Genomic DNA, 57671 nt, shown 5'->3' with positions numbered 1-57671 from the left:
AACACCACGTTTTTGTGGTGAAGAAACGTTTGTTTGAACTTTTTTATGACTGTTGTAACCAACGTTCAAAGCTGGTGATTTAGATTTTTCTACTTTTGATTTACGCGGTTTGCGAACCAATTGGTTAATTGTAGGCATCTACATTCTCCTGTATTTTTTTATTTTTGGTGATGATACACTTGGTGACAGCTACCATCTGTGTGTACTTTTGCAACATTTGTCAGCACGTCCCTGTACACTCTTGAGAGACCAAAAGTAAAAAGTACCGTCTATTATTGTAACATAGCGGTACTTTCACTGTCAAGATTTTTTTCTCTTTTTTGCACGATTGCTTCTTCCTAAAACCGCGCCACATTATTGTTCAGATTGTTGCGTTACAGCTGGAATTGTTGCATTCGAAACCTGAGGAACCTCATTGGACTGATACTGAGGGACTTCTGCTGGAACCACTTGTTGAGGTTGCCCTATTTGGTTAGCTTGATTCAGATCAGTTGATTGAGTATTCTGGTTGGTTTGCATGCCATAGTAGTCTACAATATATTGAATACGAGCTTGGAAGGCCTGTTTCTTGGTTTCGTCCTTCACTTTTTCTACGGCCTCTTGGGCAGCGGTTAAGGTTTCTTGAGTTGCAGTCGTTTCAAAATGAGCAACTGCTTTTTCAGCCGCTTCAGCGATTTTGGCTTCCTCTTCTTCTTTGACTTTTTTAGGATCTTTCTTCTTAATAGGAAGAGAACCTGTTTTTTTGGTTTCTTGTTTCACCACTGTAACTTGGTCTGCAGAATTTTTACGAACTGTATAAAGCCCACCGACAAGAACTCCTGTCAAGATGAATATCGTTGCCAATCGAAGCCATAGGGGACTACGATCAAAACGGTCTAAAATTGTTTTCATTTTCCTTTCTCCCTCTCCAGCCTTAGCTCTTATCGAAAATATTTCCGATTTCTACATCAATTTTATTTTCTGCTACATCAATGTTGGTCACACGTAGAAGTGACTTGTGATCAAATAAATCTTTACTTCTAGCCGAAGCATTGTCCGCAAAAATAGCGACTCCCGCTAACTCTGAATCGAACTCAGCCAAGAGGCTAACCATCCCACTGATGGTTCCCCCTCCTTTAAGGAAGTCATCAACAATCAGAACACGGCTTCCAGCCTTCAAACTACGTTTGGATAGGAACATTTTCTCAATCCGATCGCCACTAGAACCAGATACGTAGTTGACGCTGACCGTTGAGCCTTCTGTAATTTTTAAATCGCGACGCACAATGACAAAAGGAACATTTAAGACATTGGCTACCGCGTTTGCTAATGGGACTCCCTTGGTTGCCACCGTCATAACAGCATCGATTTTTTGATCTCGGAAGGCCTTGGCAATAATGCGCCCAATATTATTTAAGATTTTTGGATTACTTAGCAAATCCGAAAGGTAGATATATCCACCTGGTAAAATCCGATTACTTTCTGACAATTGATTGCACAAATTTTGAACAATTTCTTTTGATTCTGCATCAGAAATGGAAGGAGTAAAGATGACTCCTCCACCTGCACCGGTAAGAGTTTCAATGTTTCCAATTTCCATCTCTTCAAAGGCCCGTTTAATAATGACAATGTCTTCAGAAATAGAGGATTTGGCAGATTCGTATTTTTCGGCAAATGTATTTAAACTCGTCAATTCGTAGGGATGATTAATCAAGTAATTCGAGATCACAACCATCCGCTCACTTCTTCTTAGCTTCATTTTCTCTCCACATAGTTTTTTATTGTATTATACCATATTATACCAAAAAACGAACATTGTTAGTCTCACAACATTCGTTTCTCGTTTTTTTACTAACAAAATTAGAGTGACCTTTTTGGCTCCTGTTTATTAGGAATCTTTTAAATTCGGCTTATAGAAGGAGCGGTTATCCAAGGCAAAAATCTTATTGGTCATTTCACCAGGTCCCACTAAAGCCAAGGCAGAAGTCATCATCATCATTTCTGCATCTAGGTTATCAATCATATGGATGATCTCCGCTTCCATGATTTTTGGACGAACCGGGCTACCATATTCTAGTAGACCATGGTGACTCAAAATCACATGTCGCAACACGATCACATCTTCTTTTTGATCATCAATCTTCAACTCTTGTAAGACCTTGGTAATTTCTTCATCGATCAGAGCAATGTGCCCGATGAGGTTTCCTCGAACCGTATATTCCGTATTTTCAGGGCCTGAGAGTTCCAGTACCTTGGCAAGATCATGGAGCATGATCCCGGCATAGAGAAGACTTTGGTTTAATTGAGGATAAACCTGAGAGATGCTCTCAGCCAAACGGACCATAGTGGCTGTGTGATAAGCTAAGCCTGTCTCAAAGGCATGGTGGTTGGTTTTGGCCGCAGGATAAGAGTAGAACTCTTTGTCGTACTTGCTGTAGAGCGCCCTCACCACACGTTGCCAAACCGGATTTTCTATTTTGAAAATCATCCCCGACAGGTAATCTTTCAAATCGACTGGATTCACTGGAGGTTTTTCTTTAAAGTCTGCTGGGTTAGACGGTTCCCCGTTTTGAGGCAACCGCAAGGTTAATTGATTGACCTGGGGCGTATTATTATAAACCTCCCGGCGGCCGCTCATATGAACGACGCGACCAGCTTGGAACTGCTCCACATTATGTGGCTGAGCATCCCACAATTTTCCTTCAATCGTGCCTGTCTCATCTTGGAAGACAAAGGCAAGATAGTTCTTTCCAGCCCGTGTCTGACGAACATCTGCTGACTTAATGAGGTAGAAGCCTTCAAATAATTCGTCTTTTTTCATTTGATTAATTTTGACCATCATCTTCTCCATCTTCTAAATTCAATAGGCTTGCTATATCTAGATTCTCTGACGTTTCAATGTTTCGGAGTGTACGCTCGATAGCATTTGTTCTCCGGTTTAAGAGTTCATCGATGTTGCCAGAAGCATGCTTCAACTGCCGTTGGGTCTTTTCTAAAACGCCTCCAAATTTTTGGAACTCTGTCTTGACGGAAGCAAGGACCTTACTAATATCATCTGCGCTTCGTTGAATATTAAGAGTCTTAAATCCAACCGATAGGGAATTTAACAAGGCCGAAAGCGTGCTTGGACCAGCGACGACGATCTGTTCCTCTCTTCGGAGGCGATCAAAGAAGGCTGGGTCGCGGACCACTTCTGAATAGAGGCCTTCCGTCGGTAAAAAGAGAATCCCAAAATTAGTAGTGGCAGGCGGATAGAGGTATTTTTGATGAATGTCCTTGGCAAATTGTTTGATACTAGCCAATAGGAGCTTGCGACACCGCTCAATCTCCTCTTTCTCTCCACCTTCATAGGCTTCTTCCAGTCGGTAATAACCCTCCAGAGGAAATTTAGAGTCGATTGGTAGATAGACATATTCCCCTCTGACCTGACCAGGCATCTTGATGGCATACTCGACGCGTTCGCTGGAGTTGGGAACTGTTACAAACTCTCTCTCGTATTGGGCAGGAGTTAGGATATCTTCAATAATTTGACCGAGCTGTAACTCTCCCATAATCCCACGAGTTTTGGTATTGGAGAGGACCTTATTGAGGCTCCCCACATCTCTTGCGACCGTCTGCATTTCCCCAAGGCCTTTATTGACCGATTCCAATTGTTTGGAGACCGTCTCAAAGGAGGTTTGGAGACGACTATGCAAGGTTTTTTCTAGCTTTTCTTCGACCGTTTGACGCATCTGCTCCAACCGCAAATCATTGGAAGCCTGAATCTGTTGCATCCGCTCGTCCGTTTTGTCACGGTTTTTAGTGAAGTTTTCAGCAATTTCTGTTCGTAAAGCAGTCGTTTGCTGATGCATTTCTGTCCGTAATTCCATTAGTCGGTCACTGATCGCCATCTCTATCTGCTGGCCAGTGATTTGCTGAGCTTGTCGCTCTCTCTCGAATCGGTAATCCAGCTGATCCGAAAGATGATCTTCTTGGTCCTCCAGTAAGTCACGGACCTGTTTGTTATCAGCTGTCCGTTGCTGGTAGAGCAAGAAGAGCAAGACAAGATTTCCCACTCCTAATACAAAAAGGATTAATTCCATCTTATTTCCCATCCTTGCTATAAATGATAAGGGCATAGCCTCGATCAAGGGTTAAGGTAATCGGCTGATTGATAAACTCGTTGGAACCATAAATAGCCTTTTTAAAATAATTGGTCGGATTTAAGGGATACTTGGCTCCTTCAATCTGGATGGAAGCTCCCTCAACTGGCATAAAAGCTACATAGGTATAGCCTGCTATAGGCAGAATGGTATGGCGACCTGCTGGACGATAGCAGAGATAATTCTGTTGGTCCATCAAGTAAAGTTGCGACATAAAGGGTGCAATCTCTGGATTGCTGGGCAAAAAAACGCTGGCCAAGTGGTGATCCAGGCGACCACCAAAGGCTCCAAAGATTAGAATATCCGCCTGAGGCCAACCTGCTAATACTTCCTTAATCGCCAATTCCAGATCCGTATCATTTTTTTCTGCTACCGAAGTCCGTAATTCATGAGCCGCAGATTGAATACTCTGGAATTCTTCTGGCTCGACAGAGTCAAAATCTCCAACTGCTAAAGATAGTTCCAGTCCTTGCTCTAAAAGGAAAAGGCAGCCTGCATCCACCCCGACATAAACATCCAAGTCTAGCGGAATGGTTTCCACTCGGCCTCCAGCTACAATCGCAACCTTAGTCTTGGATGGCTGCTCGAAGGGTTTGAACTCGTTCATTCACATCTCCATTAAACACATAGGAACCTGCTACAAAGACGTTTGCTCCTGCTTCTTTCGCAGCGTGAATCGTCTTGTCGTCAATTCCCCCATCGACTTCAATATCGAAATCCAAGCCTTTTTCTTCACGCAATTGAACCAATTGACGAATCTTATCCATGGTTTCTGGCAGGAAGGCTTGCCCACCAAATCCTGGGTTGACAGTCATAACAAGTACTTGGTCTACCAAGTTCAAGATGTGTTGGATACTTTCAACAGGGGTTCCTGGATTGATGACCACACTTGGTTTCACACCTGCCAAACGAATTTTTTGAAGGGCACCATGGATGTGTGGAGTCGCTTCTACATGAATGCTAATGATATCTGCCCCGGCACGCGCAAACTCTTCAATATGTTGCTCAGGATTGGTAACCATCAAGTGGCAGTCAAACACTAGCTTGCTGTGAGGACGCATACTAGCAACTACACCAGCTCCAAAGCTGATATTAGGCACAAAGTGGCCGTCCATCACATCGATGTGAGCGTACTCCGCACCAGATGCTTCTAATTTTTTCAATTCACTTTCAAAATTTGCATAATCTGCACTCAAAATAGATGGGGCTAATTTGTTTATTTTCATATTATTCAGATCTCCTTATTTGGGCAATTTTTTCGATACTTTTTTATAGGTTTCTCGTCTATTTTCGATCTCACTCAAAAACTGTAAATAATTCTCAAAGCGGAAGGAAGCTATGATTCCTTCCTCAACAGCAGGCTTGACGGCACAGGATGGTTCATGTGTGTGGGTACAAGTACGGAACTTGCAATCCTGACTTACCTTGGCGATATCTGGAAAAGCATGATTCAGATCTTCCGCATTATCGACTTCATAATCTAAAGAGGAAAAGCCAGGGGTATCCGCAATTTTGCCCCCATTGAGATCATAGAAGCTGACGGCTCGCGTCGTATGGCGGCCTCGTCCAAGACTGTCCGAAATCTCTCCTGTCTCTAGTTCCAACTCTGGAGCCAAGGTATTCAAGAGGGTGGATTTTCCCACTCCTGTTTGCCCCATAAAGACCGTCACCTGATCCTTCAAGAGAGGCCAGAGCTCTTCCTTGTCAGTGACAAAGTCATAGCCCATTTGGCGATAGACTTCCTGGAAAGGAAGCATCTCAGCTGGATCTTCTAGTAAGTCCATCTTTGAAATATAGACAATCGGATGAATCACTTTTTGTTCCAAAAGAACTAAAAATCGGTCCAATAAATTAACATTAAAATCTGGCTCTTTGGCAGACATGATGACGACAGCTTGATCTATATTCACAATCGGCGGACGGACTAAGCTATTCTTTCTTGGGAATATTTTTAAAATATAGCCTTCCGAATTTTCTTCTGCTGAAAATTCTACTTTGTCTCCAACATAGGGAGTTTGTCCCTTTTTCCGGAAATTTCCTCGGGCGCGTGTTTGGTATATTTCCCCCTCGCACTCCACATAATAAAAACCGGCCAAGGCTTTAACAATCGTTCCTTGCAACTAGCACTCCTTTAAAGTTAATACTACCATTATATCAAAAAATATACGATAGCGCTTGCTTACTTGGGGATGAAAAAAGAAGTCCATCCAGTTTTTTTGAGCAAGATGCAGACAAGGGGTTGTAAACGTTTTCAGATAAGTTTATAATAGAGGAGAAGGACATAATATATATGCCTCTTGTGGGAAGTACAAACTATTTTATAGAAAGGAAGTGACGGAGACTGATACATTTCTTGACGAAGCTACCTGATTAGTAATGAAAGAAGCCCTCTTTTTGGTGCCTGATTTCTGACTTTCTTACTAATCCCTGCCATGTATAAGGAGGTCCTTTATGAGTTTTTCATTTCTTTCTAAGAGTAACCCTCTCGTTTCTAATGTAAAGAAAGGGAAGTTCTTAACCCCTTGGTTTTTAGCTCCCTTTATTCTCTATTACATCACCCAGTACATGTCTCCGATTAGTACTGCTTCCACAAACTTCTTTTTGAACAAACAAAGTTGGATTCCCGACTGGTGGAATATTCTGGATCTTTTGTCCTTCCTCTACACCATCATTGCCTTCTTCCTCTGGGTGAAACTCATTGAAAAACGACCGGTTCGGACCATGGGCTTTTCCAAAGGAAATGGTCTGTCCGAATTCGCTAAGGGGGTCTTGGTCGGCGCCATTATGATTACCACGGTATTAATCATCTTCTTTATTACTGGTGATGTTCGTTTCGATCGCATTCAATTTAGTCTTCCTTTCCTCGTATCTTGGATCTTGGTTCTGATTGGCTATATTTTTCAAACGGCAGCAGAAGAAATTTATATCCGTGGTTGGTTGATTCCGATTATTTCTTATCATAAGAATGCTTACTTAGCTATCCTCATTTCTTCTACCATGTTCTCCTACTTCCACTTGAACAACAACGGAGCTTCTTGGCTCTCAACGGTTCACCTCTTTGTTTTCGGTCTCTTCACAGCTGTCTATGCCTTAAAGAGAGGAAATATCTGGGGACCTTGTGGCTTCCACTTCGCCTGGAACTTCATTATGGGCAATGTCTACGGCTTCCATGTCAGTGGCTTTGATAGTGAATCCTCTCTGATGTACTTCACGACTTCAAACCGGACCTTTATCACAGGTGGTGAGTTTGGACCTGAAGGCGGGATCCCTGGCTTAGTCGTCTTTCTCCTTGCTCTCTTATGGGCCATCTTTATTCTCAAAGATACCTCTGCAGAACAAGAAGAACTCTATCCTCAACTGAGTTATGAATAAGTAAAAGAAAGAAAAGGCTGGATTTTCCCAGCCTTTTTCTGTTTCCTCTATAGGTTCGATAAAAAGAAACATGCTATTTTTTCTTGGCATTTCTTTTAAAAAGAGTATAATAGAACTATGCGGAGGTGGTGGAACGGCAGACACGCATGCTTCAGGCGCATGTGCCCCTTCGGGCGTGAGGGTTCAAATCCCTTTCTCCGCATCTTGGAAAGGTGGCTCAGCTCGGTACAGCACCGGACTCGAAATCCGGCAAGTGGATTTTCTTCACGCGCGGGTTCAAATCCCTTTCTCCGCATCTTGGAAAGGTGGCTCAGCTCGGTACAGCACCGGACTCGAAATCCGGCAAGTGGATTTTCTTCACGCGCGGGTTCAAATCCCGTCCTTTCCTTCTATCACTCAAAAAGACATGGGCTTTGTAGTCCATGTCTTTTCTATTATTTTATCCCTGCATCAAGAAGGCCATCTGCCAAGCGGGCGAAGTCTTCTAAGCTAAGTGCTTCTCCTCGTACAGAAGGTTGCAAACCGGCTGCTTGGATCCCGGCTTCCAGTTTGGCTTTGATTTCTTCGGTCTTGCCAAAGCGACTGGTCAAGTTGTTCCAAAGCGTTTTGCGGCGGTGGACAAAGCTAGCCTTGCTGACAGTGAAGAAGAAATCTTCATCCTTGACGGTTACTGCTGGTTCTTCACGACGCACCATCTTGAGAATAGCAGAGTCGACATTTGGCGCTGGCACAAAGACGGTACGTGGTACGATAAAGGCCACCTTAGCCGTCATATAGTATTGGACAGCAATGGACAAAGCCCCATAAGCCTTGGTATTAGGTTCGGCTGAGATGCGGTCTGCCACCTCTTTTTGCATCATGACCACAAATTCTTGGAAAGGAATTTTAGACTCAATCAAGTGCATGAGGATCGGAGTCGTGATGTAGTATGGAAGGTTGGCCACTACTTTGATCGGAAGCTCTGGATTTTTAAACTCTGCGATGTACTGGTTGAGATCCACCTTGAGGATATCTTGGTTGACCACCGTTACATTGTCAAAATCACGCAAGGTATCCGCTAAGATAGGCACCAAGCGGTCATCAATCTCAAAGGCCATGACTTCTGCAGCATTTTCTGCCAAAAACTCTGTCAAAGCACCAATCCCGGGACCGATTTCGATGACATTGACTTGCTTATCGATCTCAGCAGTATCCACAATTTTTTGAAGGATATTGGTATCGGTCAAGAAGTTTTGACCGAAGGATTTTTTAAAGGTGAAGCCGTGACGCTCCAGCACTGCCTTGGTCACGCTATAATCTGCAATTCTCATTTTTTCTCTTTTCTAATCCGTTTAGTGTAAGAAATAATCACTCTATCTCTCTTGTGTTTCTCTACAATCTAGTCTAACAGTCTTCCACAAAGGCATTCTGCTCCGCTTGGTAGACATAAGCTTCCCCATTCTTATCTAAGACGGTTTCTAACAAGGGCTCCATTTCCAAGGCGTCTTCAAGACTAATAATGGTGACCTTAGATGGATCATCCAAGTCTTCCTGGGACTCATAACCTGTAAAGAACTGCCAACCACTATCTTGTGGGTGATGAGGTTCATCGTGAATGGCCCAATTAATCTCACGTCGTAGGAAGCAATCCTTGGTAATCATGGCCCCTTTTTGTGTATCAAGATTCAGCGGGGGGACCATCAGGCTTGCGATATGTTCCTGCGTAAAATCCAGCTCATCACCAAGCTGGATGGAGGTAATAAAAGCGGGTTGATTGGTTAAACGTCCTTTGAACTTCCCATCGCGGATTTCAGTGAGTTCGACCCACATACGCTCTGCTCGACACCCATTCTCCAAGACTGTATCCAGCACAAAGATAAGGCGAACCTGGTCCCCAAGCTTCAATTGGTTGATTTCTTCTTGACTCGGAATCAAAAAATGTCGCGGGTTCTTTTGGTGTTCTGCGAAAACATTCTCTAACGAAAATCCTATCTCTTTTTTCTTATCTGTAAATCGGTCGAACAATCCCATCTTCTACCTCTGTTCCTATTTTTAATAACGGGCCATGACTTCTTCTACTTGGGCCAAACAAATCCCAAACAACTCCAAACGTTTGAGCAGTTGTTTGCCATTGCAATAGCCGATGCGCAAGGCTTCGCCTAGATATTCCCGTCGTTTGCGACTGTCACTGCCCATTAGCAGGCCGAGTCGCATCAGATCAGTCTTGGTAATATCAAAGAAATGCTCATCTTCATAGGAGCCAACCAGTCCAGCTAGGGCCTTTTCTAAGTCTTCAAAGCTGGCATGCTCTACTCCCAAGGAACGGCCCTTGGTTTTGGATTTTGGTACTGCTTCGCCACGATTTAAAAAGGCATGCTTGGCCTGCGGAATTTCTTGCATGATGATCTTACGAATCCGTTCCCCATTGTAATCCGGATCCGTAAAGACAATGACTCCACGCAACTCTTGCAAGGTAGCAATTCGTTCGAGATCATCTTGATTAATAGCGGATCCACGTGTCTCATAGGTATCCACCTCATAATAGCGTTTCAGATTAGCCGTATCGTCCTTGCCTTCAACAACAATCACTTCTGGTATTTTTCTTTTCTCAGTCAAGGGTAAATACCTTTCTCGCATTATCATAGGTGGCTTGAGCTACTTCTTCACTAGTCATTCCACGAAGCTCTGCAATAAAGTCTACGACATAACGGGTATAGGCTGTTTTATTTTCACGGCCCCGCTTAGGAACTGGTGCCAGATAGGGTGCATCTGTTTCGACCAAGATTTTGTCCAAAGGTAACTCTTTGGCTGCTTCCTGAATGTCTGTCGCCTTCTTAAACGTCACCACGCCAGAAAAAGAGATCATCATTCCCAGATCCATGAAGCGCTTCGCTTCCTCCAAGGTTCCTGAGAAGGAATGCATGATCCCACCGCGTGGACCCACTCCTTCACTCTTGATAATGGCATAGGTATCTTCTAGCGCATCACGCGTATGCACTACAAAAGGCAAGTCCAAGTCCTTAGACAATTGGATCTGACGGCGAAAGACCTTCTCTTGAACTTCCTTAGGTGCTGTCATCCAGTGGTAGTCCAGACCGATTTCTCCTAGGGCAACGACTTTGGGATGTTTCAGCTGTTCCAGTAGATAGGCCTCTACCTCAGGACTATAATCGCCCGCTTCAGTAGGATGCCAACCAAGGGTAAGATAAACTTCTGGGTGCTGGTCTGCCAATTCTAATGCTCGCTCAATGGTCGGTTTGTCAAAGCCAACAATATTATGGGCAATGACTCCCATCTCTTTTGCTAGTTCTAATTCCTCTTCTTCCCTCCCTGCAAACTCTTCAACGTTGAGGTGAGTATGGGTATCAAAAATCTGCATGATTTTCCTTTTCTTCTGAGTTTTTCTTCTTTCTATTATAGCAGAAAGAGCCTCTAAATTCACTTTCGGCAAAACAAAAACCAGTAGTCTCGAGTTTCTACTGGTTTTTAGGTTTTTATCTGAATTACGCAGCCAAAACTTTGCGTCCTTTACGACGACGAGCTGCCAATACGCGACGACCGTTTTTAGTTGCCATACGGTGACGGAAACCATGTTTGCGCGCACGACGAAGTTTACTTGGTTGATAAGTACGTTTCACGATGAATACCTCCTCATAGATTTTGTATTCGTTTAGCCGGCTATAATGTGATCAGTTACTAAACATACTTTACTATTCTATCTGATTCACGCCTGTTTGTCAATAGCTATGAAAAATTTGTTGGGGCAGGTTCAATGATACCGCTTTTATTGGGCATCTCCTTCTATCCTTTGACGAGTTGCTTCATAGTAGGGAAGCAAGTAGACCATTCCTTTCTTTAATTCCTCAAGAATGGCATCTCGGCTAGTCGCTTGCGATAGATTCACATCGACCTTTACCAAGACCTTTCGGACCTGGCCAGCTTCCACACCTTTGAGAAGACTCAGGCGATTGGCCTCTGTCCCTTGGAATCGTTGACTGACACCTTCGACTTGGGCTAGATAATAGACTGGCGAAGAAACCGGAAGAGTTAAAACTCGGTTCTGCTTTTGTAGACTCTCCTCATCCTTCTTGCGTTCGATAAAACTTACTTCCAAGGATACACCAAAGTCCTTCGCATCCCCATAAAGTCGCAAGGCAAACATCGGATCCGCTATTTCTCCCTCTCCTTGGAGATAAGCCCAAAAATGAGGGCGAAGGATTTGGGCTTGATTCATCCACTGACTGGTCCTGTCTTGTTTTAAACGCGGAAAGATCTTCTGAAAATCACTAACCAAATGAGTGAACTCCTTGCGAGCTTCTTGCCCCATCTCTCGATAGGCCAACATTTGCTCCCCATCCTCACCTGCTTTAGCAGGGGCTAGGTACTTGATTCCCTGACAATTCAAAAAGTCTCTCATCTTACTATACATTCCGATTTTCCTTTCTCAAATAGAGAAGGAGAGACCAAGCTTACACTCCTCTCTCCCTTTTGAAATCTTCCTTTTTAGACGGCAGATTAACCTTCAATATCGACGACAACGTAACGATTTGGTTCTTCCCCTTCTGAATAGCTCGTTACTCCATCCATTTTCGATACGATACGGTGGATAATCTTGCGTTCGCTATTAGACATTGGATCTGTATGTTGTGCTTGACCTTCTTCTAGAGCACGACTTGCCAATTTTTGCGCATAGCTTTGAAGGACTTCTGCACGGTGTTCAACATAATCATTGACGTTGATAGCAATGTAGAAATTCTTAGAATACTGATTGTAAAGGTAGTTCTGTGCCAACAATTGAAGGGCCTTGAGAACTTTCCCGTGGTAACCAATCACACGACCTGGCTCATTGGTATCAATCTGCATATTGATGGTTCGACGGTTGTAGCTACTTGAAATGCTAGCTTCTACATCCATTTCATCAATAACAGTTTGAACATAAGAAGTAACATCAGAGACAACCTTTTCAATGTCATAGCTTTCTTCAACTTCAATGCCCAAATCAGCAAAATCAGAAGTTTTGCGTGACTCAGTTTCTTTAAGACTTGAATCGAGAATCTCCCCATGGCCTTGTTCTTCAAGAATGGTTTCAGGAGCCTTTTCATGTTTGAGAATCTCAGCCTTCACTTCTTCAGAAACTTCTTGGCCTTCTTCTTCAACTTTTTTAATCGCTACTACCACGCGACCCAAATCAACAGTTTCTTCACTGACACTCTTGACAGGTTCGTTTTGAGCATTAATTGCCTCAGGAACTCCCTTAACAGCTTGTTGATTGGCTTTTGTCACTGTAGTTTCTGCAATTGGTTCGATGTCTACCACAGCTGGCTTCTTACCAAAGAGACCGAGGAACCCTTTCTTTTCACGAGAAACGATCGTAATATGTGCTTTCATGCGCGGGATATCTAATTCTTTCAAACCATTTTGAATGGCTTCTTCAACATTGACTCCTGTATATTGGACCATCTGTCAAACTCCTTCTTAGTTTTTCTTTTTCTGTGCTTTATTAAATGCACGTCGTTTTTGTTTTTCTATATCTTTGATTGCCTGTTGCTCTGCTTCACGCGCCGCAATAATCTTAAATGGATTGTTCAATAGGTAAGTTTGCCCAACTTGGTAAGCATTGGAAACTACCCAGTAGAGAGCAACCCCGCTAGCTGAGTACATAGCGAAGAAGAAAATCATCACTGGCATCGCATACATCATGGCTGTCATTCCACCATTTTTTTCTGGCATGGCTTTGTTGCTCAACCAGGTGCTAAAGAAGGTGAATACGGCTGCCAAAACTGGCAATATAAAGGTTGGGTCTGTCGCGCTCATATCCAACCAAAGGAAATGACCGACTTTTAGAAATTCTACCCGACTCAAGGCTTGGAATAAGGCCATCAAGACTGGCATTTGAATGAACAATGGCAAGAAGGCAGAAGAAGTCTTGACTCCTTTTTCTTTATAGAGGGCCCGCATTTCCTCTGACATACGAGTGCGGCTTTCCAAATCTTTCCCAGGGTACTTGGCCTGGATTTCTTTCACTAGAGGCTGAATCTCCTGCATTTTGCGCGAGGAGGTCATTTGGTATTGGAAAACTGGTAAAAGAATCGTCCGAATCAAGAGAGTGAAGAGGATAATCCCAACTCCGATGTTTCCTCCGATAGAAAGAAAACGGATGACTTCTGCAAAGAAGTAAACGAATTTTTCCCACACTCCTGATGATTGAGAAGTCACTTCAGACGTTCCACAGGCAGTTAATAAAAGGAGGGCTCCTCCGAGTAAGCTAGCTATTTTTAGTTTCTTTTTCACGTAATTACCTTTCTTGATGATAGACTTGCGCTAATTTTAATACATGGACTAGATTTTTTTCGACCTGGTCAAAATCCAGTTCCTCAACTCCCTTTCGAGCAATCACAACAAAATCATCTGCTACAAGATGATCCTGGTGCTTCATTAAAACATGACGAATCAAGCGCTTGATTCGGTTGCGTGTCACAGCATTTCCTAATTTTTTACTCACGGATAAGCCGACACGGAAATGGGGCTGCTCTTGCGGCAAACGGTAGATCACAAATTTTCTATTCGCACAATTCATACCACTTTTAAAAATGGCATTGAAATCTTTTTCTCGCTTGACACGATAGCTTTTTCTCAAACTCCCACTCCCTCTTTTAAATTTATTCTATTATACCATAATTTCAAAAAAAACCAACGACCTTCTGGCCCTTGGTTTGAAGCCTTCTCCAGTACCGTCAAAACGACTAGGAGAAGAGATGCTGGATGCTTGACAAGATGATGGGTAAGCTATAAATGAAGTTCAAGCCGATATGAGCAAGGATAGGATAATACAAGGAGCCCGTCTTTTCATTCAGTAATCCAAAAAACAGGGAAGGGATGGTATAGATCAAAAAACTCATGATGGTAAACGGATGGTAAAAGAGTTGGATTCCCCCATAGACAAGTGCCGGTCCCCATACACTAGCATAGAGGGGCCAGTTTTTGAAATAAGTTTGAACAAGGGCCCCACGGAAGATCAACTCCACTGTCATCGGTCGAATGACGACCACTAATATGAATAGGATGAGAGAGCCTATTGCTTCTAAATTCACTGGAAAGGAGTGATAAATAGCTAGACGTCCTTTGGTGAACCCACTGAGAAAGTAGTCTAACCAATAGATGGCACAACTAGTGAATATAGTAGCGTAGATAGCGGGAAGGAATTGTTTCTTCTTTGCCCACTGAAAAACGGTACGTGGACTGTATTTCTTCACCAAGGAAAAAACAAGCATCAGATATCCCGCCTCTAAAAAGAGAAGGGTCCAAAAATAGCTAAGGGCTTGGCCGACTTGGTTGCTGACCAGCTGGGCTAACTCGCGAAATTGTGGCCGAACTAAGATATAAAAGACCAGTAGTAAAAGTGGATAAAAGAGCTTGGCCTTTGTCTTTAAAAATTTCATACATTCCTTTCAAGGGATTAAAAATGATTTATTGCATCTTACCATAATCATTCCTAGGATTCAATTAGAAAGTAGACAAAAAAGAGGTCGAGTCAGCCGTCTCTCACCTCTAGTTTTTATTGGAGCACAAGCTTATTGTAGTCGCCTATCAGCTTCCCTCTACTCTTTTCTGTATGTCATAAAACCCACTAGCACCGACACAAGAATAGCTAGGCAAAGAATGGTCTCAAACCAGACAAGGGGCCTTAACAGAGAACTTTGCAATAGACCTTGGGCCATTTTCAAGGAAGTAGCTGTGATGACCGTTGGGAAGGTTAAGGCTGAAAAGGCTGGTTGAAACCCCTCTTTTATCATTCTGGGCAGACGCGTTAAAACGAAGAAATAAAAAGCTTGAGAGATACCAATCATAATAGATAACAGCCAAACCGGTAGACTGGCTCCACCCACACGAACCAGGGCCGCTAACAGAAGAGAAAAGGGCGCACAATAGATGCCTTCTTGCCCCAATAAGTGGCTCGGTAAAGGGGTGGTTTTCAATCCCTGATAGATCAGCGGGTAAAGAATCAAGGTTAAGACAAAGCCAAACCCGAGAGTCAGATAGGCCAACTCAACCACTCCTACCACTGGATAGGTCAAGGCTGCCACAGCAATCCCCACATAAAGAACGGTCCAACTAGGGGTTGCATTGGCTCTTGGTTTTGCCAACATATGGCTCTTGGTAAAGTAGAAAATCAAGCTACAATCTAAGAGGAAAGCAGACCACCAAACTGCCTGGGCGAGTCCTCCAAATGTCGGAAAGAGTCGTAAAAGATAAGTCGACAGTATCATCCCAGCCATGGGAAAGGTCGCCATTCCAGATAGAAGGGCTGGTTCTTGAAGTTCGATCTTGGTTTCTTGCCAGTAGATCAAATGGTGACACAAAAAGAAAGCCCATAGGATCAAACCCGTCAAACTGAAGAAATGAGCCAGAACTGGGAAAGTATCAGACAGGAGGTTTCCCGCTCCTGCTAAACCTAATAGACAACCTGAAAATGCTAAAGGAATCTTTTTCATCTTGATCTCCAATTATTTTATCGCTTTCAGTATACCATAAAATACCAGGAGGGATCATCAAAAAAAAGTAGACACTAAAACTACTTCTTTTTTAAAATTCTTTAATTTCTTTAATTTCTTTAGTATATGATAAATTGCAAGAATAAGTGCAACATTTACTATAACTCATCCTCTAGAGCTTCACAAACAGTTCTGTAAGCTAAACATTTACATGGTCGGTGATTAATATCATATAAAGCCTTGTTCAAAGCCTCATCAGAGATAGCGGCTAAATCTGTTTTCTTTGGGAAATATTCTCTTAGTAAGCCATTTGCGTTTTCATTGCTTCCTCTCTGCCAGGAAGAATAGTCGTCCGCAAAGAAAAAGGGAACTCCTAAGTTCTCCACCAGAGGATAGCAGGCAAACTCTTTCCCCTGTCTGAAGTAAAGGTTTTAAGAGCCTCTTTTGGAAATAGCTTACAAAGTTGTTCGATGGCCGAAAACATGGATTTGGCTGTACTGTCTGCTATCTTGAAAGCTAAGTAAAAACGAGTTTTTCGCTCTAGAAAAGTCGCTAAATAGCTCTTACTTTTGCCTCTGAAAGACACCACAGTATCGAGTTCCCAGTGACCAAAGGTCTCACGATTCCTGACCTCTTTAGGACGTTTGGCAATAGACGTGCCAATCCTAAATGTCCCACGTGTTTCTTTTGGTTGTCGAGTCTTTCCTTTACGACGAAGGACGCTTAAATCCAGATCAATCAAACCAGTATAGAGCCAGTTATAGATGGTTTTAAAAGCTACCATTGGCTTTTGTTCAAGCTGATAGCGACCACAAATCTGTTCAGGAGACCAGGAATATCTTAAACAGTTCTCAATTTCCTTTTTCAACTTTGGTGTCAAACAAGACCTCCGACCCTTTTGCTTGGCCCTGTGGTCGTACTGTTCCTGTACTAAGGCTGCGGAGTAACCATTTTTGCATCGACTTAACTCTCTTGAAATGGTAGACTTATGAACGCCAAGTTTACTTGCAATTTGGCAAGATTTCAAACCTAATTCCAAGTAAGTTTCTATCTTTATTCGGTCGGTTATGGTAGGATGGGAGTAGCTCATAGTTTTTCCTCGGGTTCTGTTTGTGTGGTTACTTACAATTTACACCAATGAAATGCTATGAGCTTTTTTGTTGCACTAAATTTTACAATTTATCAAATAAAAAGAAGTCATACAAATATGTGCTTCCCATAAAAAGGCTGGGACAAAAGTCCTAGCCTCTCAATTTTCTTTGGATTATCGAGCAAGACGCAGTGGTTGAGTGGGCTCTACTACGCTGATTTCATCAGCTTTTACAGCCCTACTCAACTGTGCGGAGGTGGGACGACGAAATCGAATTCTAACAAATTACCGATTTCTGTGCCACTCTCTTTCGAGGGGCGTACAATATCCGACTTCTTTTTTAGTATTGGTGATTCTTCTACATCATTGATTACATTCGATGTTAATAGAATAAGGAATCAGCCTGTAGAAACAGCATAAATTCCTCCTCCCTTTTAATCATTTAGCTTGTATGCCTATTTCTTCTTGCAAACGAGCTCGGAAAACAGCTGGTTCAATGCTACTTGATTGGGTAATTTGTTGAACCACAGCTTCCTTGTATGTCTCTACAGTTTGGTAGATTTCCCGGATACGCGCTACGAAGTCAGCTTCCTTTCCTTGTTCAAAGATATTTTCTTGCGCAATATAACGTCGATCATGTAAGGTGTGTGAAAAGCCTAGAATAATTTGTTGGTGTTCAAATGCTTTACGAACAATACCTTGTACCTCACCATAGTGGTTAATATCCAAATAAATACTTGACTGAATCAATAATTCTTTGATGCAATCTTGACTAATATTTTGGTATAAGACAACGTTAGGATAGCGGACCATTGAAGAAAGTACTGGAGACATTTCCGTTAACGCTGCAATTCTAAAAGTAACATCCGGTAACTTCTCTACTAGCTCAGTTAGAGCCTCAATTTGATCAGAATTTGTCAAGATAAAGGTATCCTTACGAATGTCTTCTTTAACCTGAAAATCATAAATGTAGCCCAATGGCTTAAAGAATCTGTGTTGTTCTGTTGAAGTTAATTCTAAAGCACGTTGGTAGGTGCTAATCTGAGGGATCACAATTTTATTTGTACGCAAATTTGGAGTAGATAAAATAAACTGCATATTCCCAGGCAATTCATCATAAAGAGGTTCCTGCCAAATTAAGAGATCATTCCCCTCAACACCTTTATTTCCCAAGTGTAGACTAACATTGAAGGAGAGGGCCAGTGTATTATAGATCACTTTATCTAGATTAAAACCTCTATATTCTAGATAGAACATGAAATAATCTAAGCGACTCTTAAAAATTTGCATAGGGGAATTAGGCAAGGTTAAGATCAAATCACCTGTTTGATGATTTTCTGTCAGGCGCTCAATCGTTCCCTCCAAATAAGTGGTCACTAAGGGTTGTCCTTGACCATCACAAGTCGTAACAGCAATCTTGCGACCGTATTGATCATAGCGCTCGATCATCACAACTTGATTTTTGTCATCCAACCACTCTACACGTTCAACAATACGTTTATAAGAAGCTATATGATAATAAATACGAGCCTTCTCCTGACCATAATAAGTCACTTTCCCCATATTGTTATCACCAGAAATTTCCCAAAAATCTGGAACTAGGACTTCATTAAAATAACGTCCTCGTTTTTCACCTTTTGGCTGTCCTAAGAAATAAAGGAAAGGAGACTCTACACCGTCTGGCAAGAAAGCATCTGGCTCTAGAACGACTGTCGGATGATGAAAACCAGACTCCTGCATAGAATGAAGCAAATCTTGGCTTTCACGAGAATAACTATCAAATACATTCAGCATGTGTCACCTCTTCAATCAATTGAGACCAAGCTTCTTCTACTCGGCTGGTCAAAAAGTCTTCCGCACGCTCATAAGATGCTTGGCGCATATTCGCTAGCTCTTCATTTTGGTAGAGCAAAACAATCTTTTCAGCATAGGAAGAAGCAATATGATCCACCACTTGATCAGAAGAAGATGGAATCAAATAGCCATTTCTTCCTTCTACTACAAAGGTCTGATTGCCATAAGGAACATCAAAACCAATAATCGGAAGACCAGAACCAATAGCCTCCATTAAAGTCAAACCAAAGCCTTCGCTAGTCGATGCAGATAGGTAAACTTCATAGTTCTTATAAATCTCTTCAAGATTGGCATGTCCTTTGAGACGGATATAATCTGTCGCCCCTAATTCATTGATAAGAGAGCGCAACTTTCCCTCTTCTCCACCATTGCCATAGATATCAAAGGATAGCTCTGGTAACTCTTTTTTGGCACAGACCACTGCTCGGACCAACCAATCAATATGTTTCTCAGTTGCTAAGCGAGAGGCGGTGATCATAGAAAATGGCGTGCGATTTTCGTTTTGTGGCAAGCTTGCAAGACTACCAACCGGAATGGTATAGATAACAGGTCGATGGTTTGTGTATTTGACAAACTGCTCTGCCAAGACTTCTTTTTGACGGTCGGTAGCGACAATAAAGAAATCCACCTTGTCCGCATTTGTAAATTGGTAGTCGTAATAGTTATTCCACAAGATGTACTGATCATCAACATTATTGGCACTGAAATGCTCTGCATGAACAACTACACCCAGGCGAGCTTTTTGTGCTTCTTCAAAGATAGGCTGCCCGATATTGGTTTCCCGATCTAAAATAACCAGATCTTGCTTGGTCAATTTAAGGGTCTGCATGAAGTAACGGATCAATTCTTGCCGACCAACTAGGAAACGGTCTGGAAAACGGTAGACTTCACGACCATCCGCCATCTGCATGCTGTAAGCAACACTTCCATCTTCATTGTAAAAACGACGCTCAATCAAAGTAGCTTGATTATTCTTAGGAATAAAGTACTCAGTACAGTAACGAGTGTAGGAGAAATAATCCTTTCTCACCAAGATCCCTCTGGACACATACTCGCAGCGTTCTACATAGGGACTGTTTTCTTCCCGCAGGTAGCAGGTCAAAAAGTTGTCTTGGTCCTCATAAAAGAAGCGCTTGATCTTGCCCTCGACTTCTTCTCGCGTCGGTTTCCCTGCAAATCCTGCTAAAACCTGATCAATCGTATAGGTCGTAGGTGCTATCTTTATATCCGTGAAATGGCTGTAGAGCCAGATGATTTCATTATTTTTAAAACCGATATTTTCTGTTAGATGCTGGATATTATCGGCTAAGATCATATCCATAAATACAAATTTGGCTGGTTCATGGATATTGCGTAACAACTGGGCACGGTAGGCCTGGGCATACTCGACACCACTGCTGGCCCAACCGATTCCCAGGTTGATATTATATACTGTCATAATGTCCTCTTTTGTGGAAAATGCAAGGCGCTTTTCCTTTTTTAATTTCTACATTACAGAATGAGGAGGGAGAGACATTGTCCCAACCACATTTTAACCGATTAAAAAAACTAATCATTTCCAATTAGTACGACTAACATTATAACACACAATTTACTATTCAACACTAGATAAATACTTCAAAAAACAACATCCTACTACCTCGAAATACTTGTTCTGCAATTATTATTTTAAAAGTTTCCTTTTAACATATCCATTAAATATAAAAAGGGAGTGAGACTGAACGAATTTAAACTAAATTCATTCGTAGTCCCACCCCTTTAAAAGTTATATAGCATAAGATTATGGCTAAAAGAAACTTTCTTTGTAAGTTCTCACCACTACCTCGAAGCAGTGTTTCAAGCACTTATAACTATTAGTCATCGAAGGTCGGGCACTTTGTTTCCAACCTCTCTTGTACTGAAGAATAAAGGTGAACAAACTTCACTACTGTCCAATTACTCCATCTCCATCTCCATCTTCATCCTCGTCTTTTCTTCTTTTAGCAACAACTCCCAAGCCGACTAAACCTGTTAGTAAACCAAGTCCAAGGGTAGCTGTATTAGCTGACTGATCACCTGTTTGTGGCAATTTCGCATGTGTCTCTGACGACTGTGCTGAGGTTGAAGCTGAAATACTTGTACTTAGAGAAGCGCTGGTACTTGCGGATTCTGATGCACTCGTTGAAGCGCTTTGCGATGCTGAGGTGCTTGCTGATTCTGAAGTGCTTGTTGAGGCACTTTGTGATGCGGATGTACTTGCGGACTCTGAAGCACTAGTTGACGCACTCATTGAAGCAGAGGTGCTTGCGGATGCTGAGGCACTCGTTGAGACACTTTGCGATGCTGAGATGCTCTCAGATACAGACACACTCATAGAATCCGAGATAATAACACTATTAATATCAATGCTATCAAGAGAGTGGATCTCAGGCTCTCCCTTACTTGTAATAACAGAGTTTGATGCACTGGTTGAGGCGCTCAATGAAGCACTTGTACTTGCAGATTCGCTCGCACTCGTTGAAGCACTCATTGAAGCAGAGGTGCTTGCTGATTCAGAAGCACTTGTCGATGCACTTTGTGAAGCGGACGTACTTGCGGATTCACTTGCACTTGTAGACGCACTTTGCGATGCTGAGGTGCTTGCTGATTCAGAAGCACTTGTTGAAGCGCTTTGCGATGCGCTAGTACTTGCTGATTCGCTGGCACTGGTTGAAGCGCTTTGTGAGGCTGATGTACTTGCTGATTCGCTCGCACTCGTTGAAGCACTTTGTGATGCGGACGTACTTGCGGACTCGCTCGCACTTGTCGAAGCACTTTGTGACGCTGACGTACTTGCTGATTCGCTCGCACTTGTAGACGCACTTTGCGATGCGGACGTACTTGCGGATTCACTTGCACTTGTTGAAGCACTTTGCGATGCGGACGTACTTGCGGATTCGCTTGCACTTGTTGATGCACTTTGTGATGCTGAGGTGCTTGCTGATTCGCTCGCACTTGTAGATTCACTTTGCGATGCGCTAGTACTTGCGGATTCGCTCGAACTTGTTGAAGCGCTTTGCGACGCTGACGTACTTGCGGATTCAGAAGCACTTGTTGATGCGGCTTTGCGATGCACTTGTACTTGCTGACTCTGAGGCACTTGTTGATGCACTTTGTGATGCTGAGGTGCTTGCTGATTCGCTCGCGCTAGTTGATGCACTTTGCGATGCGCTAGTACTTGCTGATTCAGAAGCACTTATAGATGCACTTTGTGATGCGGATGTACTTGCGGATTCAGAAGCACTTGTAGATGCACTTTGCGATGCGCTAGTACTTGCTGATTCGCTCGCGCTAGTTGATGCACTTTGCGATGCGCTAGTACTTGCTGATTCAGAAGCACTTGTAGATGCACTTTGTGATGCGGATGTACTTGCGGATTCGCTCGCACTTGTAGATGCACTTTGCGATGCTGAGGTGCTTGCTGACTCTGAGGCACTCATTGAAGCACTTTGGGACGCTGACGTACTTGCTGATTCGCTCGCACTTGTCGATGCACTTTGTGAGGCTGATGTACTTGCTGACTCTGAGGCACTCGTTGAAGCGCTTTGTGACGCTGATGTACTTGCTGATTCGCTCGCACTTGTAGATGCACTTTGCGATGCTGATGTACTTGCTGATTCGCTCGCACTTGTCGATGCGCTTTGCGATGCGCTAGTACTTGCTGATTCGCTCGCACTTGTAGACGCACTTTGTGAGGCTGATGTACTTGCTGATTCGCTCGCACTTGTAGATGCACTTTGTGATGCGGACGTACTTGCGGATTCACTCGCACTTGTAGATGCACTTTGTGATGCGGATGTACTTGCTGATTCGCTCGCACTTGTAGATGCACTTTGCGATGCTGAGGTGCTTGCTGATTCGCTCGCACTTGTTGAAGCGCTTTGCGATGCGCTAGTACTTGCGGATTCGCTCGCACTTGTAGATGCACTTTGTGATGCGGACGTACTTGCGGATTCACTCGCACTTGTCGAAGCACTTTGGGACGCTGACGTTAATGCAGATTCTGATGCCGATGTTGACGCTGATTCTGATGCTGAAGCTGACTCAGAACGATATTTCTTCTCTGAAACAGTTTCATCTTGGCTATAGACTATCGGTGAATATGGCTGGCTACCCGATGCTACTTTAGCATTATCTTTATAGTAGACAGTTGCAATTCCATCCTCACTTACATCAATGCTAGAAATACGATTGCGACCGTTTGGAACAATCTTGTCGTGAGCTTTTTTAATCTCTTCGCGAACTTTTTCCTTATCAGTTTCTGTTAAGTGATTTTTATCCTTAACTTCTGTCACATCAATAACAGGCTTGTTAAACAAATTTTGCAACTGATCTTGTTGAATTCGAATTTCTCCTACATCAACACTGTTTCCACTAGGATCTGTAGCAGTGAGCCATCGTCCCCAAGTGTTTCCTGATCTCCACGCAAGATCTTCATTAGTATTAACATTTATAGTAAAGGTAGTTTGGTCATCATTTGTTAAGGTACTGATTATGTTCGTGATAGGACCAGTTCCCCACTCAGGTCTATTTTCGAAGAAGTCTGTTAGGTCTTTTCTATTACCAGAGACCTTCAGTGTGACTAATTTACCACTATTATCTTTACCTGTATAAGTAATCTGGATATTATCCCCAGCATAGAACAGATATCGACCATTACTATCTTTCTTAGGTTCTTGACCATTTACTTTGACTGTGTAAGTGATTGTTGGTTTTACACGCTCTGGAGTGATTGTTCCTGAGGCGACTTCTGAGTTCAATCCATCAACTGTTGACTTAGCTGTCACATTACCTGTCGGAAGAAGACCATTATTACCATCATAAGCTTTCTTCAGATCTTGGGGATCAAAAGTGACGCTAGTATCAGTAGCTTTTACATCTTTAGTAAAAGTATGTCCAGCTAATGTCAGGGTTACAGTTGATCCCGGTGTAACATTTGTTACCACAATCGAGCGATTTGGCAAGCCACCTGTCTCATTAGTTGAATCAATAGAAATCTCTGGAGTTTGCGGATTAACTGTGTAAGTGATTGGAACTCGTTGTTTGACACGTACTCCCGTACCATCGACAGGTAGTTCAACTTCCACATCTTTTGTAAATCGTCCCACTTGTGAAAGATCTGGAGCACCATCAGCCCATCTGAAGTTCGTCTTATTTACATTATAATCAGGCGCACCTGTCACTTTCGTAATAGAATCTTTTGGATTGGCAACTACTTGTTTATATGTATCATCATTTATTTGACCCTGAGTAAAGATATAAGAACGATTAGTCTCAAACTTATAAACATTATGAATAACATCTACTGTCTTGCTGAGCAATTTCGAACTATCTGTCTCACCAAGACGACCTTTAGGATATGTAAAAGTCAATTTGAAGCGTTGTTGCCCAGCTTCTGTCGTAGTGATAGGAGCATCTGACAAGCGAGTTCCATCTTCATTTGTCCATGTTTGTCGTGAACCACTTGGGAACCAAGCATCTCCCGACTTATACACATAGTCAAGCCAGTTTGAACCATTACCATTGTGAGGAGTTGTTCCTTGGATATCATTGATCGGATCTTTAGACTTGATTGTAGTCATGGTGCTGTAAGTAACAGTAACATCATCTGTAGATCCATCTGCGTATGTGACTGTCGCTACAGCTGTTTTATTATCCCCAGAGTTAGTTGTGTCAATTGGTGTCTTCCAAACAACAGTAGCACCTTGCGGTAATTGTTTCCCACCATCAAGCTGAACAAAGTTAGCCGCATTTGATAAATCGCTAGCAGTTTCGCCTACATAAGTATAAACTGTCGGCACTTTAGCTACAGCGTTATATTTATCCGTCTGATTTTTGATCACAAACTTGACATAACCATTGTCAGCAACACCATTCTTCGTATGAACACTATCTGTGACGCCACGATCATCCGTCGCTATCAAATAGCGTTCAAATGATTTGCCCGCCGGGATACTTTTATCAAGCGTGCCAGTGATGGTAATAGTTGCATTTGACTCGTTTGTTAAGCTAGTAATTGGATTTGAACGATTAATTCCAGTATATCCTGCGTAGTTTGTACCATTAGCATTGTCAGCTGTACCTTGTGTTTCAAACTTCAAAGAGGAAATTTCCCCAGAATCATCTGTCGCACTAAAGGTTAGGTTAGTAGGCTCACCACGATAGATATCGATTTCTTTGACATCTGGTCTATCATATGGAATTACCAATTTTGGCCGTTCATTAACAGTTACTAACTGAGGAAGACTATTACTTGTTAAATCCTTATAAATAATCTTCGCAGTACCATCGTTTGCAACTTCAATGTCTTTGATACGGTGAGTTGTCTGATTATTCTTAGCGTAGATAGCATTCTTGACAGCTGTCTTTTCAGTTTCAGTCAAGTTACTCTTATCTGCAACTGGTGTAATAACAGGATTTGTCACTGCAAGACGGTTCCTAAGTTCCCCTTGGGTAATACGAACATTTCCAGTTCCAGTTGTGGCGTTAACGTTTCCTACTTGGTCAGTTGCAACTGCATTTCGTTGCCAAGTATTTCCTGACTTCCACTCCAGATCATCTTTCATATGAGCGTTGACTGTAATTGTTGCTGGATTTTCTGGCGTAGCTGTGATATCTCCTGTCAAGAGTCCTACAGTTCCTGTACCGTATTTAGGGTCTTCAAAGTAGTTATCTCTCAACCCTGGTTGGGTTCCATCTGCTTTCGGAACAATCTTGAACTCTTTTAACTTACCACTATTATCAGTTGCAGTAAACTTAATCGTAAAATCATCACCAGCATAGACGATGTGCTCATCTCCACGACTACTTACTGGACTTGGAGTAGCTGGGATAGTCTGACCATCACGCATCACTGTAACAGCAGGTACAGGTACTTCTGTTTCAGCTCTTACGCCACCTTGGACGACATCCACAGTGTTATCACGATAAGTAATGGTGATTTCACCAGTGTTAGACACTGTAATTTCTTTACCACCTTCAGAACCCTTCACGTAGTCAGTGCCTGAAAGGATAGCAGCATTTCTGCTCTTGAAGTTTGCAAGAATTTGAGCTCTCTCAGTCTCGCTCAAAGATGATGGATTGTTAACTGTAACAGTGTCACCACTCACAGGTTCGTTACGTTCGTTGAAGCCTTTGATACGAACAGTCATCCGAGCTGTAGAGGTTTGATTGTCAGTATCCGTAACTGTATATTCGAGAACATATGCACCAGGTTTATACGGTTCCCAAGCTCCATCTGCACGACCAGCTTGTCCTATTCCGTTGTTTCGACCAATCATCCCTACAATTTGTACATTATACGATTTCTGGTATCCTGTAAAACGACCACGTCTATCATATGTCCCAAGATCTCCATAACCATTTCTGCTAGTTGCTGGATAGTTAGGTGCACTCAAGCCAGTAATGATTGGATTACTATTTGCAGCATCTAGGCGCTTCATCCCTACATCATCACTCAGCGGCATATTTACAGTTTCGATATTATCGTCATTGTAGTAGGTAATCTCTTTTGGTAATTTAATAGATGGTGGTTTACTGCCTAATCGCTGACCTGTTCCAGTTGGAACCCTACCATTCATAACTCGGGTATAGTTTCCAGCAGTTGCAGCGCTATCGAACGGTCTACTACTTGTAGCCACCTGGGCATTCAAAGTAGCTTCACTAGAATTATTATTGACCTCTGCGTAGATTAAAATAGTCGCATCTAAGTTTCTATTCAAATCATGCCGCTTATTAAAAACATACTCATTTCCAGAACTACCACGTTTCTCCATTTCTTCCCCATTGAAAAGAACTCGAGTGATGGTTGTATTTTTATCCACTTGTGCGATCAGACCTGCGTAGTTAAGCGGGCTCTGTGAATGCATATTGATACGCCAAAGGACCTCACGATTACTGCTTGCAAACGTTCCCTCAACAAGTTCAGCTGTCGTATGCTGATTTAGCGTTACAGGGGCAAAACCTCTGAGGCTTTCTCCTGTTGGCATAGCTTGACCATTCCGACTATCACGTTGACCTGAATTTGCACGTAAAACAGCATTGGCGATAGAGTTACGAGCTGAAGTAGCAGACTTAACAACTGCACCTAGATCTGCATTTGGATCCTTAAGCGCTAACTCAATCTCAGCAGTAGCCGTCTTAACTTTGAGAATAGCTGAATCTGTATCCGGTAAATCTACCGCCTTAGCAAGATATTCGCCCATTTCGGCAGACAATTTTTCAAGTTTCTTGCGATCTTCATCCATTTTCTTAGATGTTACTTCAGATGTTGATGTCATCGCAATAGTTGCTGTAGCAGTAGAAGTAATAATCGTGGTTCGACTATTTAAATCTACCAAGCTAGAAAACATGTGAGAATCAACAACTTGAACTTCAGAATCTACTGTAGAATTAAATTTTTCACCAGAAACAACTTGAGAGTCAATAGGCTCTGATGACATAGAAAGTGATGAACTCATCGATTCTGAGGCACTTGTTGAGGCGCTTTGGGACGCTGAAGTGCTGGCAGACTCTGAAGCCGAGGTTGATGCTGACTCAGATGCGGACGTGCTAGCAGATTCACTCGCACTCGTTGACACACTCAATGAATGAGACACAGAAGCTTCTACAGAGGCTGAATCTGAAATAGAAGCTGACGTCGCTTCTGTTTGTGATTGTGAAGACTCTGATGAGTGACCTAAAACAGCTGAATCTGATGCCGCCAAAACATCTGTCGCTGGACTTACCGCACGCTCAAGAGCAGATGGATCATTCGATTCATCCGCTTGTACACGATAGGTCGTAGTTGCTCCAGTTAACAAGGCTCCCGTTGTTAACAATCCCTTTAATAAGTGCTCTTTTACTGAAGAAGGTGCGTTTTCTTCGAGCTGTGGTACTTGGACGCTTACCTTGTCAACTCCGCCCTTGAGGATCCGGAACAATCCAAAATAAGAAGTCGCAGCACGGAGCCAATGTTTTCCTGATTTTATTAATTTGAAACGTGTCACGCAATCTGTTTCGCGATATTGACCTTTGGTTCGTTTAAAATGCATTCGTTCTTTTTCCTACTATTTAATATTTTTTTCAACAAATTTTATTATATCAAAGCATCTATGCTATGACTAGTATCTTGTTATGTTTTTTCAACTTTTTAAATATCCAAGCTCTCCTTCTAGATACTATCCCTATCCAAATAAATTACTGGTACTACACACTCATTTTTGTTCTAAAAAAGCTGCGCAAAAATTGTCCAGCCTTTGATGTTAAATAGGCATAACTGTATGACGCAGTGGTTGATTGCTCAAAGCACTGCTTTGAGGTGGCGAATAGGACTTGCAAAGTAAGTTTCCTAAATCTTCGTTCGCTTTTTAAACTCCAAAAATGACCTAATGTGACGGAAACGATGTTTCAACCTCCAACAGTCTCACAGACTGTTGAAACTGTATGGGGATGGGAAAATTGAAAAGGTTTGGGAAACCTTTTCAACTTTTTTATTAGTCAGAGTTCTTCCCCACTCCCGACTCAATCTTCATTTGACCACTAATCGTAAACGAAAATCATCAGGAAAAGTAGTAACACTAAAAGAGCTAAACTCGTCACCAAGGTCCCGATCTTTAGCAAAGGCTGGCTTGACCAGTAACTACCTTTTCCGATATTGCTCATAGCATCATTAGAAAAAATCTGTGTTTGCCGGGGCTGTAGTGTAATCAATACAATTAGTAGAACACTTAAAACAATCAATAGGATTAAACATAAAACTTCCATAATCACCTCAACAAACCAAGCAGGGTAAAGAGAAGACCGACGATAATCACCAAACCAAATAAAGTGGTGAAGATTTTATTAATCCTTTCGCCTGTTGTCGCTTTTTCTTTTTTGATTGGCTTTTGCTTTAATTTTTCCATGCGCCCTTCAACTTCTTCGTGAAATAGATCTTTATTTGACATAGTTTCCTTTCTTTTTATGGGAAATGGGCCACAATCTCACCATCTGGTGAGACTAAGATTTGGCTTAGCAGAAGATTACGTACCATATCTTTTTTAATTTGTGATTTCATTGCCTCAAAACCAGCAAAGGCTTCTTGATAATATTCAACGATAGGGTTCTTACGGCTTGCTTGTTGCCCACCAATAGCCTGTTGCAACTGTTGCAAATAGTCTACCTGTTCAACCCAGTTATCATCGATTGCTTTTAACATCGCTAAACATTGGAAATAGCGAACAAGGTCAAAAGCTTCTAAGATTTCTTTTTTTCGATTCAATTCTTCATACGCGAAATGATAGATCAAAGAAGCAACCGCTCTTTCATCTAGTAAATCAAGATTTTCTGGTATTTGATCAATCTGAAAACTGATATTGTTGAGAATAAAGTGATACAAATCTTCCTTTTTTGTTAGACTTCCCTCTTTTACGACATTTTCTATATAATCATGAAGGACAGAATCTATGGTCTCATTCAAGTCTTGGTCTTGATAAATCAAGTGGTCACGTTGTCCATAGATTAACTCCCGCTGGATATTCATACACTCAGCATATTCTAATGTCTGACGCCGTGAAAAACGACTTGCACTATCACTTGCTCTTTGAGCTTTTTCAACCAACTTACGGTAACGACGCCCTGTTAGTTCCTGATAATGAACACGATCCTCCACATTGTAATCTTTGTAAAAATTATGTACCCACTCAGGCCCGAATTTTTTGATGACATCGTCTTCTAAGGACACAAAGAATTTCGATATTCCTGGATCTCCCTGACGTCCAGAACGACCGCGAATCTGTAAATCTATCCGTTGACTTTCCATTCTTTCTGTCCCTACGACCACAAGACCGCCCAACTCTGCTACACCAGGGCCCAATTTAATATCGGTCCCTCTTCCAGCCATAGAAGTCGCAACCGTAACAGCACCCATCTGACCTGACTCCGCAATCATCTCAGCTTCTCTGGCAACATTATTGGCATTTAAGAGGTTATGAGCGATTCCTTCTCTGAGGAGCAAATTCGAATAAAGTTCAGACATTTCAACGGATCCAACAAAAATGAGAAGAGGATTGCCAAGTGCATGGTAGGTCCTAATACACTCTAAAGAAGCATAAACTTTTTCTGGCAAGGTCACATAGAGATTATCTGGGTAATCTACCCTTTGTTTGGGACGATTGGTCGGAATCTGAATGACTTGCATTCCAAATGTATCTAGAAATTCTTTCTCAGCTGTCTTCCCGGTCCCAGTCATGCCTGAAATCTTCTTGAATTTTCGAAAGAGGCTCTGATAAGTAACGGAAGCCATCGCACGCGTCTCGGGAGAGAGTTTGACTAACTCTTTTGCCTCAATCGCTTGATGGAGCCCACCTTGTAATTTGGTCAACTCCATTAGGCGACCTGTTGCTCGATCAAGGAGGACAACCTCAGCTCCCATATCTCCTTGGCGAACGATGTAGTCTTTATCTCTTTTAAAAAGTTTATGAGCTCTTAAAGCATAGATGAGATGTCGGGCAAATTCTCCATTATTTTTGGCATAAAGATTATCGATTCCCAGATAAGCTTCTGCTGAATGAGCTCCTATTTCTGTCAGCCAAACCTCACCTTTTTCTTCTTTAAAGATATAGTCTTCCCCTTCAACCATTGTGGTCATAAGGGTATTGATCATGCCATAATAATTTGATTGTACACGAGGAGACCCCGAAATGATTAATGGCGTTTGAGCACTATCCAATAAAACTGAGTCAACCTCATCGATAATCGCGTAGTTAAATGGACGTAAAAATTTCCCTTCTTCATTCGATGCCAGATTATCGATTAAGTAATCAAATCCGAGACCACTATTCGTCGTATAGATAATGTCAGATGCATAAATCACACGTTTATCTGATGCTTCCAGATCTTCTCCATCTGCTGCAAATGGAACGCCGATAGATAAGCCTAGAAACTCATAGACCTGTCCCATCTCTTCCGCGTCACGTTTGGCTAGATATTCATTGGTTGTGACAAGAATAACCCCTTCACCCGTCAAAGCATTTAGATAAATAGGCATGGTAGCTGTCAACGTTTTTCCTTCTCCAGTACTCATCTCAGCGATATGGCCCTGATGCATCACAATAGCTCCCATGACCTGTACATCGTAAGGAAACATCCCTAAAACACGCCGATCGGCTTCACGGACCACTGCATAAGCTTCTGGCAATAGATCATCTAACGTTTCACCTTGTTCCAGCCGCTTTTTAAAGGTAGTCGTCTTGTCCCTTAATTGTTGATCTGTTAATAGTTCGATCTGCTCAGCCCAACTATTGACTTGATGAAGTAATTCTTTGACAGATTTCATCGGTCTTAAACGTTTAAACATGTCCATCACCTATTTCTTCAATGACCATCCCTTTAAAGTTCAACTCCAGCACGCCTGCACTCAACAAAGCAATACTATAATAATAGGCTTCCTTAGGGTAGACAAATGTCACCGAATGACTCTTTTCGATAATTTGTTTCACTTCCTTATCATAACGATCCCAAAAACTTACTTTGAGATAAACTGAGTCTTGTGGAACCGTCGTATAAAAGGCATCTAGTCGGTAGGTCTGACCTTTTTTCAATAAAGGCAAGACTGGCTGGGTCCGACTTCCTTGATAATTTTGTATGGCAGTCCAAGAATGTATCTCCGTTCCTGAAGCCACTAAAGGATTATAAAAACGAACCGAACCATCTTGAAATTGTTCAACTTGTGAACCATGCATATAGGTTCTCATATTCGCTCCCCATAAAATTTGAGGTGTTTTCATATATGTCATCTCTATCCTTTTCTTCCAAAATCATTTTCCAGTATCATTCGATAAAAATTGATAAACCAGGTTGTCGCAGTGGTCGAATCATCATTGTGTCGTCCTGTGGTTCCCTTGCTGAGGATTTTAGCACCTGAATAATAAAGTGCAGTGGTCAAATCGTCATAGGCAGTTGGATCCATATCTTCATCCTTCATATAAGAAAGGCCAAAGGTTGTATTGCTAAAATCTGCCTGCTTAAACTTGTCCCAAAAACGGTTATCCAGTTCCTGAACCTCGGCATTCTCTAAACCACCTGTCTGCATATGAAGGACATCAATTCCTGTTGGAAAGACTTCCGGCGCTAACAACCGTGCTCTATTTCCAATCGTTCCTATATTTGCAAGAGGCTTTGCAACAATAATGGCATGTGGCTCAAAATCAGCACCATAATACAAAGAGGGATATGTCCCCATTGACATTCCAGAAAAAATCAGTTGGTCCTGATCAAATCCCAAATAATCTAAATAGTGCTGGATGGTATCTCGTACCCCTTGTTCTAACTCATCACTCCCCATATAAAATGCCCCACCTAGTAATCGGGGATCTGAAAACAGAAGAAAGGGTGTCCCCATCGAACGCATCATCCAATACCCCTCGAAACCTTCTGCCGGGCGAAAACCTGCAAAATACACGGATAAGGGTGGCTTGAAATCTCCTGGATGAAAGAAGTAATTCAATTCTTGACGATGACGATCATGTAAAATGCCTCCTCCTAATAGGTACTTCCCAAATTGGAATCGTGTCCAACGTTGATGAAGATTCCCAACTATGAGACGCCCTTGCCCCTTGGCTTCAAGAGTTGCAGATATCATATAGGTCATCTCTTGGTCTAGGACAATCGCGCCTTCACGCATCTCTTCTTCACTGACAATGACCGTCTTTGCAATATCGGTAACAGCACCTTCTGGGATCACTCTTAAAACCAGCTGACATTGACAAGTCTCTTCTTTTTCAAATTCCAACCACAATTCGACAGGCCTATCTTTATCAACTCGTATATTATAAGACCAATTTAATAGGGGTTTAAAAGAAGAACCGTACTCTCCTTCAAGGCACATATTCTCATGACCATTATAGGTTACCTTCCCTTTAAATCGTGGTTGTACCTGAATTTGGAAAGGAAACAGTTTATCACCATACTGACCTGAAAATAGCGCCTTTGGTAAGATCCGAAGGAGTTCCTGAGGTTGAGAGAAGTCAGTTGGTACTGCACACACCTCTTTTGTAAATTGTTTTACACGCGGATCAACGATTTTGATAGTTTCATCATAAAAAACAGTATAGGGGGCCAAATAATCACGTAAATCCGATAACAACCATAAGGCGAGCGGATCATCTACTAAAACTGCATCAAAACTTTTTATTTTCCCCTGCTTCATTCGTGCCTTAATATCACTTGCTAGCCCGGCACGCAGGTAGATCCATGTTATATTTTTGGGAAGCTCTAACTGGTTCATCCAATTTTTACGTCCAATTTGCAAAATAGTCACTTTAGACATTTTATTTCTCCTTCAAGTCATTTTCCCATTTTGCGACAAAGCGATCCCCTGTATTTTCTCTGATCTTATCAATTGCAGCAATTAAAGCTTGATTCCAATGTTTTAATTGACCTAGATAATAGTATGCAGCTTCCTCAAAGTCTGCTAATTGTTCTAAAATATAACCATTCTCTAAGTGACTAACATAATCAGAAGCTACAATATTTATCTGAGGAATCCCTGCGCTGATGCCAGCAAGCTGAGTGTACCGATGAGGCTCTGGACTCAGATCGACAATCAGACGCGTGTACTTCAATTCCCTCATCAAAGTTGTTTCATCAAGAAGATTTACAAAGTCAAAACGATACTCCATTTCTTGATTTTCTACTAGCTTGTTTTCAGCCCCTTGACTTTCTTTAATAGATACAAAATCATCTAGTCGAAAGGACCTTGAAATGAGGTCTTCTACTCCTTTTTTCAAACTTTCAAAGTCAGAATGCTGGGCATTGAAACAACCAAATAACACCTTCGTTCTAGGGTATTTAGCTACAAATGCCAATACTTGATAAATGGCATCCATATCCAACTGGTCTAAATCGATCTGATAAAAGATTTTTGATTCTTTTACACGTTGACTCATCCCTAGAGAAAGCCGTGTATCATAGGGCGCCATATGTCGAACTTTTGACGCCTGATCTGGGAAACATTCACAAACCTGATCCACAAACTTCTGATGATCACTAACCACTAATTTGGTTGCTTTTAAATAGGGTTCGTAATCTTCTATTGAATCTGATTGATTCCTCTCTTTAAACCAGGTTAAAACCTTTTGGCTCTCCTGAGGAAGATGCTCAAAAACATCTCGGTTCATCCTTCGTTCAGAAGCCACCACAAAACAATCCGAGCTTTTGGCCTGTTCTTCAAGATAGCGATCAAAGAACTCCCAAATAACCTCTTCCAAATTAAGATAGTAGTCTTTTTTAAAGCGATGCTTCATATCCGGATTGCAGACAATTCCACGACCATCAAGAAAATGGCACAACTGCCATATCCCTTCTGAATCCATATAGGCACGATAACTTGCCTGCCCATCTTGAAATTGAAGAACACTGGAAACAAAGCCACGATCATCATAAATCACTTCTCTCAAGATTTGACCATTTCGAAAATAGCGGATCATGCTCAGATATCCTTCGGGTCCTAGTTCAATTTCGGCGTAACGTTGGCCACTCTTCTCTACTACAATTGCAAAGGGCGTATAGATAAAATCACAATCATCTCCCCAGCTTAAGTCCTTCACTTGAAGGCAACGCATGGAGTGATCGGAAATTCCTTGAATCGCATCAAAAACTGAGAAACAATTGACTTCTAAAAGATCGTATCGATGCAAAAAATACCGTAAATGAGGTTGGTAGGTCAACAACAATAGGGTCGGGTCCAGATCCTGTTCTTGAAAGATTCTCACTTGATGGAGTGTATCATCAAAATCAATTTTTTTCTTCTATTGTACCATGGGGTCATATCTGGTTGCCAAAACTCAACCCCTTGCCCGTACCAAGCAGGAATAAAATAGTACATAGTGCTCCTTTTCAATGACTTTATTTTGATTAAAATTCATGCGTTTATCCCAACAACAAAGTGGGGGAGATAGCATTAAAGATGCCTTTTCTATAGAAAACCAATCTTCCATAAGCAAAGGCCAAAACTTTTTCTACTGGACTACGAACATCATAGTGATAGGTAGCCAGACAATTGATTCATCTAGCTACCTATCACTCTCAAAGTTTTCTTGAGAGTGATCGTATTTGCACCAGCATTTCTCACTATCATTCTACTCAAACAATCCCTTGTAGGATTCATTTAGCGTCAAGGCTTTTACTTCTTCTCGAATATTATAAACCATCCCACTAAAAATCAGAAACATACCTGGGATCATACTTAATTGTAGATATTGTGGATCCATTAAAACGACCAACATGGGACCTCCCGCCATCAAAACAGTATATACCGCTCCAATAACTGCAAATCTCATGACTAAACGATTCAGGAATCGACTAGTATCGGGACCAGGATAAATACCATAGATATATTCGCCGGACTTTCGCATCCGTTCCGAGATTTGTTCACCGCTGACATTTACAAAGGCAAAAGCAATGGACAAAACAAACAGAATCAGTTGGTAAAGCACCAGCCAAAGAGGTTGCCCAATTGTGAGAGCCGATATCCATTTAGGAATCCAGTCATCTTTAGGAAATACCATCCGCAACAAGAGCAGCACATACTGAGGAATAGAAACCATCGAAATGGCATACATAAAAGGCATCCCACCTGCTGGTGTCAACATAATATCCAAATAAGAGTATTGTTTAAACCGATTATGAATATCGATTTTATTTACTGGAATCCGATAGCGTGCCTCCTGGAAAGTAACAGAAACGTAGAGAAAGATCACACCCATGACAACCAGTAAGAGAATAAAATCCAAACCAACATGCAAGCGTTGAATACTCGTCACAATCTGCTGTGGAATATTCGCTACCATACTGGCCATCAAAATCACAATAGAACCACCAATTCCCATGAAAGAATTCAGGTCTGACAGCCAAACCAGAAAGAAGGCCCCCGCTATTAAAAGCAAAGTATTTGTGACAATTGCTAGCCCCTTGGGGATACCCGCCTCAATCGGTAAGTTGAGTGAAACAGCCAATGACTGAATCAATGCAATCCCTAATGTCAAATACATTCGTCTCCGATCTTGAATTTCTAATGGTAATTTCCCTAAGTTTGACTTTTTCGAAAGTGTGAACATTTGCCAGAGAATCATGGCAGACATCCAGGGAGATAAGCCGACAGAGAAGACAGAAAGCGACTTTAGATTCCCCCCCATCATGGCACTTGTAAAAGTTAACGAGTAAGTAGCTCCACCTAAAAAGTTAGGATCATCTAGATTGACAAAAGGTAATAGCAATTGGCTTCCTAGCATATATATAAAGAGGAAAAACAAGGTCCAAGAAATCCGTTTTAAAACAACGGTATGTCGAAATCTGCTCACAATAATTCTGGCCCCTTTCTATTACTTCTACGCTCTTCAATATAATGACGAATAGCTACCACCATTTCTTCTGGATGTTCATGAGAAAAAACACCCTGATAAGTTTGTCCCTGTCCCTGGGTATTTTTAAATGCAAACATCGCGATTCCGGCCTGACCAACCAACTCATATATCAATGGAATTTTATCAAAATGATTGATATCTAAATAAAGATCTACCTGTGGTAACTGTTGCTCGATCAAAAGCGGATACGTATTCGGATAAAGACTCACATTCGGATATTGTGATAAACGTAACAAATCTACTGCCATATAAGTATAAGCAGCGATTTCAAAATGAACTTCCGGAAGGTGTTGGACCAAATATTCTATCTGTTCTAAGAGATAAGAATTCGTTAGTGTATAACAGGTTAGAAGGGGCTTGGAATTTTTTGGTCCCAACTCAAAGCCACGTTCTTTCCAATGACTCATCACCTCAGACCATTCCATTAGATGATACCGCCACCACTGGTCACGTAATCTCACTACTGAAAATTGGTTCCACGGTTTATCAGGAGAGATATAATGAAGAATCAGAGGAAGCGGGTCCAAAGGGATTTCAAACACAAAACGATGACCAGCTTCCCCCGCTCCCGCATCAAAACCAATTTGAAAATTGTAAATATCATCCAATTTTAAATAGCGATCTTCAAATACCATATTGAGAATCGATTGATCCCCTTCTCCCACATTTGCATGTTCGCGCTCTGTCGTTTCGACTAGAACCTGACGGATTTGCTGATCCTTCCAAAGACGGTTATTGATCAATAATACGCCCGCATTAAAACCGATTCCCGCATCAAAACAAGAACGAACGGCAGCAACATAATTCTCTCCCAACTCCTGATTGAAAAGAGAATCAAGATTCCCAGTCACAACAAGATCACTATCCAAATAAAGAACCTGATCCTCCTGAACAAAATCTGGAATAAAATACCGTGCAAAGGTCATATGGTTGATATGACCCAGTTTGTTCGTCCAATTCATCTGGAACTGTGGTCCAATCAACTTAATATCAAGAAGCTCTCCTCCGAGTCTCTCCACATGCTCTCTCGTGGCACGGAACCACTCGACTGGGATATCTTGATTGAAAAGGTATATTTTAAGCTGGCGATTGTGATAGCAAAGAGATTTTAAAGCGGTCTCTATCTGACGAATATAAGCATAATCTCCTGCCAATACTACTGCATTTTTATTATTCATATATCTTTCTTATTCTATTGGCAAACGAGATAAGTCTGCCACGATTTGTTTGGTGTAGGTTTCATCTTCGATGAATTCAATATCTTGGTCAAAATTATATTCTGCCGTGTGTTTGTGTTTCAACTTAACTTTCGTCTGTGCTCCCATCTGTAGCCACTCGTATTCTGAATCAATATGCCCAATATCCAGTGCTTGGTAACCATCATTCGCCAAATGAGCAGCCAACACTTTTGCCGTTGGGCCTAACATAATTAGAATTAAACGATCCTCCGCATATTGGCGAATCGTGGCCTCAATTGTGTCCACATCCTTATAAGCATTGTGTGAAGAACAAACAATTCGTAGGATGGAGTTTGCACGATCAAACAGATCATTTCCCACCCCTGTACGAGAAGTTGCTCCTTCAACAATCAGAATATCTCGATTTTTCCACAGTTTTTTAAGTTTGTCAAACTGGGAGGCCGCTCGACTTTTATCTTTAAAGTCAATATAAGGACGTGAAATAAAGGTAGAACCATAGCAAGAGGCTGGAGCAATTTCACGATAAAACTGATCATAATGATCCAAATGCTTTTTCCAAAAATCTTCTGCCCACCATGTAAATTGGAAGCGATTTTCGAAAGCATCTGGCAAACAGACTAAGAGTTTTTCTGAACTGTTCATTCCAACCAACTCACGTAGAGACCGTGCTAGTTCAGGATGATAATCTTGGTAGGCGATAGAATGGCCAGCTATTAGATTGATTTCACCATCTCCAAAACGAATGACAGATGAATGATTTTCCCTAATGAAGTCCAGACTCTCATCAATGGACTTAACCGTAGGTAGAGGGAGAATTTGAGGCAAGCTTCCTTCCCTATCCAACTGTTCAATTGCCGTGATCAGTTCCTGTGGTCGCTCACTTGAAAAAAGAAACTGCCCATGGTTCCCGTGTTGGGTTTTATAAAAACCAAAACTAGGAATCCCCGCCAATTCTACCTGTGATAGAATCTCACCAGCTTCATCGCCATGATTAATATCCAAATAAAGATCCGCACTATGAATCAACTGGGTCAACTGCTCCTGATTGATCGCAGGATACAAACTAACATTGGGATGTTTCTTTAATTCGATTAACTTAGGCCCCATTGCTGTCCAAGCGCCGATATGAAACTCTACAAAAGGAAGAGCACAAACCAGTTCTTCAATTGACTCGAGATCTTGCGTTTGGGTCATGGTAAAGGAGTTCAATCGTGGAAGCTCGTGAACTTCTCCCCATTTCCCTGTCTTTATACGCTCTTTAATGAGTGAATGCATTTGTTCAACTGTGTTAACCTCTAACTGCGCTTGCTCACTATGTCTGGTTTCCGGGAAGGACAAGATTGGTTTTCCTGTTTTCGCATAAGTCGCCAAGGTTGCTTGATCAGCAGTACCATAATTAATATCTAAATAGGCAGCAGAACGATGGATAAGTTCTTCCAATACTGGAGGGACGATTTCTGGATACAATCTAACATTTTCATATTTTGCAAGATGCACCAATTCCTCTCCCATTTCCGTATAGGCAGCAATATGGAACAAGGCCTTCGGATGTCCCTGAATCAATTCCTCAAGGTTTTTAAAGGATTGAGAATTGGTCAAATTGAACAGATGGAGCTCATAATCTGGATCCACCTCTATCTGGAAGTCCCCCATATGGTGAGACAAGACCTGACTGTAATCCATATCATGAAAGGCCCACCATAATTGGCGGAAACGATTGGCACTTAGCGTCGTCCATGGTTTTCGGTGAGAGACAAAATGCACAATATAGGGATCTTCACTATCTATAAAGTGATTTGGCCAATGACTCATAAAAGCCGTCACGTCATGACCAACTTGGAGGTTCATCCTTTTATCCAAGGCCAACCATCTATCACGAAAGACCTTATTAAAGATTGTCTGGTCCCCATTAAATTTAGGAATATTTCCTTCCAGAGCTTGCCGGAGTGAACCATTCGTCTCATTCACCAACTGATCTGTCATATTTTCTCGTTTCCACAAACCATTGTCAATTAATAAGACACCCGCATTAAAGCTTTGGTTATCTGTGTCCATCACGGCTGCAATCGGGTAGTCCTTCATATCTATTTCAAAGACATCCTCTAAGTTCTTTAGAACCAGCAAATCCGCATCGAGATACAGCACCTTTTCCTCTGAGATATACTTGGAAATAAAATAGCGAGAATACGTATCCATACTAATATGTTCCTGAGTCCACCAGGTATCCTTCAGATCGTCTGGATCCAGTTTGACATCAATGAGGTCACCCCCTAAGAGCTGAGCCATCCTCCGTGGTTTTCGAAACCAGTCTGGAAGGATATCTCGATTCAAAACATAAATTTTCACATCTTTATTGTGATAAAAGATGGATTTTATAGTCGTCGATAACTGAGCGGTATAGTTCTGATTTCCTGCTAGAACAATCGCTCGACTTTTTGTATCATGCATGAACACTCTTCTCCTTGATCCGTCTTTTTACCAGTACTTGCTGGTAAGCTTCCATGTCTCCATGTTTTAAGGTCTCTTCTTCATGAATGGCCAATCGCCACTTGTAAGCAGCAATTTCTGCATCTATTAAGCCCTTTGGAGCTCCGATCAATTGAAGAATCATCATGCGTTCTTCGATACTTTGTAACGGATAAACATCTGCAAGATTGACCGTTTTAGTCACACTTGTCTCACGTTTACGATGCAGATAGATGGCACGGTTCATATAGACAATTTTATCGGCTTGTAGATAGACCTTGTAGGTCGTATAATCATCCTCTACCGTTTTATCTGTTGGATAAACAATCTCCTTAAACAATTCCACCTTATAAAGCTTTGCCCAAGGGACCGTGAAACATTGGCTCAGATTATATTGTCCTTCATATTGATGTTGGAACCACTCAAAAGGAGAATAGACACGCTCGAAATAATCATTTCCCCCAACATGGATTAAAAAGTTCCCCTCTTCTTCCATAAATTGAGTGAAATTTCCAATTGCAATATCTGCATCTGCTTTTTTCAGCAAATGATATAAACTCTCGATATGATCCAGTTCCAACCAATCATCGTTATCCACAAAGAGAATATAGTCACCCGTCACCGCTTCTAAAGCACGATTCCGGCTTGATCCAACTCCTCCATTAGGCTTATGATAGACCTTCACTCGAGGGTCCTGAATCTTGTAGCGTTGGCAAATAGCGGCAGAACCATCCGTTGAACCATCGTTGACTAAGATAATTTCTAAATTTTGATAGGTCTGTTGGATGATACTATTTAAGCAATTTTCAAGATAAGCCTCTGAATTATACACAGGGACGATGACACTAATTTTTTCCATTTTTTTCATTTTCTTTTATATTTTAGCAGAGAGTGCGATGTGAAAGAAATTCATCACTTGCAGGCCAGGCAAAAGATTGAATCGACTAACAACTTCTTAGTGATATAGCCCTCTTTAAGGAGGAAAGCAAAGCTTTGAGCCCTACTACTGATCTCTTGATACATTTTCGGATCCATATTTTGAACCAATTGATCAGCCTCTGCCAAACTGTTCACAGCAAAGCCTAAACCACGCTCTTCTATCAGATGACTATTTGATAAGGTGTTGGGTACAATCACAGGAATTCCTGCTGCAAGATAGGTGCTGAGCTTATGTGAAATATTCATTTCATAGTAGTCAACATTCTCCCCATCGTTGTACTGGGTATTCCAGACAAGGCCAAAACCTCCCCTTGAGAGTTCCATCAGGAGTTCTTCATTGCGCTTCCATCCTTCAATCACCAAATTGGCTTCTGGATTGCTCTTTGGCTCATTCGCAAAAACTCGCAAAGGGGTTTCATAAACCCAATTTTGCAACTCTGGAAAACGTGTCAAAGATCCTGCAAAGAAAATCTCTTTTTTAAATACTGGTTGGTTCAAATTGAGGTTATGAGGATGATCCCAAAATTCTTGAATCAAGACTTTTTTCACCGTTAGCCCTTCTTTACGCAGACAATCTACCATCTGCTGTGATGGCGCAATAATAACATCTGCTTGGTTGAACATATCCATATAAACTGGCATGAGGTAGGCATTATCTCGGAACATCAGTGGGACAACGTCATGGATGAACACCACTAATTTGACCCTCAGATCCTTCATCTTCGCTACAAATTCCGCATCAAATTCCCAACCATTCCAAGTTGGTGATTGAAAGATAACAATATCTCCAAATGAGATACTAGCCATGATCCCATCCAGACGCTTGCTTCGTTCCCCTGGACTATCTGTCGTGATATTGTAAAAATAGATTCCGATTTCACGAAAACCCATTGAACGTGCAATTTCTGTCACAGCATTCTGAGCTAAGATTACAGTGCTATCGCCTGCCATACCATATAGATTTGTAATATGTACTTTCGTCATAGTTTCCCTTCTTTATTTTCTGTCATTTGAACCATCCTCTTTAACTCTTCTTTTGTTGCTAGCGTCGGATGCATCTTTTGCTTATCATAGGCTGATTGATATCTTTTAGGATCTTCCAGCTGAGATAGTTCATCGAGCAAGTCTGTAACGGAATCTTTTTGAAACAAGTGATCTTTTGTATAGACATTTGGTCGGTGACAGGTTTCTTCAAAGGCATATAAAACCATTCCTTTTTCAAGAGCCATTCGATTTCCGTCTAAAATTTCATCTGCATAAGCGATATCTAGGTAGATACGGCATTTATCTAATAACCACTCATAATTATCATCTGAAATCCCTGGATAAAGGTAAACATTTGGGTAATCATTGAGACGCACTAATCGTTCCCCCATTTCTGTCAAGGCTGCAATATGAAACTGAAAATGAGGAAGAGCGGTCACAAGAACTTCAATCTGTTCGATCTCTTGTGTATTTGTCAAAATAAGAACCTGTGGCTGAAATTCCCTCAAATCTCCCAAATAGGTCGGGAAAAATACTAGCGAATGAGGCGCCATATCAATGTTAGGCTCACGAACGAACACTTTTACACCCTTGTCCACCAGAGGAGCAAGTTCTGCTTCAGAAAGAGTTGACCGACCATAGAAGATAATCTGTTCCTTCTCAAGTTTGGGTAAGGCCTTCAACAATTCTGGATCAGACAAGAAGACTGTTTCAGCCTGCAAAAGAGCTTCTTGAAGAAGGGCCTTTTTCGCGTCTTCTATAGAGGAAAACCCCTGTTCTAACCCATCGATCGCTTGGTAGATCGCACGATCGTGTTGATGGAATAGATAGAGTTTCCCCATTCTATCATTCGTATAAATAGAGAAATGGCGTTCATTTGCACTCCAAACTTCTTTCAGAAAGAGGCTACCAGATCGATCATAGTGGTCACTCGCAGAGCAATGACCATCTGGATCATACCAATCTACTTTTTTAACCCTTTGAGGGCGATCCTGAAAACAGTCTATCTTTCCCCTCTTCACTCCATCAGCAACAACATCCCCATTCACATACACTTCCCAAAACGGGGGTAGCGGAAGACTGGTCATATGCAGAGGTGAGTCCACTTTCTGATTGGAAAAAATAGAATCCAGAACATTTTCTAACTGTAGAGATTGGATTGATAGGCCAATTTGTTCTAAGTCCTTCCTCAATCTCTCGTCGTCTAAGGTCCATTCATTGACTAGATAATACATCGCTATTCTTCCCCTATTTCACCAAAAAATCTCTCCATTGTCCCATCATTTGATCTGTCATGTAGTGTTTCGCCAATTCATAAGAACCTTCTCTTAGTCTATTCAAGTGCTTGAAAGCCTTCTGCATAGCTCCATTCAAGTCAGCAACCACTTCTTCATGTGATCGATCTACAAACGGAATGAGAAAACCATTTTGATCATTTTTTATAAAAGTGGGATTCCCATAAGGGACATCTGTCCCCACCATGACAAGACCAGATCCTATCGCCTCTAACAAGGTTAAGCCAAATGTTTCCCACTCGGAAGTGGCTAAATAAAGTTCATACTCCTTAAAACGAGTTTGAAGGTCTTGGTGCCCCTTGAGATGAATATAACTTTGAGCATTTAACTGCTTAATTTTTTCTTCTATTTCTTGCCAAAGCATACCTTGACCATAAATGTCCAATGTAACCTCTGGAATTTTTTTATGCAAGGCTACTACCGCATCGATCGCTAGGTCCAATCTCTTTCTTCGCACAAACCGGGCCGCAATCATCAAGCTATAAGGTTTGCGATTATCAGCATATTGCAAGCCTTCAAGTCCACCGACAGGCAAGACCGATACAGACTTATCCGTCGACAGATCCCGTTCTAATTCTTCCTTTTGAGCTTCCGTAGATACAATGATATGATCGAAATAGTTAGCATACTGAAAAAGAAGAAAATATTCTGAATTGATACAGTCGCCCCAATGGTGTATCGAATGAAGGACACACGATAAGGTTGCTTCTCCCTTCATTTTTAAAAGAGTCTGTGTAAAGGGAAGACGCTCTAAACGATCCACAATAATATGGTCTTTTGCAGAGAACTGTAAGGTGCTGATCGCTTGGCTCAAAAGCTCCGACTCATTATAAAACCAATGATCTCCCTGCCGATAGACCGACTTCATCAGATCACCTGGTGTTTTTTTGATTTCCTCCAAAGCTACGGAACCATCCAAATTATAAAAAAGGCGGCGAAAGACTCTTGCTTCTAAGCCCGCATCAGTGGGAACAGCTGTAAAATATTCTGTATAAAGCTTTACACTCCCGTAATGTTCCCTCCTAAGAAGATGACCAGCTACATAATAATCGACATAATCAACATAGTTTGACTTAAGAGTATTTCGATGAAAGACAAGCGAAATCCCATTCTCTTCCGGAAATATTAACTCTTGATTTCGTTCAATTGGAGTGGATTGAAGATTCAAACCTTGCTTCATTTTCTCCACACTCATTGTCAAGGTCATATCACGCTGATCTGTCAGTAGCATATGTACTAAAATGATTTCATCTTCAGCATATCCTAAAGACAAATAGTAATCCCATTTATATCTAGGAGGAACTTGCGTAAAGACAAAGCGTGCTGGGCACCCCAGTTTCCTAAAGATTTGTCCACGGTAAGCCTGGGCAACATCGACACCGTTAGGCTCTAATTCCACCATCAGATTAAAAGTGTAAATCATCTCTCCTCCAAGCAAGTTCCAGTTGTACTCTGATAACGTTCTTTCTCTCTCCACAAGTCTAATCAGCCAATGTGGCCAGATAAGATTTAATTTCTTCCACCATCATTTCAGGATACTGATGAGAAAATATACTACCACCCAACTCTGCCCTGTGAGCTACATTATCAAAAGCAAAGACTGGTTTTCCCTTTTCAAATGCCCGATCTACAATAGAATCCACCTGATCCCAATGATTAATATCCAGGTAGATTTCTGATTGATCCAATAAATCCTCTATAATATCATCATGGTGGACGTTTGTGTATAACGTTACATTGTCATACTTTTTAAAGGCTTCTAAGCGATTTGAAACATTGGTCTTGGCTGCAATATGAAACGAAACTTCTGGAAGATTTTCTACCAAATAAGTCAGATTTTCCAGAGTGTCTGAAGCTGTCAGAGTAAAGACATGATGCTCTAATTGAGGACGCTCTTTTATGATGAGTTCCTCTTTACTTACAACAATGGAGTTACTTGGAATATCTTTATGAATGACTGCTCCTGCACCAATAATAACATTGTCACCGATCGTGACTCCCTTAAGAATCACAACATTGGCACCAATCCAACAATTTTTTCCGATCGAGATCTTTCCGTAATTAAAAGCGATTTTTTCTACGTGGTAGTTGGAATATTGATGATTACTATCGAAAATACGAACGCCATCTCCAAACATGGTATCCTTACCAATTTCAATATGATATCCACAATGAATGGAACAGTTAATATTAAAGAAAACGCGATTTCCGAGTTTCAGGGTTGCTCCATTTCCCACCTCTAGGCAAACAAAAGAACGCAAGGTAACATCCTGCCCCAGTTCGACATGAGCTGTAGGATCAATTGAAATCTGTTGAAATTTACCATCCAATTGAAATTCTTTCATTTATTCTCGTACCTTTCTCATATTACAAATCGCATCAACCAATCCTTGCCAATCTTCCATTGGGAATACCTGTTGATAATGCTCTGTCGATTTCACTTCTTCAAAAGCCAAGATTGGCTTATCTTCCAACTGAAAACGATCTAAGATTTCTATTGTCTTTTCGCCAGGATTGATATCCAGTAATACATCACTCAAGGTAACTAACTCTGCATCTAGGTTAGGCATGTTATTAATTCCTGAGTATACAGTTACATTTGGGTAGACGAGCAGGCGTGCAAGCTCGTCGGATACTAGAACACGCGCAGCAATCTTAAAGCAAACATTCGGTAAGCGTTGAATCATATCTTCCAAATGAGGAATCTCAGCTACACTCGTATAAACCAAGCAAGTAAGCAGACGACCTTCTGGGTAGAGATCTACTTCACGCAGCGGAAATAAATCAACATTATTAGAAACTTCAGACCAATCCAATTGCGCATAAAACCACCAAACATCTCGATAGGTCTGTGCCGCTAGCGGAAACCATGGTTTCCTATGAGATAAATAATGGAGAACCTTTGGAAACTCTTGACCTTCTGGAATTTGATAATCTGTAAAATGATTGTGCAGCACAACATGATTCAGATCAAATGGCAGTTCATACCAATTGTTTTCAAATACCATATTTAAAATAGATTGATCTGCCTGATCCACTCGATCGTGCCATTCATTCGTCATTTCAATCAGGTATTGACTCATTTGTTTGGCTCTCCAATAAGCATTGTCAATCACTAAAAAGCCTGCATTGAAGATTTCTCGGTGGTAAAAGACACGTCCCCCATAATCTCGGACTGCTGCGACAGGATATCCCTTTAGATCCATTGTAAATAGATCATCAAGTGGCCCCGTCACTACCATATCACAATCCATGTAAATCACGCGCTCTTCTTTAACAAAATCCGAAATAAAGTACCTCAAGAAAACGGTATAAGATATATCTGTCTTGTACTGTTGGATCTGCGAACTCGTGACACGACAATTTACAATGTCACTATCAAAACGAACAAGATGACGATTCATCCCCGTAAACCACTCCTGTGGAAAATCACCATTGATGAGGTAAAAGCGGATATTCCGATGGTGGTAAAGGACTGATTTCATCGTTGCCAAAACCTGATCTAGATAAGGATAATTGGCAGCCAAAACAATAGCCCGTTTTTCTCCACGATGCGGTTGTGGTATCAAACTCAAGGCTTGGTATTTTTCCGTCATTTGTCGATAAGCCTCACTATTCTCTAAACCATGAAATCGACTATTTGCCAAACATACTTTTAACATCATTTGATAAAGATTGATCGTTTTTTCAAGAGGATATCCCCGGTTGGCTAAAAGTGCCAATTTTTCCTCCATCGCAAAAACCAAGGCAGGCATCCACTCCCCAGTCCATGTATGAGAGAGACTACCAGTACGTTCTCGATAAGCATATAAACCCTTATTCAGATAAACCACTCTCTCACTGCTCAAAAAAGCCTTGAGGCTCAAGAAACGATCCTCTCCTATTCGATCCTCTGAAAATCGTAACTCATCAAACAAGGAACGTTTGTAAAGTTTCCCCCAAGCAGAGAGGAGCGCAAAACTCTTATTAAACTTTGTTTCATAAAGTCCATCAATCAGCTGTACAGGGGTGTAGAGGCGCTCATAATAATCCTGCTCCCCCATAAAGAAATAAAAAAGGCTCTCTGCATCATTAAAGAGATAATAATTAGCGGCCACTATATCTGCATGATAAGTTATTAGTTTATCATACAGTTCTTCAATATAGGTTTTCTCTATCCAATCATCTGAATCAACAAAGGTCACATAGGCACCAGATGCTTCTTGCAGTCCTATCACTCTGGTATCAAAAACACCGAAATTTTCCTTAACATGATAGGTTATTCGCTCATCTTTTTCAAGATACTCTCGACAAATCGTATCACTTCCATCTGTTGAGCCATCATTGATGATTAGGATCTCAAGATTTTGATAGGTCTGCTGAAGAATGCTATCCAAACACTGTCTAAGGTATTTTTCAACGTTATATACGGGTACAATTACACTAACTTTTTCTGTCATTTTTACTTTTTACTTTTATTATTTGGGAAGGTATTCTGCAATAAAGGCAGAGAGATCCTTACTCATCATACTTTCTAGTCGTTCTGCAACGACTTGTTCTGGCCAATCCCACCAGGAAATCTTTTGCATTGCCAAACGTTGTTCTTCATCTTCAATACGATAGCGGATGAGTTTTGCTGGATTTCCTCCAACGATTGCATACGGCGCTACATCTTTTGTCACAATAGATCCAGCCGCAATTACTGCTCCATCTCCAATTGTAACTCCCGCCATAATTTGGACGTTGTTACCAATCCAGACATCATTCCCTACAAGAATAGGTTTAGAAAGAACATGGTCATCCGAAATCGGCAAAGACTGATCTGTATAAAATTTTTCTAAGCTCTTAAAAGGATACGTCGTCACCAGGTCAAGAGCATGATTGGCGGTTACAAAGTAGACATTCTGTCCAATAGAGCAATAATCCCCTATGATAACCTTTCCACCATGATCAAAGTCAACCAACAAAGGAATGCCATAAGTATGTGGTCCCACAGTTAAAGCTCCATAATCAATTAAATGACGACTTGTGAATTTCGTTTTGAAATCGAATAAATCTGATCGCAAATCATAAAGACGCAACTCGAGCGGAATGGTCTGCTGATGCATCCCTTCCCAATAGGAATAACCTTCCTCCTCATAACAACAGGCTAAGGTGGCTGTCAATTGCTTATCCTTGGAAAACAAACGAATCTGATGATTTTCAACATCCCAATATCGCTCGTTATCATGACCTTCTCCACCAATATCTTGGATCTGCCCATCAGGTGACAACCGAAAATAACGCGAATATTGCTTATTCTTATGTGAAAACACACAATACCGACCGACTACAGCTACCATTTTTCCTCATTTCTATCTAACCATATTTTTTACATCAATAATTAGTATAAATAGGCTGAAATAGTTGGAAAATCAACCTCCAACCGGCCTTATTACCACGTTATTATTATACCTTATTTCAGATAGTCAATCCATACCTTTAGCTGACATTATCCGTATCTGACGGAAAAGTTGGAGACAAAATAATACAAAAATAGGGGGGATCTGAACAAATCTTGAAATGTTCTCCACGATCACCCCTATTTCATATTTTATTTTGTAATTTTTTCCAACATTTTCTCAATGTGTTGGATGGATTTTTCACGTCCAAGCAAGTAAATGGTATCTGGCAATTCTGGACCATGCATTTCACCTGAAACAGCGATACGGATTGGCATGAAGAGATTTTTCCCTTTGATACCAGTTTCCTTTTGGACTGCTTTGATTTGTGGGAAGATATTTTCTACCACAAACTCATCGTCTGACATGGCTTCAAGTTTTGCTTTGAAGGCTTCAAGTACAGTCGGAACCGTTTCACCAGCCATGACTTCTCGCTCAGCTTCTGTCAATTCTGGGAAGTCTGAGAAGAAAAGGTCTGTCAATGGAACGATTTCGTCCACCGACTTCATTTGTGGTTTGTAGAGTTCCACTAATTTCTCAGCCTTGTCAGTCAAACGACCTGCTTCTTCAAGGAATGGTTTAGCCATTTCAAAGATGGTCGTAAGGTCTGCATTCTTGATGTAGTCATTGCTCATCCAGTCTAGTTTCTTTTGGTCGAAAGCTGCTGGAGACTTGCTGAGGCGGTTTTCATCAAAAAGCTTGATGAGTTCTTCACGAGAGAAGATCTCATCTTCCCCACCAGGGTTCCAACCGAGCAGAGCGATAAAGTTAAAGACTGCTTCTGGAAGGTAGCCCTTCTTACGGTAATCTTCGATAAATTGAAGGGTGTTGGTGTCCCGTTTAGACAACTTCTTACCAGTTTCAGAGTTGATGATCAAAGTCATGTGACCAAACTCAGGTGCTTCCCATCCAAGCGCTTCATAAACCATGAGCTGTTTTGGTGTGTTAGCAATATGGTCATCTCCACGGATAACGTGAGAGATTTGCATATCGTGGTCATCGATGACAACGGCAAAATTGTAAGTTGGGTAGCCATCTTTCTTCTGGATGACCCAGTCACCACCGATATTGCCACCTTCAAATTCGATATCGCCCTTGACCATATCATGCCACTTGTAGATACCAGACTCATTCACTGCCAAACGAACCGTCGGGATGATGCCCGCTGCTTCACGTTCTGCAACGTAAGCTGCTTTTTCTTCTTCGCTCATCCCAAGGTATTCGTTGATGTAGCGAGGTGTTTCACCTGCTGCTTCTTGACGTTCACGTTCTGCCGCCAACTCTTCTTCTGTCACATAAGATTTGTAGGCTTTTCCTTCAGCTAAGAGTTGATCGATGTATGTTTGATAGAGTTCCAAACGTTCAGACTGGCGGTAGTTTTCATGCGTCTCTGGACTTTCATCCCAGTCCATGCCCAACCAACGCAGGTTTTCAAGCTGGGAACGCTCTCCGTCTTCGACATGACGTTTGCGGTCCGTATCTTCGATACGGATGATAAAAGTTCCACCATGGTGGCGTGCATACAAATAGTTAAATAATGCTGTACGAGCATTTCCGATGTGTAGTAGTCCAGTTGGACTTGGTGCATAACGCACACGAATATCTTTAGTCACGTATGTTTCTCCTAATCGTTCATTGATTCTGGGCTTCTCATCTAACTAGCCCAGGTACTTTTCACTCTATTATAGCATATCTCCCAAGGAGTAGCTTCCTAATCGAGTCGTTCTTCTAGTTCAAAATTGATCGGCAGGGTTGCTAAGAAATGTTCCAACTCCCGCTCCCAATAAAACCATTCATGTTTTCCTGGTCCATGGCTGTATGTGATATCAAAGCCGAGATACTTCAGATGATCCACAGCTATATTGTTGGCCTCATACAGAACATCTTGCTCTCCGCACCAAGCCCATAAGGCCGTCTTCTTATCTGAGTACTTCTCCGCAATACTTTCCAAGGAGTAAGGACTTGTCGTCCAATCTTCTAGCTTTCCAAAGACCCCTTGCCAATAAGCTGCACTTCCAAGGTCGGTGTCTGCCAGTTGACGCCCCTCAAAGCTAAGAGCACCAGAAAAGCTAGCGGCATGCGAGAAGCGATTGGTTTGAAGAGCCAGTTTGAAAGAGCCATAGCCCCCCATCGATAGACCAGCAATAAAGGTCTTCTCCCGCTTCTTAGTCATATTGGGGAAGAAACGTGCCAAGGTCTTAGGCAATTCCTCTGCGATGGCTGTGTAATAGGGATAACCATACTGTGTATCTGTATACCAACCATTATTGGTATTAGGCAAAACGACAATCAAATTGGTCGAACGTAGGATCCGTTCTACATTGGTCCGTTTCAACCAGGAGTACTGATTGCCATTCATCCCATGAAGGAGATAGAGGACCGGGATATCTTGATCATCCGGATTTTTCACCCGAGACGCATCTGGATAGAGGACGTTGATCCCCCATTCCATTGCGAGCGCTTCTGAATAATATTCAATCTGCATTACTGCCATCTATCTTTCCTCACCATTTCTTTCTTCTTTGACAAGAAAAAGCCGACGATCGACTTTTCCTCTTATGTTAATCTTAGCGTACTTCCATGACAACTGGCAAGATAGCTGGTCGACGTTTGGTCTGGTCAAAGAGGTATTTAGCCAAACTATCACGAACAGCACTCTTGAGCTCACCCCAATCGAAGCTGTCCTGAGCCAAGTATTCTTCCACACTTTGGTTGACAATTTCTGCACTTTCGCGCAAGATATCGCGACTCTTCTTCACGTAGACAAAGCCACGGGTGTGAACTTTTGCCTTCGAGATGATGCGTTTCTCACGACGGTTAACCGTAATAGCCACAATAAAGATACCATCTTCTGAAAGGACTTTCCGGTCACGGAGAACGACATTCCCAACATCTCCAATGGCATTCCCATCGATGAGAACATCTCCTGCAGAGACGCTACCAGCTGGGACGAAGTCCCCATTGTCATATTCCATGATGGAGCCTTTTTTCGGAATGAAGATATTTTCAGGTAAAATCCCCACTTCCATAGCAAGCCTTGCATGGGCATCCAATTCACGGTATTCCCCTTGGATTGGGAACAGATAGTTCGGACGCAGTAAGTTGATCATCAACTGCAGATCACGCGCATTTCCATGTCCTGATACACGCAAGCTTTGAGTAATCTGTTTGACGACTCCTCCTGCTTGGTAGACCATGTTTTCTACACGTGCCATAACCGCTTCTTTGGCGATAGATGGAGTTGTTACGATATAAACCAAGTCACCATCCTTGATTTCGACATAGCGGTGACGGCCAATGGACATCTTACGAAGTCCGTTGATCGGCTCACCCATACGTCCAGTTTCAAGAATAATCAATTCATGGTCCTCAAAACGAGACATTTCTTTTGGCTTGATCAATAATTTTTCGTTGGCCAAAGAAAGCTTATTTAACCGAATCCCTGTCCGGACGATATTTTCTACGTCAAATCCAGTCAAAACAACCCGACGACCTGTCTCTGCAGCTGCGTCAAAGACCTGCTGGATCCGTGATAGGTTACTAGCAACAGCAGCAACAATGACCCGGCCATCCCAGTCCCCAATGGTATCCAGGATTTCATCTCCAACTTCTTGCTCGCTAGCCACTTGAACAGTGCTGTCAGCATTCGCAGAGTCACTCAAGAGAGCTAGCACGCCTTCGCGTCCAATCTCTGCCAAACGAGCAAAGTCTGTCGCATAAAACTCACTCGCTGTCTGGTCAAACTTGAAGTCTCCTGTATAGACGATGTTGCCCTCAGGAGTCTTGATGACAATTCCTAAACTTTCTGGAATAGAGTGGGTTGTCTGGAAGAAGGAAACAACGGTTCCTCCAAAATCGATTTCTGAATTGGCATCGATCACATGGAAGTCATTGAACTTCTTGACACTGTCGTTACTCTTGACAAAGAGCTTGGCCAACTCGACGGTCAACTCCGACCCAAATACTGGAACTTTAGCCTCCGCTAAAAGATAAGGAAGTGCTCCGATGGCATCCGCATGCCCGTGCGTTAAAAAGACCCCTGCGATACGGTCGCTATTCTCAAAGAGGTAGTCCATGTTGGGGATCACGACATCGACCCCTAGTTGCTCATTTTCTGGATACTTGAGACCAGCATCCAAAACAAAAATAGAGTCATTTACTTCAGCTATGTAGAGGTTTTTCCCGTTTTCACGGACTCCACCTAAAGTAATCAACTTAATGTTACTCATGTTTTCTCCTTTATGTGATGGTTCATACTTACGGTCCTTGGCTCACCAAGTCGAATTACAGTTTTGCAAAGTTCTTGCATATCTAGAACATTATACTATTTTTTCACGATTTTTTCAAAAGTCAGATCAAACAAAAGAGGCTGGGACAAAAGTCCTAGCCTCTCAATTTTCTTTGGATTGTCGAGCAAGACGCAGTGGTTGAGTGGGCTCTACTACGCTGATTTCATCAACTTTTACAGCCCTACTCAACTGTGCGGAGGTGGGACGACGAAATCGAATTCTAACGAATTACCGATTTCTGTCCCACTCTCACTTTATTAAGACCAAAGACGACAGCCTAGATTGTCAACTCTGTCAAAAAGAAACACTAGTCCGTATGATAGTCATTTTTCTTATTCTCAATCACCCGTATCGCCGCCTTGATGACGTGAAACTCATTTAGCAGTTCTTCAAGGTGGTGGTAATTCCGATCGCTAAGCGCCCCCTTCTTAAGGGTTTGGGACAAGCTATAAAATCGATCGACATGCTCATCAATATTGGCCAGCAATTCTTTGGCTTCTTTTAAGCGATAGCGATTTAGAAGCTTGCTTTGACTATGTTTATAGGCTAGCACATTCTCACGATGAATGTCTTGACAGACTTCCTTCTGTTCTTCATCCACCGTCAAATTGACAGCTTGGAAGCAGGTAATAAACTCCCGATTCTTCAGATCACACACAAAGACGACACCGTCCTCTGCTACATAGGCTTCCGTATCGGGCCGTTGATCAAAACTGCTGTCAAAATGATGAAGCGAGGGTACGTGTTGATTGACCCAGCGTCTCAACTGCTCGTTATCGACTCCAAATCGTTCCATTGCTCTTTCTTTAAAATGATCTCGACAGCTATATTCATGTGCATATGGCAATCCCACAGCCCTCACCTCAACTTTCTACCACGACAGACAAAAAGACCTCCAGTCTTACGGGACTAGAGGTCTGGTCTGCTTCACTGACAAGAGGCGATTAACCATTTAGGCTAACGAAAACAACAGTTATGATTTTCATTTCTTTTCATGGTACGATTCACATACCAGTGGTTTTCTTTGCAAGTTCTCTTTCAGTTTTGTTACAAAGCACTCAGTTGAGCATACCGAAGTTCGAAAACCATCTAAAGCTTCCACTACTATTTCCACGTATTTCAATGTCATTTAGTAAGTTAAGCAGACTTACTTGACGTCTCAACTGATTTAACATTTCCGACGTTCTGGCTTTTTTATAAAAAGCACAATCAAGTGTCAGCGAAGGCAAACCTAAAACGAAGTAACCTAATGTATGAATCTATAAGGCATTGGTATCAACCCCTTCTCCCTTATCTTCATCTATAGTATACTCCTTTAATATCAGTATTGCAAGCGATTACACACTGAAACTAGTTTCTAAATTTACTCAAAGAAACGGTAGTAATCAGACAAGGCCATCTTAGCCTTTTCCTCTTGATTCAAGTCCTGGATAATCTTTCCATCCTTCATGACAATCAAGCGATTCCCGTACTTAAGCGCATCCTCCATATGATGGGTAATCATCAAGGCAGTCAGGCGATCTGTTTTGACAAAACGATCCGTCAGCTCCATTAAGGCTTGACTTGTCTTGGGATCTAGGGCAGCTGTATGTTCGTCCAAAAGTAAGAGTTCTGGCCGTTTTAGGGTAGCCATCAACAAGCTCAGAGCCTGACGTTGTCCACCAGATAAGAATTCTACCGACGTATCGACATGCCTCTCTAAACCATTGCCGATCTGGCTCAAAACCTCTTTAAACTCGTCTTTGTACTGGGCAAGGCGACGAGGAACCAAGCCCCGCTTTTCTCCTCGGAATTTTGCAATCAGGAGATTCTCAGCCACTGTCATACGAGGAGCTGTCCCCATCTTTGGATCTTGGAAGACACGAGATAGGTATTTGGCCCGTTTTTCCGGACCATAGTGAGTCACATCCTCTCCCTTGATCAAGACTTGACCACTGGTCAGAGGAAGGGTCCCAGCCAAGGTGTTGAAGAGGGTTGATTTCCCAGCACCATTGCCCCCAAGAATGGTGATAAAGTCATGCTCATGAATCTCCAAAGAGACATTATCCAAAATGACTTTTTCTTCATTCAAGCCATTATTCACCACGATGGTGGCATTTTTTAATTCTACAATTGCAGTCATTTGCTGAGTTTGACTCCTTTCAGCAGTTTCTCTTTAAAGGTTGGAATCATGAGACAGATAGCCAAGATGATAGCACTAAAGATACGGATGTAGCTGGTATTGACACCGATGGCAATCACAGCCCAAATCAAGAATTGATAAATGATTGATCCAATAACGATACTGAGCAAACGTTCTGCTAAGGTTAGTTTTGAGAAAAGGACCTCTCCGATAATCAAGCTAGCCAGACCAACGACGATAACCCCGATCCCTCGAGAAGCATCTGCATAGCCTTCTTGCTGGGCCATCAAGGCACCTGACAAGGCAATAATCCCATTGGAAACCACTAGCCCCATCAACTCCATCCGACTGGTATGGATCCCAAAGCTTTTAGCCATCTCAGGATTGTCCCCTGTCGCAATATAGGCCTGCCCCAGTTTGGTATCTAAAAAGAAGAGCATAGCGGCAATCACCAGGGTCACAAAGATGATCCCAATGATAATCTCGTTCACACCACTGGCGATAGGAATCATATCTTGGATTTTTGAGTAGCCAAGCAAGCCCAGGTTGGCCCGTTGCATCACAAAGAGAATGACTGAGTTACAGGAAGTCATCACCAAAATCCCTGATAACAGCGTCGGAATCTTCCCTTTGGTATAAAGAAGACCTGTTGCTAATCCAGCCAAACAACCCGCACCAATGGCGGCTAGGGTGGCTAGCAAAGGATGAACCCCTTTGGTGATCAGAGTTACCGCAACGGCTCCCCCTAATGGGAAAGAGCCCTCTGTAGTCATATCTGGGAAATCCAAGATACGAAAGGTCATAAAAATCCCCAGTCCCAAAATAGCCCAGATCAAGCCTTGTGAAATAATCGAAATAAGCATATCTTTGTCCTAACTATTGTAAATATCCTCTATTGTATCATATTGCAAGACGTGATTTCAATGCTTTCAAGAAATAACAAAAAGGCCCCACTCCTTAGAGCGAGGCCTCCTTGTGGAAAACTGAACCATTTACGATCCTAGCGGGAATCGTTAGTGTCTACCACTTGTTTAGTCTTCGTTTTTCTTGCGTCTTGCAAGACCAGCCAGTCCTACCAAACCAAGAGCAGCGCCTAACAATGCAGCAGAAGCTGATTGTTCTTCACCAGTTTCAGGAAGCGCTGGAGCTTGTGGTGCCACAGGAACTTCTGGTTTTGGTTCTGGTTTTGGTTCTGGTTTTGGCTCTGGTTTTGGCTCTGGTTTTGGCTCTGGTTTTGGTTCTGGTTTTGGTTCTGGTTTTGGTTCTGGAGTTGGAACAGCGTTCTTTCTATAAAGAACAGTTGTCACAAAATCCTTGCTATCAGCAGTCAATCCAGTGATTGCATCAACGACAAGTGGACTTGCAGTGTAGCCTTCGATTACTGGTGAAGTCACTGCATCAAAAGTAGTATCGTTATTATCTGCTACCCAAGATGTCGCACTCAATACTTCGTTTGTCTCAGGATTCACCATTACCACTCGACGGAAGGTAACTTGGTCAGTGTGATCTGGTGCCAAAGTTTCTCCTGTAATCGCGTCTTTATAGTGAATTGTCTCATTGACAACTTTTGTTTCCTTACGTGGTACAGCCATAAGTTCCAATACGATAGTCGTGTTACGACCAATTGCATCTGGATCTGCTGGGTTATTTGGATCTACCGTTCCAGCAGCTACATCATAACCATAGACGTTTTGACCAGCCTTAATCTTATAACCCGATGGGATAGCTGGAAGGGTAGTCGCAGCTGCTCTTGTTGGATTAGATGGATCATTGCTGTAGATAACCTCTGACAGAACTTTTCCATTTTGATCTACTAATTGAATATTACCTAGTTTCTTATAATGAACTTCGTATTTTAAGTCAGCAATATTATCTCCATCTACGATTGATGATGGGATACTTTCTTTATCTGCGTAATACCCAGAGAGAACTTTTGTAGGTACTTCTCCATACTCGTAAGTATCACCAGAACTAGTCACAGGTTCATCTGCCAAGGCACGACGTGAACGTGTCCGAGGTGTAGCACTTGCTAGACTAGTTGCTTCTGCATAAGGAGCTGGCGCATCTACTAAGGCGCGACGTGAACGAGCTCGTGGTGCATTTGGCTCATTATCTGCAATTGGAGTCGCACTGACAAACTGCCAACGTTGCGCAGACATTTCTCCAGTTACCAAGTTAACAAGAACAATCCGCTCGAATACAACACGTTCACGTACTGGTTTTGGTACTTTTACGCCGTCATTTCCTTGCACATAGTAAGTAACTGTACGTGTTCCGGTAACTCGACGACTTTGAATCTTATCAACAGTCTTCGGCCAATTTGGTGTATTTGGATCTGTTGGATCGTAAGGTGTTTCTGGAGTTGGATCCGGATCTTCTGGTCCTACAGGTACGATACGTTCACGTACAACAACAGTGAATTCTTGGTCTACTTTGGCATCAAAGTCGAAGTTCTTGTTTGAAGCACTCGTGAAGCCGTCACTTACCAATTCATAACCCTTACGATGGAGTTCATTGATCTTATTAGTAGTGCTGTAAGCAATCACTTCACCTGATTTACCATTTACAGTATCACGATCAACCTCAACATTACCTTTTTCGTTGACATACTTGATGATCGCTTTTTGAGCATCTTTCACATATGTTACGA

General features: G+C 41.9%; 44 protein-coding genes, 2 tRNA genes and 4 pseudogenes (1 of these 50 cut by a window edge). 3 read left to right on the top strand and 47 right to left on the bottom strand.

The window, feature by feature from the left end; all coding sequences use genetic code 11:
- From rpsL to rsgA, 8 genes are all read right to left on the bottom strand, one after another.
- Positions 1 to 138, bottom strand: the 5' portion of a protein-coding gene (gene rpsL, locus HMPREF9421_RS03105; protein ID WP_001142332.1) for a 30S ribosomal protein S12. It extends 276 nt beyond the left edge of the window; 138 of the gene's 414 nt are visible here — the first part of the coding sequence; it begins with the start codon at positions 136 to 138; its stop codon lies beyond the left edge, outside the window.
- Positions 139 to 354: 216 nt separating this feature from the next.
- The gene (locus HMPREF9421_RS03100; RefSeq protein WP_006595528.1) at positions 355 to 891 is read right to left on the bottom strand and encodes a hypothetical protein; all 537 of its coding nucleotides are present in this window, start codon (positions 889 to 891) and stop codon (positions 355 to 357) included.
- A gap of 22 nt (positions 892 to 913) precedes the next feature.
- Positions 914 to 1738, bottom strand: a complete 825-nt coding sequence (gene purR, locus HMPREF9421_RS03095; protein WP_006595527.1) for a pur operon repressor — start codon at positions 1736 to 1738, stop codon at positions 914 to 916.
- A gap of 129 nt (positions 1739 to 1867) precedes the next feature.
- Positions 1868 to 2818 carry a 3'-5' exoribonuclease YhaM family protein gene (locus HMPREF9421_RS03090; RefSeq protein WP_006597096.1) on the bottom strand — a complete coding sequence of 317 codons (951 nt, stop codon included), beginning with the start codon at positions 2816 to 2818 and terminating at the stop codon, positions 1868 to 1870.
- On the bottom strand, positions 2805 to 4061 hold the full coding sequence (locus HMPREF9421_RS03085; RefSeq protein ID WP_006597102.1) for a DNA recombination protein RmuC: 1257 nt from the start codon (positions 4059 to 4061) through the stop codon (positions 2805 to 2807). Before HMPREF9421_RS03085 ends, HMPREF9421_RS03090 begins: the two co-directional genes overlap by 14 nt.
- Position 4062: 1 nt before the next feature.
- Positions 4063 to 4728 (bottom strand): thiamine diphosphokinase, encoded by a 666-nt coding sequence (locus HMPREF9421_RS03080; protein ID WP_006595524.1) that lies wholly within the window; start codon positions 4726 to 4728, stop codon positions 4063 to 4065.
- On the bottom strand, positions 4688 to 5347 hold the full coding sequence (rpe, locus tag HMPREF9421_RS03075; RefSeq protein ID WP_006595523.1) for a ribulose-phosphate 3-epimerase: 660 nt from the start codon (positions 5345 to 5347) through the stop codon (positions 4688 to 4690). The genes HMPREF9421_RS03080 and rpe overlap by 41 nt, the downstream gene beginning before the upstream one ends.
- A 15-nt stretch (positions 5348 to 5362) precedes the next feature.
- Positions 5363 to 6241 (bottom strand): ribosome small subunit-dependent GTPase A, encoded by an 879-nt coding sequence (gene rsgA, locus HMPREF9421_RS03070; RefSeq protein WP_006595522.1) that lies wholly within the window; start codon positions 6239 to 6241, stop codon positions 5363 to 5365.
- A gap of 331 nt (positions 6242 to 6572) precedes the next feature.
- Here rsgA and HMPREF9421_RS03065 point away from each other — a divergent pair, with 331 nt between their 5' ends.
- The 3 genes from HMPREF9421_RS03065 (at position 6573) to HMPREF9421_RS03055 (ending at position 7881) form a co-directional block, all read left to right on the top strand.
- Complete coding sequence (locus HMPREF9421_RS03065) at positions 6573 to 7493, top strand: CPBP family intramembrane glutamic endopeptidase (RefSeq protein WP_006595521.1); 921 nt, start codon at positions 6573 to 6575, stop codon at positions 7491 to 7493.
- A gap of 119 nt (positions 7494 to 7612) precedes the next feature.
- Positions 7613 to 7695 (top strand) — tRNA-Leu (locus HMPREF9421_RS03060).
- Positions 7696 to 7792: 97 nt separating this feature from the next.
- Positions 7793 to 7881: transfer RNA gene (locus HMPREF9421_RS03055), tRNA-Ser, on the top strand.
- Positions 7882 to 7927: 46 nt separating this feature from the next.
- On the opposite strand, the gene rsmA is transcribed toward HMPREF9421_RS03055, so the two are convergent.
- From rsmA to HMPREF9421_RS02845, 39 genes and pseudogenes are all read right to left on the bottom strand, one after another.
- The gene (rsmA, locus tag HMPREF9421_RS03050) at positions 7928 to 8803 is read right to left on the bottom strand and encodes a 16S rRNA (adenine(1518)-N(6)/adenine(1519)-N(6))-dimethyltransferase RsmA (protein WP_006595520.1); all 876 of its coding nucleotides are present in this window, start codon (positions 8801 to 8803) and stop codon (positions 7928 to 7930) included.
- A gap of 73 nt (positions 8804 to 8876) precedes the next feature.
- Positions 8877 to 9503 carry an immunity protein Imm33 domain-containing protein gene (locus HMPREF9421_RS03045; RefSeq protein WP_006595519.1) on the bottom strand — a complete coding sequence of 209 codons (627 nt, stop codon included), beginning with the start codon at positions 9501 to 9503 and terminating at the stop codon, positions 8877 to 8879.
- A 21-nt stretch (positions 9504 to 9524) separates the two neighbouring features.
- Positions 9525 to 10109 (bottom strand): ribonuclease M5, encoded by a 585-nt coding sequence (gene rnmV / locus HMPREF9421_RS03040; RefSeq protein ID WP_040802910.1) that lies wholly within the window; start codon positions 10107 to 10109, stop codon positions 9525 to 9527.
- Positions 10081 to 10851 (bottom strand): TatD family hydrolase, encoded by a 771-nt coding sequence (locus HMPREF9421_RS03035; RefSeq protein WP_006597100.1) that lies wholly within the window; start codon positions 10849 to 10851, stop codon positions 10081 to 10083. Before HMPREF9421_RS03035 ends, rnmV begins: the two co-directional genes overlap by 29 nt.
- 124 nt (positions 10852 to 10975) lie before the next feature.
- Positions 10976 to 11110 (bottom strand): 50S ribosomal protein L34, encoded by a 135-nt coding sequence (gene rpmH / locus HMPREF9421_RS03030; protein WP_003003086.1) that lies wholly within the window; start codon positions 11108 to 11110, stop codon positions 10976 to 10978.
- 146 nt (positions 11111 to 11256) lie between these two features.
- On the bottom strand, positions 11257 to 11907 hold the full coding sequence (locus tag HMPREF9421_RS03025) for a hypothetical protein (protein ID WP_040802903.1): 651 nt from the start codon (positions 11905 to 11907) through the stop codon (positions 11257 to 11259).
- 80 nt (positions 11908 to 11987) lie between these two features.
- Positions 11988 to 12932: an RNA-binding cell elongation regulator Jag/EloR gene (gene jag / locus HMPREF9421_RS03020; RefSeq protein ID WP_006595515.1), complete on the bottom strand. Its 945-nt coding sequence runs from the start codon at positions 12930 to 12932 to the stop codon at positions 11988 to 11990.
- Between the two features lie 15 nt (positions 12933 to 12947).
- A complete protein-coding gene (locus HMPREF9421_RS03015) occupies positions 12948 to 13763 on the bottom strand; it encodes a YidC/Oxa1 family membrane protein insertase (RefSeq protein WP_006595514.1) in 816 nt (271 codons plus the stop codon).
- A 4-nt stretch (positions 13764 to 13767) separates the two neighbouring features.
- Positions 13768 to 14109 (bottom strand): ribonuclease P protein component, encoded by a 342-nt coding sequence (rnpA, locus tag HMPREF9421_RS03010; RefSeq protein WP_006595513.1) that lies wholly within the window; start codon positions 14107 to 14109, stop codon positions 13768 to 13770.
- A 106-nt stretch (positions 14110 to 14215) separates the two neighbouring features.
- The gene (locus HMPREF9421_RS03005) at positions 14216 to 14911 is read right to left on the bottom strand and encodes a CPBP family intramembrane glutamic endopeptidase (protein WP_006595512.1); all 696 of its coding nucleotides are present in this window, start codon (positions 14909 to 14911) and stop codon (positions 14216 to 14218) included.
- Positions 14912 to 15070: 159 nt separating this feature from the next.
- A complete protein-coding gene (locus HMPREF9421_RS03000; RefSeq protein ID WP_006595511.1) occupies positions 15071 to 15964 on the bottom strand; it encodes a TDT family transporter in 894 nt (297 codons plus the stop codon).
- Positions 15965 to 16122: 158 nt separating this feature from the next.
- Positions 16123 to 17054: pseudogene (locus HMPREF9421_RS02990) on the bottom strand (IS30 family transposase).
- A 438-nt stretch (positions 17055 to 17492) separates the two neighbouring features.
- Positions 17493 to 18848 (bottom strand): accessory Sec system glycosylation chaperone GtfB, encoded by a 1356-nt coding sequence (gene gtfB, locus HMPREF9421_RS02985; protein WP_006595508.1) that lies wholly within the window; start codon positions 18846 to 18848, stop codon positions 17493 to 17495.
- Positions 18832 to 20346, bottom strand: a complete 1515-nt coding sequence (gtfA, locus tag HMPREF9421_RS02980) for an accessory Sec system glycosyltransferase GtfA (protein ID WP_006595507.1) — start codon at positions 20344 to 20346, stop codon at positions 18832 to 18834. Before gtfA ends, gtfB begins: the two co-directional genes overlap by 17 nt.
- Before the next feature lie 486 nt (positions 20347 to 20832).
- Positions 20833 to 23194, bottom strand: a pseudogene (locus tag HMPREF9421_RS11155) (LPXTG cell wall anchor domain-containing protein); the annotation flags it as partial.
- 1326 nt (positions 23195 to 24520) lie between these two features.
- A pseudogene (locus HMPREF9421_RS11025) lies at positions 24521 to 27958 on the bottom strand (accessory Sec-dependent serine-rich glycoprotein adhesin); the annotation flags it as partial.
- Between the two features lie 487 nt (positions 27959 to 28445).
- Positions 28446 to 28670, bottom strand: a complete 225-nt coding sequence (asp5, locus tag HMPREF9421_RS02960; RefSeq protein WP_006595505.1) for an accessory Sec system protein Asp5 — start codon at positions 28668 to 28670, stop codon at positions 28446 to 28448.
- A gap of 2 nt (positions 28671 to 28672) precedes the next feature.
- Positions 28673 to 28852 carry an accessory Sec system protein Asp4 gene (asp4, locus tag HMPREF9421_RS02955; protein ID WP_006595504.1) on the bottom strand — a complete coding sequence of 60 codons (180 nt, stop codon included), beginning with the start codon at positions 28850 to 28852 and terminating at the stop codon, positions 28673 to 28675.
- 14 nt (positions 28853 to 28866) lie between these two features.
- Positions 28867 to 31242, bottom strand: a complete 2376-nt coding sequence (gene secA2, locus HMPREF9421_RS02950) for an accessory Sec system translocase SecA2 (RefSeq protein WP_006597098.1) — start codon at positions 31240 to 31242, stop codon at positions 28867 to 28869.
- A complete protein-coding gene (gene asp3 / locus HMPREF9421_RS02945) occupies positions 31235 to 31681 on the bottom strand; it encodes an accessory Sec system protein Asp3 (protein ID WP_006595502.1) in 447 nt (148 codons plus the stop codon). Before asp3 ends, secA2 begins: the two co-directional genes overlap by 8 nt.
- Positions 31682 to 31683: 2 nt before the next feature.
- Positions 31684 to 33213: an accessory Sec system protein Asp2 gene (gene asp2, locus HMPREF9421_RS02940; RefSeq protein WP_006595501.1), complete on the bottom strand. Its 1530-nt coding sequence runs from the start codon at positions 33211 to 33213 to the stop codon at positions 31684 to 31686.
- A 1-nt stretch (position 33214) separates the two neighbouring features.
- Positions 33215 to 34713, bottom strand: a pseudogene (asp1, locus tag HMPREF9421_RS02935) (accessory Sec system protein Asp1).
- Between the two features lie 310 nt (positions 34714 to 35023).
- Positions 35024 to 36244, bottom strand: coding sequence for an accessory Sec system protein translocase subunit SecY2 (gene secY2 / locus HMPREF9421_RS02925; protein ID WP_006597088.1), 1221 nt, complete (start codon positions 36242 to 36244; stop codon positions 35024 to 35026).
- Positions 36241 to 37485, bottom strand: a complete 1245-nt coding sequence (locus HMPREF9421_RS02920) for a glycosyltransferase (RefSeq protein ID WP_006595498.1) — start codon at positions 37483 to 37485, stop codon at positions 36241 to 36243. The genes secY2 and HMPREF9421_RS02920 overlap by 4 nt, the downstream gene beginning before the upstream one ends.
- A 9-nt stretch (positions 37486 to 37494) precedes the next feature.
- Entirely contained in the window at positions 37495 to 39954 is a 2460-nt protein-coding gene (locus HMPREF9421_RS02915; RefSeq protein ID WP_006595497.1) for an SP_1767 family glycosyltransferase, read from the bottom strand.
- Positions 39947 to 40831, bottom strand: a complete 885-nt coding sequence (locus tag HMPREF9421_RS02910) for a glycosyltransferase family 2 protein (RefSeq protein ID WP_006597101.1) — start codon at positions 40829 to 40831, stop codon at positions 39947 to 39949. The genes HMPREF9421_RS02915 and HMPREF9421_RS02910 overlap by 8 nt, the downstream gene beginning before the upstream one ends.
- Before the next feature lie 53 nt (positions 40832 to 40884).
- Positions 40885 to 41895, bottom strand: coding sequence for a sugar transferase (locus tag HMPREF9421_RS02905; RefSeq protein WP_006595495.1), 1011 nt, complete (start codon positions 41893 to 41895; stop codon positions 40885 to 40887).
- Positions 41892 to 43130 (bottom strand): glycosyltransferase family protein, encoded by a 1239-nt coding sequence (locus tag HMPREF9421_RS02900; protein ID WP_006595494.1) that lies wholly within the window; start codon positions 43128 to 43130, stop codon positions 41892 to 41894. The genes HMPREF9421_RS02905 and HMPREF9421_RS02900 overlap by 4 nt, the downstream gene beginning before the upstream one ends.
- Positions 43131 to 43143: 13 nt before the next feature.
- The gene (locus HMPREF9421_RS02895; protein ID WP_006597094.1) at positions 43144 to 44613 is read right to left on the bottom strand and encodes a glycosyltransferase; all 1470 of its coding nucleotides are present in this window, start codon (positions 44611 to 44613) and stop codon (positions 43144 to 43146) included.
- 58 nt (positions 44614 to 44671) lie between these two features.
- Positions 44672 to 45535 carry an acyltransferase gene (locus HMPREF9421_RS02890; protein ID WP_006595492.1) on the bottom strand — a complete coding sequence of 288 codons (864 nt, stop codon included), beginning with the start codon at positions 45533 to 45535 and terminating at the stop codon, positions 44672 to 44674.
- Positions 45536 to 47629 carry a glycosyltransferase gene (locus HMPREF9421_RS02885; RefSeq protein WP_006595491.1) on the bottom strand — a complete coding sequence of 698 codons (2094 nt, stop codon included), beginning with the start codon at positions 47627 to 47629 and terminating at the stop codon, positions 45536 to 45538.
- 18 nt (positions 47630 to 47647) lie between these two features.
- Entirely contained in the window at positions 47648 to 48511 is an 864-nt protein-coding gene (locus HMPREF9421_RS02880) for a CatB-related O-acetyltransferase (protein WP_006595490.1), read from the bottom strand.
- A 251-nt stretch (positions 48512 to 48762) separates the two neighbouring features.
- Positions 48763 to 50223 (bottom strand): glutamate--tRNA ligase, encoded by a 1461-nt coding sequence (gene gltX / locus HMPREF9421_RS02875; RefSeq protein ID WP_006595489.1) that lies wholly within the window; start codon positions 50221 to 50223, stop codon positions 48763 to 48765.
- A 98-nt stretch (positions 50224 to 50321) separates the two neighbouring features.
- Positions 50322 to 51104: an alpha/beta hydrolase gene (locus HMPREF9421_RS02870; protein ID WP_006595488.1), complete on the bottom strand. Its 783-nt coding sequence runs from the start codon at positions 51102 to 51104 to the stop codon at positions 50322 to 50324.
- Between the two features lie 73 nt (positions 51105 to 51177).
- Positions 51178 to 52839 carry a ribonuclease J gene (locus tag HMPREF9421_RS02865; protein WP_006595487.1) on the bottom strand — a complete coding sequence of 554 codons (1662 nt, stop codon included), beginning with the start codon at positions 52837 to 52839 and terminating at the stop codon, positions 51178 to 51180.
- A gap of 367 nt (positions 52840 to 53206) precedes the next feature.
- Positions 53207 to 53695, bottom strand: coding sequence for a hypothetical protein (locus tag HMPREF9421_RS02860; protein ID WP_006595486.1), 489 nt, complete (start codon positions 53693 to 53695; stop codon positions 53207 to 53209).
- A 567-nt stretch (positions 53696 to 54262) separates the two neighbouring features.
- Positions 54263 to 55021, bottom strand: coding sequence for an ABC transporter ATP-binding protein (locus tag HMPREF9421_RS02855; protein ID WP_006595485.1), 759 nt, complete (start codon positions 55019 to 55021; stop codon positions 54263 to 54265).
- Positions 55018 to 55884, bottom strand: coding sequence for an ABC transporter permease (locus HMPREF9421_RS02850; RefSeq protein ID WP_006595484.1), 867 nt, complete (start codon positions 55882 to 55884; stop codon positions 55018 to 55020). Before HMPREF9421_RS02850 ends, HMPREF9421_RS02855 begins: the two co-directional genes overlap by 4 nt.
- Positions 55885 to 56052: 168 nt before the next feature.
- Positions 56053 to 57671, bottom strand: a 1619-nt coding sequence (locus HMPREF9421_RS02845) for a mucin-binding protein (RefSeq protein WP_006595483.1), incomplete at its 5' end; no start/stop codon positions are given.

The sequence above is a fragment of the Streptococcus australis ATCC 700641 genome (genome assembly GCF_000186465.1).
Classification (GTDB): domain Bacteria; phylum Bacillota; class Bacilli; order Lactobacillales; family Streptococcaceae; genus Streptococcus; species Streptococcus australis.
The sequence above is the reverse complement of the archived record's forward strand: the minus strand, read 5'-3'. Positions and strand labels throughout refer to the sequence as shown.

Coding starts and splice junctions, on each gene's coding strand:
- HMPREF9421_RS03100 (WP_006595528.1), bottom strand. CDS start 891: ATGAAAACAATTTTAGACCGTTTTGATCGTAGTCCCCTATGGCTTCGA.
- purR (WP_006595527.1), bottom strand. CDS start 1,738: ATGAAGCTAAGAAGAAGTGAGCGGATGGTTGTGATCTCGAATTACTTG.
- HMPREF9421_RS03090 (WP_006597096.1), bottom strand. CDS start 2,818: ATGGTCAAAATTAATCAAATGAAAAAAGACGAATTATTTGAAGGCTTC.
- HMPREF9421_RS03085 (WP_006597102.1), bottom strand. CDS start 4,061: ATGGAATTAATCCTTTTTGTATTAGGAGTGGGAAATCTTGTCTTGCTC.
- HMPREF9421_RS03080 (WP_006595524.1), bottom strand. CDS start 4,728: ATGAACGAGTTCAAACCCTTCGAGCAGCCATCCAAGACTAAGGTTGCG.
- rpe (WP_006595523.1), bottom strand. CDS start 5,347: ATGAAAATAAACAAATTAGCCCCATCTATTTTGAGTGCAGATTATGCA.
- HMPREF9421_RS03065 (WP_006595521.1), top strand. CDS start 6,573: ATGAGTTTTTCATTTCTTTCTAAGAGTAACCCTCTCGTTTCTAATGTA.
- rsmA (WP_006595520.1), bottom strand. CDS start 8,803: ATGAGAATTGCAGATTATAGCGTGACCAAGGCAGTGCTGGAGCGTCAC.
- HMPREF9421_RS03045 (WP_006595519.1), bottom strand. CDS start 9,503: ATGGGATTGTTCGACCGATTTACAGATAAGAAAAAAGAGATAGGATTT.
- rnmV (WP_040802910.1), bottom strand. CDS start 10,109: ATGCGAGAAAGGTATTTACCCTTGACTGAGAAAAGAAAAATACCAGAA.
- HMPREF9421_RS03035 (WP_006597100.1), bottom strand. CDS start 10,851: ATGCAGATTTTTGATACCCATACTCACCTCAACGTTGAAGAGTTTGCA.
- jag (WP_006595515.1), bottom strand. CDS start 12,932: ATGGTCCAATATACAGGAGTCAATGTTGAAGAAGCCATTCAAAATGGT.
- HMPREF9421_RS03005 (WP_006595512.1), bottom strand. CDS start 14,911: ATGAAATTTTTAAAGACAAAGGCCAAGCTCTTTTATCCACTTTTACTA.
- HMPREF9421_RS03000 (WP_006595511.1), bottom strand. CDS start 15,964: ATGAAAAAGATTCCTTTAGCATTTTCAGGTTGTCTATTAGGTTTAGCA.
- gtfB (WP_006595508.1), bottom strand. CDS start 18,848: ATGCTGAATGTATTTGATAGTTATTCTCGTGAAAGCCAAGATTTGCTT.
- gtfA (WP_006595507.1), bottom strand. CDS start 20,346: ATGACAGTATATAATATCAACCTGGGAATCGGTTGGGCCAGCAGTGGT.
- asp5 (WP_006595505.1), bottom strand. CDS start 28,670: ATGGAAGTTTTATGTTTAATCCTATTGATTGTTTTAAGTGTTCTACTA.
- asp4 (WP_006595504.1), bottom strand. CDS start 28,852: ATGTCAAATAAAGATCTATTTCACGAAGAAGTTGAAGGGCGCATGGAA.
- secA2 (WP_006597098.1), bottom strand. CDS start 31,242: ATGTTTAAACGTTTAAGACCGATGAAATCTGTCAAAGAATTACTTCAT.
- asp3 (WP_006595502.1), bottom strand. CDS start 31,681: ATGACATATATGAAAACACCTCAAATTTTATGGGGAGCGAATATGAGA.
- asp2 (WP_006595501.1), bottom strand. CDS start 33,213: ATGTCTAAAGTGACTATTTTGCAAATTGGACGTAAAAATTGGATGAAC.
- HMPREF9421_RS02920 (WP_006595498.1), bottom strand. CDS start 37,485: ATGAATAATAAAAATGCAGTAGTATTGGCAGGAGATTATGCTTATATT.
- HMPREF9421_RS02915 (WP_006595497.1), bottom strand. CDS start 39,954: ATGCATGATACAAAAAGTCGAGCGATTGTTCTAGCAGGAAATCAGAAC.
- HMPREF9421_RS02910 (WP_006597101.1), bottom strand. CDS start 40,831: ATGGAAAAAATTAGTGTCATCGTCCCTGTGTATAATTCAGAGGCTTAT.
- HMPREF9421_RS02905 (WP_006595495.1), bottom strand. CDS start 41,895: ATGACGAAAGTACATATTACAAATCTATATGGTATGGCAGGCGATAGC.
- HMPREF9421_RS02900 (WP_006595494.1), bottom strand. CDS start 43,130: ATGTATTATCTAGTCAATGAATGGACCTTAGACGACGAGAGATTGAGG.
- HMPREF9421_RS02895 (WP_006597094.1), bottom strand. CDS start 44,613: ATGATTTACACTTTTAATCTGATGGTGGAATTAGAGCCTAACGGTGTC.
- HMPREF9421_RS02890 (WP_006595492.1), bottom strand. CDS start 45,535: ATGAAAGAATTTCAATTGGATGGTAAATTTCAACAGATTTCAATTGAT.
- HMPREF9421_RS02885 (WP_006595491.1), bottom strand. CDS start 47,629: ATGACAGAAAAAGTTAGTGTAATTGTACCCGTATATAACGTTGAAAAA.
- HMPREF9421_RS02880 (WP_006595490.1), bottom strand. CDS start 48,511: ATGGTAGCTGTAGTCGGTCGGTATTGTGTGTTTTCACATAAGAATAAG.
- HMPREF9421_RS02870 (WP_006595488.1), bottom strand. CDS start 51,104: ATGGCAGTAATGCAGATTGAATATTATTCAGAAGCGCTCGCAATGGAA.
- HMPREF9421_RS02865 (WP_006595487.1), bottom strand. CDS start 52,839: ATGAGTAACATTAAGTTGATTACTTTAGGTGGAGTCCGTGAAAACGGG.
- HMPREF9421_RS02860 (WP_006595486.1), bottom strand. CDS start 53,695: ATGGAACGATTTGGAGTCGATAACGAGCAGTTGAGACGCTGGGTCAAT.
- HMPREF9421_RS02855 (WP_006595485.1), bottom strand. CDS start 55,021: ATGACTGCAATTGTAGAATTAAAAAATGCCACCATCGTGGTGAATAAT.
- HMPREF9421_RS02850 (WP_006595484.1), bottom strand. CDS start 55,884: ATGCTTATTTCGATTATTTCACAAGGCTTGATCTGGGCTATTTTGGGA.